This is a genomic window from Roseovarius sp. MBR-154, from assembly GCF_053628595.1.
Window position 1 is genome coordinate 57,672 of the sequence record NZ_JBRJGR010000013.1, and the last position, 47,612, is coordinate 105,283.

Annotated in this window: 42 protein-coding genes (1 of these 42 only partly in view); 17 read left to right on the forward strand and 25 right to left on the reverse strand. The window is 60.5% G+C overall.

The features are described from left to right. The 10 genes from ACSSV4_RS15370 to ACSSV4_RS15415 all read right to left on the reverse strand — a co-directional run. Positions 1-965 carry the 5' portion of a phospholipase D-like domain-containing protein gene (locus tag ACSSV4_RS15370; RefSeq protein WP_223228152.1) on the reverse strand. It extends 232 nt beyond the left edge of the window, so 965 of the gene's 1,197 nt are visible here — the first part of the coding sequence; it begins with the start codon at positions 963-965; its stop codon lies beyond the left edge, outside the window. 124 nt (positions 966-1,089) lie between these two features. Next, positions 1,090-2,250 carry an NAD(P)/FAD-dependent oxidoreductase gene (locus tag ACSSV4_RS15375; RefSeq protein WP_454275999.1) on the reverse strand — a complete coding sequence of 387 codons (1,161 nt, stop codon included), beginning with the start codon at positions 2,248-2,250 and terminating at the stop codon, positions 1,090-1,092. A 292-nt stretch (positions 2,251-2,542) separates the two neighbouring features. Beyond that, entirely contained in the window at positions 2,543-3,238 is a 696-nt protein-coding gene (locus ACSSV4_RS15380) for a CBS domain-containing protein (RefSeq protein ID WP_454276000.1), read from the reverse strand. Between the two features lie 39 nt (positions 3,239-3,277). Beyond that, positions 3,278-3,877 carry a ubiquinol-cytochrome c reductase iron-sulfur subunit gene (gene petA / locus ACSSV4_RS15385; RefSeq protein WP_185805114.1) on the reverse strand — a complete coding sequence of 200 codons (600 nt, stop codon included), beginning with the start codon at positions 3,875-3,877 and terminating at the stop codon, positions 3,278-3,280. After that, positions 3,874-4,719 (reverse strand): enoyl-ACP reductase FabI, encoded by an 846-nt coding sequence (gene fabI, locus ACSSV4_RS15390; protein WP_185805115.1) that lies wholly within the window; start codon positions 4,717-4,719, stop codon positions 3,874-3,876. The genes petA and fabI overlap by 4 nt, the downstream gene beginning before the upstream one ends. After that, positions 4,712-4,891, reverse strand: coding sequence for a hypothetical protein (locus ACSSV4_RS15395; protein ID WP_017469950.1), 180 nt, complete (start codon positions 4,889-4,891; stop codon positions 4,712-4,714). The genes fabI and ACSSV4_RS15395 overlap by 8 nt, the downstream gene beginning before the upstream one ends. A 6-nt stretch (positions 4,892-4,897) precedes the next feature. Beyond that, entirely contained in the window at positions 4,898-6,661 is a 1,764-nt protein-coding gene (locus ACSSV4_RS15400; RefSeq protein ID WP_295039465.1) for a DUF3141 domain-containing protein, read from the reverse strand. Further along, entirely contained in the window at positions 6,654-6,983 is a 330-nt protein-coding gene (locus ACSSV4_RS15405; protein ID WP_185805116.1) for a hypothetical protein, read from the reverse strand. Before ACSSV4_RS15405 ends, ACSSV4_RS15400 begins: the two co-directional genes overlap by 8 nt. Before the next feature lie 92 nt (positions 6,984-7,075). Next, on the reverse strand, positions 7,076-7,702 hold the full coding sequence (locus ACSSV4_RS15410; RefSeq protein ID WP_185805117.1) for an RNA polymerase sigma factor: 627 nt from the start codon (positions 7,700-7,702) through the stop codon (positions 7,076-7,078). Positions 7,703-7,927: 225 nt separating this feature from the next. Continuing rightward, complete coding sequence (locus tag ACSSV4_RS15415) at positions 7,928-8,824, reverse strand: DMT family transporter (RefSeq protein WP_017469163.1); 897 nt, start codon at positions 8,822-8,824, stop codon at positions 7,928-7,930. A gap of 249 nt (positions 8,825-9,073) precedes the next feature. Here ACSSV4_RS15415 and ACSSV4_RS15420 point away from each other — a divergent pair, with 249 nt between their 5' ends. The 3 genes from ACSSV4_RS15420 to ACSSV4_RS15430 all read left to right on the forward strand — a co-directional run bounded on the left by ACSSV4_RS15420 (position 9,074) and on the right by ACSSV4_RS15430 (position 12,527). Continuing rightward, positions 9,074-9,808, forward strand: a complete 735-nt coding sequence (locus tag ACSSV4_RS15420) for an RNA polymerase sigma factor (RefSeq protein WP_223228153.1) — start codon at positions 9,074-9,076, stop codon at positions 9,806-9,808. Positions 9,809-10,134: 326 nt separating this feature from the next. Continuing rightward, the gene (locus ACSSV4_RS15425; RefSeq protein ID WP_454276002.1) at positions 10,135-11,475 is read left to right on the forward strand and encodes a class I SAM-dependent methyltransferase; all 1,341 of its coding nucleotides are present in this window, start codon (positions 10,135-10,137) and stop codon (positions 11,473-11,475) included. Continuing rightward, complete coding sequence (locus tag ACSSV4_RS15430) at positions 11,472-12,527, forward strand: type II glyceraldehyde-3-phosphate dehydrogenase (protein WP_149789476.1); 1,056 nt, start codon at positions 11,472-11,474, stop codon at positions 12,525-12,527. Before ACSSV4_RS15425 ends, ACSSV4_RS15430 begins: the two co-directional genes overlap by 4 nt. Positions 12,528-12,561: 34 nt before the next feature. Here the strand turns inward: ACSSV4_RS15430 and ACSSV4_RS15435 are convergent, their stop codons facing one another. From ACSSV4_RS15435 to ACSSV4_RS15460, 6 genes are read right to left on the reverse strand one after another with little or no spacing between them, the layout of a single operon-like run. Then, complete coding sequence (locus ACSSV4_RS15435) at positions 12,562-13,332, reverse strand: SDR family NAD(P)-dependent oxidoreductase (protein WP_043847441.1); 771 nt, start codon at positions 13,330-13,332, stop codon at positions 12,562-12,564. Further along, positions 13,329-14,267, reverse strand: a complete 939-nt coding sequence (arcC, locus tag ACSSV4_RS15440; protein WP_051487981.1) for a carbamate kinase — start codon at positions 14,265-14,267, stop codon at positions 13,329-13,331. The genes ACSSV4_RS15435 and arcC overlap by 4 nt, the downstream gene beginning before the upstream one ends. Before the next feature lie 2 nt (positions 14,268-14,269). Next, a complete protein-coding gene (gene argF / locus ACSSV4_RS15445) occupies positions 14,270-15,271 on the reverse strand; it encodes an ornithine carbamoyltransferase (protein WP_149789477.1) in 1,002 nt (333 codons plus the stop codon). Between the two features lie 14 nt (positions 15,272-15,285). Next, positions 15,286-16,512 (reverse strand): arginine deiminase, encoded by a 1,227-nt coding sequence (locus tag ACSSV4_RS15450; RefSeq protein ID WP_149789478.1) that lies wholly within the window; start codon positions 16,510-16,512, stop codon positions 15,286-15,288. Positions 16,513-16,536: 24 nt separating this feature from the next. Further along, complete coding sequence (locus ACSSV4_RS15455; RefSeq protein WP_149789479.1) at positions 16,537-17,985, reverse strand: YfcC family protein; 1,449 nt, start codon at positions 17,983-17,985, stop codon at positions 16,537-16,539. A gap of 17 nt (positions 17,986-18,002) precedes the next feature. Continuing rightward, positions 18,003-20,387, reverse strand: coding sequence for a heavy metal translocating P-type ATPase (locus ACSSV4_RS15460; protein WP_149789480.1), 2,385 nt, complete (start codon positions 20,385-20,387; stop codon positions 18,003-18,005). 250 nt (positions 20,388-20,637) lie between these two features. On the opposite strand from ACSSV4_RS15460, the gene ACSSV4_RS15465 reads away from it, so the two are divergent. After that, positions 20,638-21,498, forward strand: coding sequence for a patatin-like phospholipase family protein (locus ACSSV4_RS15465; protein ID WP_088665105.1), 861 nt, complete (start codon positions 20,638-20,640; stop codon positions 21,496-21,498). Positions 21,499-21,563: 65 nt separating this feature from the next. Here the strand turns inward: ACSSV4_RS15465 and ACSSV4_RS15470 are convergent, their stop codons facing one another. Further along, positions 21,564-22,418: an NADH-quinone oxidoreductase subunit N gene (locus ACSSV4_RS15470; protein WP_081749910.1), complete on the reverse strand. Its 855-nt coding sequence runs from the start codon at positions 22,416-22,418 to the stop codon at positions 21,564-21,566. A gap of 177 nt (positions 22,419-22,595) precedes the next feature. Between ACSSV4_RS15470 and ACSSV4_RS15475 the strand changes: the two genes are divergently transcribed. Next, entirely contained in the window at positions 22,596-23,282 is a 687-nt protein-coding gene (locus ACSSV4_RS15475; RefSeq protein ID WP_043847429.1) for a DUF6629 family protein, read from the forward strand. A gap of 881 nt (positions 23,283-24,163) precedes the next feature. Here the strand turns inward: ACSSV4_RS15475 and ACSSV4_RS15480 are convergent. Further along, positions 24,164-24,805, reverse strand: coding sequence for an RNA polymerase sigma factor (locus ACSSV4_RS15480; protein WP_149789481.1), 642 nt, complete (start codon positions 24,803-24,805; stop codon positions 24,164-24,166). Positions 24,806-25,176: 371 nt separating this feature from the next. Between ACSSV4_RS15480 and ACSSV4_RS15485 the strand changes: the two genes are divergently transcribed. Then, complete coding sequence (locus tag ACSSV4_RS15485) at positions 25,177-25,539, forward strand: NADH-quinone oxidoreductase subunit A (RefSeq protein ID WP_017468394.1); 363 nt, start codon at positions 25,177-25,179, stop codon at positions 25,537-25,539. A 124-nt stretch (positions 25,540-25,663) separates the two neighbouring features. Here ACSSV4_RS15485 and ACSSV4_RS15490 read toward each other — a convergent pair whose 3' ends face one another. The 6 genes from ACSSV4_RS15490 to ACSSV4_RS15515 form a co-directional block, all read right to left on the reverse strand. After that, a complete protein-coding gene (locus ACSSV4_RS15490; protein ID WP_038147409.1) occupies positions 25,664-26,455 on the reverse strand; it encodes a TniQ family protein in 792 nt (263 codons plus the stop codon). After that, positions 26,452-27,333 carry a TniB family NTP-binding protein gene (locus ACSSV4_RS15495; RefSeq protein WP_038147410.1) on the reverse strand — a complete coding sequence of 294 codons (882 nt, stop codon included), beginning with the start codon at positions 27,331-27,333 and terminating at the stop codon, positions 26,452-26,454. Before ACSSV4_RS15495 ends, ACSSV4_RS15490 begins: the two co-directional genes overlap by 4 nt. 1 nt (position 27,334) lies before the next feature. Continuing rightward, a complete protein-coding gene (locus ACSSV4_RS15500) occupies positions 27,335-28,969 on the reverse strand; it encodes a Mu transposase C-terminal domain-containing protein (protein ID WP_140849483.1) in 1,635 nt (544 codons plus the stop codon). A gap of 244 nt (positions 28,970-29,213) precedes the next feature. Beyond that, positions 29,214-30,533: a multicopper oxidase family protein gene (locus ACSSV4_RS15505; protein WP_454276003.1), complete on the reverse strand. Its 1,320-nt coding sequence runs from the start codon at positions 30,531-30,533 to the stop codon at positions 29,214-29,216. A gap of 775 nt (positions 30,534-31,308) precedes the next feature. After that, positions 31,309-31,932 (reverse strand): hypothetical protein, encoded by a 624-nt coding sequence (locus tag ACSSV4_RS15510; protein WP_007121517.1) that lies wholly within the window; start codon positions 31,930-31,932, stop codon positions 31,309-31,311. A 17-nt stretch (positions 31,933-31,949) separates the two neighbouring features. Next, on the reverse strand, positions 31,950-32,678 hold the full coding sequence (locus tag ACSSV4_RS15515) for a HupE/UreJ family protein (protein ID WP_009820205.1): 729 nt from the start codon (positions 32,676-32,678) through the stop codon (positions 31,950-31,952). A gap of 501 nt (positions 32,679-33,179) precedes the next feature. Here ACSSV4_RS15515 and ACSSV4_RS15520 point away from each other — a divergent pair. Both ACSSV4_RS15520 and ACSSV4_RS15525 read left to right on the forward strand, forming a co-directional pair. Continuing rightward, positions 33,180-33,440, forward strand: a complete 261-nt coding sequence (locus ACSSV4_RS15520; protein ID WP_454276004.1) for a metal-sensing transcriptional repressor — start codon at positions 33,180-33,182, stop codon at positions 33,438-33,440. Positions 33,441-33,448: 8 nt separating this feature from the next. Beyond that, a complete protein-coding gene (locus tag ACSSV4_RS15525) occupies positions 33,449-34,768 on the forward strand; it encodes an MFS transporter (protein ID WP_454276005.1) in 1,320 nt (439 codons plus the stop codon). A 173-nt stretch (positions 34,769-34,941) separates the two neighbouring features. Here the strand turns inward: ACSSV4_RS15525 and ACSSV4_RS15530 are convergent, their stop codons facing one another. Then, entirely contained in the window at positions 34,942-36,009 is a 1,068-nt protein-coding gene (locus ACSSV4_RS15530; protein WP_454276006.1) for a hypothetical protein, read from the reverse strand. 225 nt (positions 36,010-36,234) lie between these two features. Between ACSSV4_RS15530 and ACSSV4_RS15535 the strand changes: the two genes are divergently transcribed. The 9 genes from ACSSV4_RS15535 (at position 36,235) to ACSSV4_RS15575 (ending at position 47,541) form a co-directional block, all read left to right on the forward strand. Further along, positions 36,235-37,116 (forward strand): recombinase family protein, encoded by an 882-nt coding sequence (locus ACSSV4_RS15535; RefSeq protein WP_454276007.1) that lies wholly within the window; start codon positions 36,235-36,237, stop codon positions 37,114-37,116. Positions 37,117-37,250: 134 nt separating this feature from the next. After that, a complete protein-coding gene (gene repA / locus ACSSV4_RS15540) occupies positions 37,251-38,444 on the forward strand; it encodes a plasmid partitioning protein RepA (RefSeq protein WP_043754416.1) in 1,194 nt (397 codons plus the stop codon). Continuing rightward, complete coding sequence (gene repB, locus ACSSV4_RS15545) at positions 38,428-39,357, forward strand: plasmid partitioning protein RepB (protein ID WP_454276008.1); 930 nt, start codon at positions 38,428-38,430, stop codon at positions 39,355-39,357. The genes repA and repB overlap by 17 nt, the downstream gene beginning before the upstream one ends. A gap of 213 nt (positions 39,358-39,570) precedes the next feature. Further along, on the forward strand, positions 39,571-40,782 hold the full coding sequence (gene repC / locus ACSSV4_RS15550; RefSeq protein WP_454276009.1) for a plasmid replication protein RepC: 1,212 nt from the start codon (positions 39,571-39,573) through the stop codon (positions 40,780-40,782). Between the two features lie 180 nt (positions 40,783-40,962). After that, on the forward strand, positions 40,963-43,131 hold the full coding sequence (locus ACSSV4_RS15555; RefSeq protein ID WP_454276010.1) for a ParB/RepB/Spo0J family partition protein: 2,169 nt from the start codon (positions 40,963-40,965) through the stop codon (positions 43,129-43,131). A 99-nt stretch (positions 43,132-43,230) separates the two neighbouring features. After that, positions 43,231-43,704 (forward strand): hypothetical protein, encoded by a 474-nt coding sequence (locus ACSSV4_RS15560; RefSeq protein WP_454276011.1) that lies wholly within the window; start codon positions 43,231-43,233, stop codon positions 43,702-43,704. A gap of 403 nt (positions 43,705-44,107) precedes the next feature. Beyond that, positions 44,108-44,272 (forward strand): hypothetical protein, encoded by a 165-nt coding sequence (locus ACSSV4_RS15565; protein ID WP_009574204.1) that lies wholly within the window; start codon positions 44,108-44,110, stop codon positions 44,270-44,272. 345 nt (positions 44,273-44,617) lie between these two features. After that, complete coding sequence (locus tag ACSSV4_RS15570) at positions 44,618-46,561, forward strand: TIR domain-containing protein (RefSeq protein WP_454276012.1); 1,944 nt, start codon at positions 44,618-44,620, stop codon at positions 46,559-46,561. After that, the gene (locus ACSSV4_RS15575) at positions 46,558-47,541 is read left to right on the forward strand and encodes a hypothetical protein (RefSeq protein WP_454276013.1); all 984 of its coding nucleotides are present in this window, start codon (positions 46,558-46,560) and stop codon (positions 47,539-47,541) included. The genes ACSSV4_RS15570 and ACSSV4_RS15575 overlap by 4 nt, the downstream gene beginning before the upstream one ends. The last annotated feature ends 71 nt before the right edge of the window (positions 47,542-47,612 follow it).

Consider the following 47,612-nt stretch of genomic DNA (forward strand, 5'->3'; position numbering starts at 1 on the left):
ATGACCGAAGTCTTGGCATGCAGTTGGCGCGGCAGGTATTCATAGACCCTCACGCCCGCCGACAGAAGGTGCGCATATGCAGCCCGAGTCGCCCAGCCGGCGACCGGCGGATCGCTCCGGCGGGGGACCAGCAAACGTGCGTCCACGCCGCGCCGGGCGGCGGCCTGAAGCGCGCGGTCGACCACGGTTCCAGGACTGAAATATGGTGAGGTCAGATAAACGTGGGTTTGCGCCATTTCGATCAGCCCCGCATGCAGACAGGCAAGCCGCTTGCGGCACAGGCGCGAGTAGCTCGGCACCAGCAACCCCTCGATCCCCTTGGTATCATCGGGAATCGCGCTTGCCGGAAGCTGGCCAGCGTCAAGCCAGAGTCGCTCGAAATGCCTGACAGCGAGCTCCACCAGCGGGCCCGCGACGCGCACATGGGTGTCTCGCTGACGGGTCTCGCCGTGAAGTCGGCGCGAGTTCAGTCGGCGTATGTTGAAACCGCCCAGGAATGCTTCCCGGCCATCGACGACCAGAAGCTTGCGGTGGTTGCGTTGCAGATATCTCAGCGGGTGCAGCAGGCTGAAGGGGCGAAACCAGCGGAACCGGACCCCGGCCTGTTTCAATTCGTGTCGCAGCCTGCGAAAGTTTCTCTGGCCGGCACCGAAGGCGTCGAGGTGCAGCCGCACGTCAAGGCCGGCGCGCGCTTTTTCCGCGAGCGCGGCCACGAAACGCGCGCCGACCTCGTCGGCCGCAAAGATATAGGACTCCATGCGGATATCGCGCGTCGCGCGCTCAATCGCGGCGATCATCTCGTCGAAAAGCACATCGCCTTCGACGAAAAGCCGGAACGTGCCCTCGCCCTCGCCGAGGTCCGGCACACACATCGCAGCGCGCGCATGTTTGCTCGACCGCGAGACGCCCGTTGCTTTGCGGCTGATACCGTCCGCCCGAATAAAATTTCTGTCAAAGACGCGCATGGTTCCCGCTTAGCGCATCGTGAATCTGGCAGCAACGTCAGGGTCGTCGACTGGTGCGCCGCTTCCTGATATGATGGCGCGAGAACCTGCTTTGATCTCGATGGTGGCGCGATGGCCAGGGCGGTCAGACACCGGACGGATCATGGAGACCGTGCTGGCACCAGACGCAATCGCAAGCGACATGGTCGCAACTGCGGTCTTTGAGAGGTTCGCGATAGCGAAACCGGGCGAGCGGCAGCACGAGGCGCTTGGTAAACGACAGCCGATAGGCCGTCGCCAATACCGAGCGGGTGTCGTTGGCACCGAGTTTTCCGATCAGATAATCCAATCCGCGCGCGCCGGTCCGGTTGAACATGAACCGGTTGACCACGCCGGCACTCAGGCCCGGTTCCAAACTCTGCCGCCAGGCTTCGGTGTAGTCGGTTCCGTGTATCAGGCTCTCTGCCGCCAGCCGGCCCGTTCGCATCGCATAGCGCAACCCGAATCCTGCCAGCGCGTCCTGAAACCCCGCGTGCTCGCCGATCACCGGTTTTCCGCCCTGCATCGCTGTGCGTGGCAATCTGACATTTCCGAAACCGCCGAAGCCGCGCGCATTCTGCATTTGCAGCCCGGCGTGACGTTCGAAATACGATACCGTCGCCGCAAGATGCTTCGCCTGATCGCGAAACCCCGTAAAGATGCAACTCGCCACCGTTCCGCGTCCTTCGTTCACGAGTAGATAGGCGTAGCCGTTCGGGGCAAGTTCCGGCCCGAACGCAAGCCAGGCACCATCGGGCATGGCCGTGTCAAAGACGTAGCCGACCGCGATGATATCAGCACGGCGCGGCCCGCCTGCCAGGATCATGTTCCCCGCCGTGGCCGTGACCCGATCATTGAACCGCACCTCGACCCCGGCCGCTTGGGCCTGATCCAGCAGGGCGCGGTCCAGCGTCCCCACGGCGTTGCCCCGCCGCAACAGATAGAACAGGGGCTTTGAATCATGAACCCGGTGCGCCGTGGCGCGGCTGTCAAAGACGACGCCTTCGGTGATACCGCGATGATCGAGATCGGCGGCGATTCCGACCGCAGCGAGTTCGTCCAGAACGTCCTGCGCGTCGGTCCAGTTCTCCAGACCCTGAAAATCGTCATGGAAACGGTGACCGACATCCTTGTGCCATTCACGCACCGTGACCCGGCGGTTGGCCTTGGCCAGAACTATCGCGCAGACGAGGCCCGCGGGCCCGGCTCCAACAATTTCAATCTGGTCATCGCTGGCGGCGGAATGGTCGGGCACAGGTGCCATCATCCCGCCGCTTTCCGGCACCCGGTACCCTCGTGCCTTCTGGAGTCCAGAGTGCAACCGCAGGATCCACCGACCGGTACCATGCGGCAGAGGACAAGCCGGTCAACCAGTTTATGCGACGATGCCAGGCATCCTTCCCCTGCCGAAACTTGTGTAAACACCTGCGAGGTCCGATTCCCCCGCAGGCCATTTCTCCGTGATCTTCTGCACCACATCGGGGCCTTTCGAACATGCAGGAAACTTTTCCGGCCCGCAGGCCATGCAAATGGTGCGGAGCCTTGGCCGACAGTATTGATCATATGCCGTAGGACCAAGCCGGAAGTCGGCCCATATGGATGTCGACGCTGCGGACACCAGACACGTTTTCCACCGCGACGCGAATGGCGTTCTCTTCGAAATCGCTGTCGGCAACGCCCCAGACCGCCACATTGCCGTTATCAACTGTGTAGTTAACCAGATTGACCGCTGCACCGGGCACCTCTTTGAGCGCCTCGTCAATCTTGGCGCGCAGCACCCGATCATCGTTTGAGGGCTTGGAAAGTGCCCCGTCCGGAATTGCCGACAAGGCATGTAGCAAGTTTGCCCGACTGACGATTCCGACCACGCGCCCCGCGCGCAGCATCGGCACCCGTTTGATCCGGTGCTTTTCCAGAAGGCGCGCGATCTCGGCGACCGCCGTGTCCTCCTCGACCGAAACGACATCGCGGGTCATCACGTCAGTAACATGGTGGCTGTTGAGCTTGACAAAGTCGTGGGCGGAATCGCCCGACCCGCCCAGCAGTTCGAGCCACCAGGATCGGCGTGGGCCGTCGGTGTCGCGGACGCGCCGCATCAGGTCTCCTTCGCTGACCACTCCCTTGAGGGCGCCGTCCGCGTCTACGACGGGTAGCGCGCTGACGTGATGGTCGAGCATCAGTCGCACGGCGTCCTCGATTTTTCCGTCCTGCGGGACGGAGATCACGGACGTCGTCATAATATCCTTGGTTTGCATGTCGTTGCCTCCTTCGCAAGTAATGGGTCGATGCACCGATCAGGTGCCGATCACCAGTTGCAGGTCATCGCCCAAATCATAGGGTGGGATGTCAAGGTTGCGTGGTGCTGGTCCTTTCCGTATCCGCCCCGACGTGTCGTAATGCGATCCGTGACATGGGCAGAACCAGCCGCCGAATTCTCCGACTGCGGATCCGTCCTGACCCAGCGGTATACAGCCGAGATGGGTGCAGACACCGATAACGATCAGCCACTCACCAGCTTCGTCCGCCGTTCGGTTCTCGTCTCGCGCGGGAACGTCGCCACTCAGGTTCGGGTTCTCGCGCGCACTGTCGACAGTGTCGACAAGATCGTCGAGTTCGACCGCGCGCGCCGCCTCGATAGCCGCAACAGACCGGCGCCAGACGAAGACCGGGCGCCCCCGCCACTTGACGGTAATGCGCTGGCCCGGTTCGACGCCGGACAGATCGACCCTGACCGTACCGGAGGCGGTCACGTCGGCTGAGGGGTTCATCGAGTCAATCAACGGCCAGACCGCAGCCCCGACGGCAACTGCGCCTGTGGATGCCGTTGCATAATAGAGAAAATCGCGGCGTTCCTTTGCGGTTGCAGGAACAGGGTCGTCTTCGGCATGGGTCATTGTGAATCCTCCCGATTGGCGTTCATCTCGGATGCGACAACAGGGCTTTCGATGTGAACACCCGCGTCTACATGCAATACTTCGCCGGTGATGCCGCTGGTATAATCGCTAGCGAAAAGCAGCGCCGTGCGGCCCACCTCGTCGGCTTCTATGTTGCGCAGCAAGGGTGCTGCGCGCTTGGTCGCCTCTAGAAGGCCCGAAAAGCCGGTCAGCCCCGATGCCGCACGGGTCAGCACCGGACCCGCCGAAATAGCGTTGACACGGATGTTTGACGGCCCGAGTTCATGCGCGAGATAGCGCACCGTGGCTTCGAGCGCCGCCTTGACCGGCCCCATGACGTTGTAGTTTTCCACCACGCGTTCGCCGCCGAGATAACTCAGCGTGATCACGCTGCCACCATCGGTCATCAGCGGTTCGGAAAGATGCGCCATACGGATCAATGAATGAACCGAAACGGCCATCGCTTCCGAGAACCCCGCGGCAGAGCAGTCTGTCAGACGACCGTGCAGGTCGGCGGGGGGCACACTGCCAATGGCATGAAGAATGAAATCCAGCTTTCCCCAGCGTTCTGCGATGGCATCGAAAACGGCATCGAGTTCCTGTGGCGCCTTCACATCGCAAGGCAGGACGATGGGCGCTTCAAGCCGCGCGGCCAACGGTGTCACGTGGGTCTTGGTGCGCTCATTAACATAAGTGATGGCCAGCTCGGCACCCGCCTGCCGGAAGTGCAGAGCGGCGGGCCACGCCAGACTGCGTTCATTCGCGATGCCGATGACCAAGCCCTTGCGACCGGACAGGTCCAAAAGCTCCACGGGATCGCAGCATTCGGGGAAGTCAGGCATCTTCCGATTGAACCCGGGTATCGGCGGAGGCGTCCGGCACCTTCTTCTGTGCAGTTTGACGCTTCGCGGTCTTGCCGTGCTTATGCCCGCCGTGTCCATGCCCGAAGAGATGCAATGCAGCCATCCCGCCGATCACGAGGACCAGAACCCAGTTTTCGATAATCCATTCCATGATCCTTCACTCCTTGTTTGGTATGGCGGTCGGTTGGCCCGCTTGTGTGGTGGTGGCGATGGGGAAACTGCCGTACATCGCGCCAAAGACATGTGTGAGCCATGCATCGCGCGCTTTGCGCAAGGCACCGAGGTTTTCGCCGGTACGCGCGAACAACGCGCGTTCGGCAAGGATGGCGGGATGGTCTTTCGGCAGAGGATCCCGCGTCTCACGCACGGAGTCGGCTGTGGATTTCACCAGCGCCATCCAAGGGTTCACACGCTCGGAAAACATCGTTCTGGTCCATCGCATCGGATGCAGGGCGCGCAGCATCTCGGCACTGGCAGGGGACGTCGCGGCCTTGATCCAAGGGCTAACAAATGTCGAATAAGCCGCCTCGTTGATCCGTGACATCTGCGCGACCTGGGCCAGCGCTCCATGGTCTGACCCAAAACCGAGATCGTCGACGTCGCGCGGCTCGAAACGCACGTCGTAGTCGTCGGTCTTGCGCTTTGCGCCCCCGGAAGGATTATCGATGACCATCTCATAAAGCCCGGGCGCCAGCGCCTCGACCGCCTCCAGGCTTTCCAGGATCGCCCGATGCTGAAGCCGCGCGACGGACCCGGAGACGAAGATGCCCAGATGCCCGACAGTCTCGTGCGTCATGTAGACGATGCGCTGTCCGGCAGCCTTGAGCGCATCGGTGTCAGGATATAGCTTGGCAATCCAGCCCAACGCCTGCTGCGGCGGGGTGATGTTGTCGCCCTCCGAGGCAAAGACGATGATCGGGTTGCGGATCCGTTTCAGATCGATGGTACAATGCGCGTCCAGTTGCATCTCGCCCTGCTCCAGTCGATTGCCGATGAAAAGGTTCTGAGTGATGCCGAGAATTTCCTCGCGGCTCAGCGTATAGTAGCCATTCCACCAGCGTTCGAAGTCGAGGAACCGTTCACGTTCGGTATCGGCATGGGAAAAGAGGTTGGCGTATTTCTCCCAGATCGCCTTTTCAGGTTGCAGGGTCTCGAAGTTCTGCGCCAGCCACGCGCCGTCGAACCGCCCGTCGCCCAGATCGGCGATCATGTGCGCCGCCCAGGATCCGCCCGAGAGCGCGCCGAGCATCCGCATCGGGCTGGTGGCCGCGTCGCCCGACCAATAACTGAGCGGAGAGCCGTTCAACACGATGGGCCCGGTCAGACCGTCGCAATCGGCGGCCAGCAGGGCGGCGGCCCAACCGGCCTGACAATTGCCGTAGAGCACGGGTGCCGCGTTCGGGTGACGGCGGGCGACTTCGGTGACGAAGTCACGCAGTGCATAGTGTACGTCAGCCAGCGTCTGGCCGGGCATGGGTTCTGGAAAGAAGATCACGAAATAGACCGGATGGCCCTCGTGCATCGCCATGCCGACTTCGCTGTCATGCTTGAAGCCGCCGATACCCGGCCCATGTCCCGCGCGCGGATCAATGACGATGACCGGCGGCTTTGCCTCGTCCACGCAATCGTCCCAGCAATCTTCGCCTGCCCGCGTGATCCGGAGCAGTGCATAATTGGCGGGCCGTTCAAAAGTGCGGGCATCCAGCAGAAGCTCATAGTCGAAATCCAGAAGCGGCGGCATGCCCTGACGTTCATGTGCGATCATGTTGTCGGCGCGTTCGCGTAACGTGTCGAGGAACAGCACCCAGCGTTCAAAGGCGTCCTGAGCGTAGGGCACATTGGCACCAGCGGAGGGCCGTTTAGTCTCAGGTGCCGTAAGTTGCTCCGGCGTCACAGTCGCAAGGCGCAAGCTCTTATTCATTGTTGGCTTCCTTCTGTTCATAGATTTCTCTGGATGGCCGCCCTGCAAGAAGCGCAAGTGCGAGGTTCTTTGCGACATCCTCGCGCAGACCGGTCAACAGGTAGGCCGCATCACCGGGCTTGAGGCCCAGTGCGCGCGCCGCTAATTCCGGGGGTTGCTTCAAGATTTCCATGCGCTGGAACAACGCCAATGCCATCGGGGCGTCTGGATGCGCGGAGGCCTCTGCACAATTGCATATCATCCGCGACATGAACTCCGGAACGGCGGCATTCCGCGACGGTTCCGTTGCTCCCGAACGAAAATTCGTCGTCTCCCGTGGCATGATCCCAGTCCTCCTGCTGTGCTGGCCCAAGGCGTAGTCACAAAAGAAGACGTCGATTGGCGAAAAACGTTACAGAACCGACCGCGTTTCGATCAGGAATTCTGCTGCCCTGCTTCGCAATCGGTTTCGTGCTCGGCGTTCTTGCAACCCTCAGGCTGACAATAGCAATCGTCACGGTCATCCCGGCAGCAAGCGCCACAATGATTTGTCAGCGCCTCGCGCAGAGCCGTGCGCGCCCGGTGTAGCCTAACGCCAAGCGCGTTGCGGGTTAGTCCAAGGTCGCGCGCCACATGCTCACGGTCTTCTTCGCCGAAGTCGATGCGCCGGATCAGTTCCGAATCCGCCGGGCGCAGTTCGGAAATCAGACCGCCATGACAGGTGCAGAGCCGTGCCATCTGAGTCGGCGCATCAGCGGTCCAGTCTTCCGGCTCGCGCGCCACCGCCGCGGCCAGTTGGTCACGGCGCGTGCCTTTGCGGAAATGGTCATTCAACGTGGAGCGCAGGATCGCATAGAGCCAGGCATCCATCCGTTCGACGTCTCTGAGTTGGTCCTTGCGCTGCAGCACGCGGATGCTGAAATCCTGCAGGACATCCTCTGCATCCGCCCGGTTGCCAAGCCGTTTGATCAGGAACCCCAGAAATGCGCCACGTCCATCGAGCAACGCACGTTCCGTCGAGGTGTCAGGTACCTTCGGTTTTTCGGTGTCGAGCGATGCCATGACATTCCTGTCCTAATTTTCCGATATTTGCACTGTTGTCGACATGATCATCGCGTCGAGCGTGTCCAATGCTTGCAGGCGTTCACACAGATCAAATTCGCCATGCTCCGTCCCGCCGTATCGAAGGCCAAGACCCACTCTTCCCCTCTGCTAGGAAGCCTCTCACCAACCTTGTCCACAGTCACCAGGCCACATCAATCTATTGATTTAGCGAATTATATCCTATTATGCTCCGCTTTTCTGGCTTTGCGTTCTACCGCTGAGATTGACGAGAACTATACCCGCAATGACCAATACGATCCCGGAAAACTGCACGGCGGAAAGACGCTCGCCAAAGAACAGTGCCCCGATGGTGAGACCGAATATCGGCACCAGGAAGCTGAACACAATCGCCCGGTTCAGTTCCACTTCCTCCAGTACCGAAAACCACAGCCAGTAAACCAGTGCAGAGCCAAACAAGGCCAAGCCCAACAGCGACATTACGAAAACAGATGTCCATTGGATGGCCGTCTGATCTTCAAGGAGAAGCGCCGCCACGGCAAGAGGCACGCTGCCGATCAGCATCTGAAAGCCCATTGCAAAAAGTCCATCGACCTGACCTGCGATGGATTTGATCGCCACGTTGCTGACAGTCACTCCAACCGCAGCCAGAACGATGTAGGCAAAACCGATGGCCGTCCCGTCTCGCGCTCCATCGCCCAATTGTGGCAAGGCGATCACAAGTATTCCCGCGAAACCGATCAATAGGCCACCCCAACCGACCCTCGCCAGTCGCTCTCCAAGCCATGCAACGCCCAACATTGTCGCAAGCAGCGGCTGAGCGTTGGCGATAACCGTGGCGAGCCCGGGAGATACAAATTCTGCCGCATGAAACATGCCGAGAAATCCCAGACTGGTCGCGCCAAGGCCGACGACACCCAGTGTCACCCACGTGCGCCAACCACGCGGAAACGGCCGCTGCAGCCACACCGCAACAAACACCAGGGTGGCCGCAGCCAGAATTGCCCGCAGTGTCGCAAAGGTCAAATGCGGCGAATATTGCAGCCCTGCCGTGATCAGCGGAAAGCACGCCGCCCACAAGAGCATGGCCAGAACGATCTTGGTTATTGTCGTCGGCGACATCGGGATTTCCTTTTTTCAGGTCAGAACCGGCTGGAATTGCGGAGATCTTCCGGCGTGCCAAGTCAGTGTAGAATGATAAGTTTTTCTCGTAGTTGATGATCGCAGTCGCAAGTGTCAACAATTGCGGTGCGGCGGCTTGGCGACAGTGATTGGACGAACCAAACAGACGTTTCAGCGACTGAAACCTTACTGGTTATTAAGACAAACGTCTGATGACCTGTGCTTTATGAGTTCCAGGATGCACGTATAATGAAAGAAACGCAGACGTTTGTGGCAGACGGTGTAACGCATCCGACTTACGAGCGTCGTATTTTGCAGAGGTGTGTGATGAAAAATGACCAAGGCGACAAATTTTCCTTAGTTGACCAGTCCGACGTCGCTGCAAAATCCACCGACGCGGCCGTTCGCCACGCGTTGGTGGAAGGCAGACATCAAATTTTGAAATTCCTGCGTCGGCGACTGGGTGATCCAGAGGCGGCAGAGGATGTCCTGCAAACATTTATGCTGCGGGCCATCGACCGCTCAGAGCAACTTCGTGATGTGCGCGCCGTTCGCGGCTGGCTCAGTCAGATCCTTGCGTCGTCCATAGCGGACCATGGCCGCAAGGTTTCGCGACAGCGACAGAGGGAGGTGGTCATGGCCCCGACCGACCTGGAAGGCGTCCATCACGATTTTGACGAAGAACTGGACGAGGTTATCTGCAATTGTCTCTACAAGTTGTTGCCAACGCTCAAACCGGAATATGCCGAAGTCATCTGGCGGGTCGATCTTCAGGAACAACCGCGAGAGGACGTCGCCAAAGACCTTGGGATCACGTTGAACAACCTCAACGTCCGCGTTCACCGGGGCAGGCAGGCATTGAAGACAAGGTTGCAGCAGATGTGCCTGACCTGCCCGGTTCACGGCTTTCTTGATTGCGATTGCGACGCGGCAGAGAAGGTCCGCGCCCGCCTCGAAGGCCTTGCGGACGAAAGCGAAATCTGAAGAACACGCAGAACCGCGGAGCGATCCTCGGAGCTTTAATGCTGCTGCCTTACACGCGTGCCTGAGACCGAAGCCGCAATCGAAAGATGATCACGATCGCGTTTGATAAGTCGTGGGCTCATGTCCTTCGGCGAACAATAGGCTGCAATCGGGCAAATGTGTACCGAAAGCGCTTGGACCGATACGCCCAATCGGCGCTTTCCTGCTTTCAGGTGCCGACGCAATATGGCTGCGCGCTGTAACAAACACTAGCGCCGGTCGTCTTTTTGAGAGCCGGGGTCGTTCGATGCCCCTTCCAAACTCAGACAAACGCGGAGGCACCGATCATGTCCAACAGCGAAATCCCACCTGATGAGCAGTTTGAATTGCATGACGGCGCGAAGCAGCTTCCACGCCTTGGACCCGGAAGGGCCGCGATGTGGTTACTTGCCAAATTGCTCAGCCGTCTGGTTCGGAACGGTCACCTGACTGTTATCGACCCCTGTTGTGGGACTTGGCGTTTCGGTGGCGGTGACGGCCCTGCCGTTTCAGTCCGATTGACCGACAAGGCGCTGCCTGCGCAACTTCTTGCAAACCCCAGTCTGGCGCTTGGCGAGGCCTATATGGATGGAACGCTCCGCATCGAGACCGGCAGCCTGCGCGACCTTCTTTCGATTTGCATGGCTGACCTCGACGCCGTCGACGCTTTGCCCGGGAAACGGATCAGGCAAGGGCTGGACGCTTTTTTGAGCCGCAGGTTGCATCACAACCCGATCAACCGGGCCCGCTGCAACGTGGCGCACCACTATGATCTCTCGACCGAACTCTACGACCTCTTTCTTGACGCGGACCGACAGTATTCATGCGCCTACTTCGCCACAGGCAATGAAACTTTGGACGAGGCGCAAGCCCTCAAGAAACGACACATCGCTGCAAAGCTGCTGCTGCGGCCCGGCCTTGACGTTCTCGATATCGGCTCGGGCTGGGGGGGCTTGGCGCTGGAGCTTGCCCAACAGCATCAGGCCCGCGTGACCGGTCTGAGCCTGTCTACCGAACAGATCGTGGCCGCCCGCGCCAGCGCAACGCAGTCCGGCCTGTCCGAACAGGTCGCCTTTAAACTCCGCGACTACCGGCAAGAGAAAGGCCAGTATGACCGTGTCGTTTCGGTGGGCATGTTCGAGCATGTGGGCCGCAGTGGATTTGATGACTATTTCAGCACGATCCGAAGGGTTCTCAAGCCGGATGGAGTCGCGCTTGTACATGCGATCGGTACGATGGCACCCAAAGGTGGCAGCGATGCGTGGATCAGGAAATACATTTTCCCCGGTGGCTATCTTCCGTCACTGTCCGAAACGATCTCGGCGGCGGAACGTTCTGGGCTTTGGGTCACCGATGTCGAGGTCCTGCGCCTGCATTATGCAGAGACCCTGCGGCACTGGTCCGAACGCTTCGCAGCCGAGCGCGGGACCGCGCGGAGGCTTTACGACGAACGGTTCTGCCGCATTTGGGAATTCTATCTGGCTGTCTGCGAAATGGCATTCCGGCATGGCCGGTTGATGGTGTTCCAGCTCCAGTTGGCCAAACGCCGCGACACCGTTCCGTTGACGCGGAATTACATCGCGGACGCTGAGGCAGATCACCACTGCCACATCAGGGCACTCGGCAAACAAATAGGGAGAGCAAGATGACAGGCAAAGGGCAAATCAAGGTCGCCGTGAACGGATACGGTGTGATCGGCAAGCGCGTAGCCGACGCGGTGGCCGTGCAGGCCGACATGGACCTGATCGGCGTGGCGGATGTCGTGGCCGACTGGCGCGCCCGGATGCCGGCAACCAAGGGCTTTGCCCTCTACGCTGCAGACCCGGAACGGGAATCCGCGATACAAAAGGCCGGCCTGAACCTCGCCGGCGGCTTGGACGATCTGTTGGCCGCCGCCGACATCGTGATCGATTGCACGCCGAAAAAGATCGCCGCTCAGAATGTGGAAACATACCGCGACAAAGGCATCCGTTTCATCGTTCACGGCGGCGAAAAACACAGCGTAACGGGCCATTCCTTTGTCGCCGAAGCGAATTATGAAACGGCGCTCGGGCGCGACAGCACCCGTGTCGTGTCCTGCAACACGACCTCGATCGTCCGCACGCTGAGCGCACTCAAACGGTCCGGCCTGCTTGGCTCGGCGCGCGGAACGCTGCTTCGGCGCGCCACTGATCCATGGGAAAGCCATCTGGGCGGGATCATGAACACGCTCGTTCCCGAACCCGAAATCCCTAGCCACCAAGGCCCCGATGCGCAAAGCGTCGATCCCGACCTTGACGTGATCACGATGGCCGTCAAGGTGCCCCAGACCCTTGCGCATTTGCACTACTGGTCCGTGAGGATGCCGCGCAAGGCATCAAAGGATGAGGTGCTGGACGCATTCTGCGCGTCGTCCCGCATTGCTCTGATCCGGATGTCGGACGGGCTGGGTGCAATCAACGCAGTCAAGGAGATGATGGCCGATCTCGGGCGCCCCAACGACAGCCTCTACGAGGTGGCCCTGTGGGAGGACATGCTCAGGGTAGAGGGCGACGAGTTGTTCTATGCCTATATGGTCGACAACCAGGCTATCGTGATCCCCGAGACCATCGACGCGATCCGTGCCCTAACCCAAGCTGAGCCAGACGGAGCCGCATCGATTGCGCGCACGAATGCGGCGCTGGGTGTCGGTGCGTTTGCGGCCAACACACCGACGCGTTAGCAAGAGGCACTGAGGACTGAATTGGCGTGACTGATCAGCCCGCCGCCATGCCCCCGTCGACGGGATATTGCGCTCCGGTGATGAACGCGGAATCGTCGGAGGCGAGGAAGAGGACGAGGTTGGCGATATCGAGGCTTTCGCCATAGCGACCCAGCGGGATCGTATCGGAAAGCTGCTGCTTTACTTCATCGCCGCGACCGGGATTGAAGCCTTCCTCCAGCGACCGCATCATCCGGGTGTTGACCGGCGATGGATGCACGGAATTGACCCGCACGTTGTGGCCCGCCGCCTCGATCGCAGCCGCGCGCGTCAGGCCGACTACGGCATGTTTCGACGTGATATAGGGCGCGACGTTTGGGCTGCCTTTGAGACCCGCAATGGACGACATGTTGATAACGCTTCCCGATTTCCGTCCGATCATCACCGGCAAGACATGCTGCAATCCAAGGAATGCGCCGCGCACGTTGACTGCCATCACGCGGTCGAAATCCTTGATCTTCTGATCGATCAGTGGCGCGACCTTGCCCTCGATCCCGGCGTTGTTGAAGAACACGTCGATGCGTCCGAATTTCTCGACGGTCTGCGCGACATATCGTTCGCAATCCTCGACCGACGATACGTCGGCCGCGATTGTCAGCACATCGCCCGAATTTCCAAGATCCCTCGCGGTATCCGACAGATCACTTTCCCTGAGGTCGACAAGCGCGACCTTGGCACCTTCGCTGAGAAAGAGCCGCGCGGTTTCCAGACCGATACCAGCTGCGCCCCCGGTGATCAGGGCGACTTTGTCGGCGAGACGTTTCATCGAGAATCTCCTTTTGATGATTTTGGGGGTGACGAACGAACCTGCGTCCCGGCCGTTCCATCCAGAAGCGCCAGCGCATCCTCAAGCTGACCGATACCAGCGAGGCCTCCTGCCTCCGCGAAATCGGCCGCTGCCGCCATCTTGGGGCCCATAGAGCCCGCCGCCAGGTCGAGCGCCCGCGCCTCTGGCGGGGTGAGATGTCGGATGGGCGCCGCATCATCCGTTCCGAAATCCCGGTAGGCCGCATCCACGTCAGTGAGCAGAAGCAGCGCATCCGCCCCGAGCCGTTGCGCAAGCAGCGCGCTGGCGGCATCCTTGTCGATCACGGCCTCGATCCCGGTCATGCTGCCGTCGGGCAGGCGCAGCACGGGAATGCCCCCGCCTCCGGTGCAGATCACGATCACACCCTGATCCAGCAGCAGGCGCAGCACACGCAGATCCGGAATGTCCTGCGGCTTTGGCGAAGGCACGACGCGCCGCCATTTGTCCCCGTCCTGCGCGATGCTCCAACCGGCGGCGGTGGCGCGTGTTTCGGCCTCGTCGCGGGAATAGACCGGGCCGATGAACTTGCTGGGCGCCTGAAACGCGGGGTCGTCCGCGTGGACCACAACCTGCGTCAGAAGCGTGGCGACCGGAAGCGCATGATCCAGCGCATTCTCCAGTTCCTGCTCGATCATGTAGCCGATCATGCCGACGGTTTCCGCACCCAGCACGTCGAGAGGAAATGCCTCGTCGGGTTTGTACACCGCCCCCTGAAGCGCCAGCAGCCCGACCTGCGGACCGTTGCCGTGGGTCACGACCAGTGTGTGCCCGGCGCGCACGATATTTGCCAGCGCAGCGGACGCAGTCCGGACGTTGGCGCGTTGATTGTCTGCCGTCAGGGGTTGACCCCGCTGCAGCAGGGCGTTCCCGCCAAGCGCTGCGACCACCAGCACGGCTAGTTAGCCAATGTGGCGACAAGGATCGCCTTGATGGTGTGTAGCCGGTTCTCGGCCTGATCAAAGACTATGGAGGCCGGGCTTTCGAACACCTCTTCGGTCACTTCCATCGCCGTGATGTCGAAATGTTTTGCGATGTCGGCACCGACCTCAGTCTCGGCGTTGTGGAAGGCGGGCAGGCAGTGCATGAACTTGGTCTGCGGATTGCCGGTCTGCGCCATCACGTCCGAGTTGACCTGATAGGGCAGAAGTTGGCGGATACGTTCTTCCCATTTGTCCTTGGATTCACCCATCGACAGCCAGACATCGGTGTAGATGAAATCGGCCCCTTTCACCGCCTCGCCCACCTCTTCGGTGATGGTGATGCGCGCGCCGGTGGTCTCTGCGATCCGGTGCGCTTCGTCCTGAATGGCTGGATCGGGCCAACAGGCCTTTGGCCCGCACAGACGCACGTCCATACCCATTTTGGCGCCGCCGATCAGCAGGCTGTCGCCCATGTTGTTGCCCGCATCCCCCAGAAACGCATAGGCAATCTGACCCAGCGGTTTGTCGGAATGCTCTGACATGGTGAGGAAATCGGCGAGGATCTGCGTGGGGTGGAATTCGTCCGTCAGACCGTTATAGACCGGCACCCCGGCATACTGCGCCAGCGTCTCGACGATGGGATGACCGAAGCCGCGATATTCGATCGCGTCATAGACCCGGCCCAGCACGCGGGCGGTGTCCTTCACGGTCTCCTTCTTGCCCAGATGCGACCCCGACGGCCCCAGATAGGTGACATGGGCGCCCTGATCGTGGGCGGCCACCTCGAAGCCGACGCGCGTGCGGGTGCTGTCCTTTTCAAAGATCAGCGCGATTTCCTTGCCGGTCAGGCGCGGCACTTCGTAGCCACCGTATTTCGCCGCCTTCAGGTCGGCGGAGAGTTTCAGCAGAAAGCCGATTTCCTGCGGGCTGAAGTCGCGCAGCGCAAGAAAATGGCGGTTTCGTAGATTGTAGGACATGGGGTTTCCTTTTGTCAGATTGCGTCGCGGATGGTGGGGCAGCTCATGCAATGGCTTCCACCCCTGCCCCGGCCCAGTTCGGCACCGGGAATGGCCAGAACTTCGATCCCGGCGTCCTTCAGCGCGGCGTTGGTGTCATCATTGCGGTCATAGCCGATGACAACACCGGGCCGCAGCGCCAGCACGTTGTTGCCGTCATTCCACTGCTCGCGCGACTGCTCGGCCAGATCGCTGCCGCCGGTCGGGACCAGATGCAGTTTCTTGAAACCCAATATCTCGGCGGTGATTTCGAAAAGATGCCGGGCGTCGCGCCGGATATCGAGCGCGGCACCGGCCGACCCGGGACGCAGGTCATAGCAGGTGATCGCGTCAGCCACCTCCTTGAACGTCGTCACGACATCGTTGCCGCAATGGGTGAATACCGTGTCCAGATGCATTGCCGCCCGCGACCGGGGCATCTGGCAGGCGATGACGCGCGTCACGTCACCCCCCAGAAACAACGCCTCGGCCAACTGACCCACCGCCTGCGGAGACGAGCGTTCGCCCATACCGACCATCACGACGCCATGGCCGATGGGCATGATATCGCCCCCTTCCAGCGTAGCCGCGCCAAATTCGCGCGTCGGATCGCCGAACCAGACACGCGCATCTGCGAACTTGGGGTGGAACCGATAAACGGCGGCCATCAACAGCGTTTCGGGCCGCCGTGCCGGCCAGTACATCGGGTTCAGAGAGACGCCGCCATAGACCCAGGCGGAATTGTCCCGCGTGAAGATGAAATTGGGCAGCGGTGGCAAAACAAAGCCGTTGAGGCCGAGATAGCTGCCGAACATGCCCGACGGGGTGAAAGGAAGATCGTCGACGGTGATCCCACCAACGAGAAAACGGGCGAGTTCCACGCCCGGCAGTGCCTCCATCCAGGCGCGCAGGTCGTCACGCATCCCCACGCCCACATCATTGCGGGTGATCCGGTGGTCGAGCACCCAGGTGCGCGCCTCCTTGATGTCCAGCGTCTCGGCGAGCAGCGCCATGGCATCCAGGACCTCGATGCCCTCGCCGCGCATGATGTCGGCAAAGACGGCATGGTCCTTGATCGCCTGCTTGACCCAAAACACATCATCGAACAGTAGATCGGCGCAGTTTTCGGGGGTCAGGCGGCGGTGGGCAAGTCCGGGCGGCGACACGATCACCTGCCGCAATTGCCCTGTTTCCGAATGTACGCCGAGTTTCAGTTCAGACATCTGCGGTAACTCCTATGTATTCAGTCAAAGAATGGCGGCCAAGCTGATGCTGGCCGAGATGAAGACGACGAGGATCAGCAGTAATGGCCATACGAAGACAACCCACCGATCAAACGATACGCGTCCGATCGCCAGACCGCCGATCACCACTGCGGATGTGGGCGTGATCAGGTTCACCAGCCCGCTTGCGGATTGATAGGCCGTCACCACAAGGTCGCGACCGACGCCCGCAAAATCCCCCAGTGGGGCGAGGATGGGCATCGACAGAACCGCCAGTCCGGAAGATGAAGGTACGAGGAAGCTCATCCCGATCTCAATCCAGAGCATCAGGTTGATGAACGCGATTTCCGGCAGGCCGCCGAGGGTGTCGGCCGCGCTGTTGAGGATGGTATCGGCGATCAGGCCCTGTTCCATGATGACGACGATGCCGCGCGCCAGCCCGATCACCAGCGCCACGCCCAGCAGATCCCTGGCGCCGTCGACAAAGGCCGAGGTCAGTTTCTTCTCGCCCAATCGCGCGACAACCCCGACGACGATGGCCATGCCGAAGAACAGCGCCCCCATCCGGGCCATCCACCAGCCCTGGCTCGACACGCCCCAGATCATGACGGCAAAGGTGGCGAAGAACAGGAGCAGAACCAGCTTCTGGGTGCCGGTCAGCTTCGGCTCGCTGAATTCCGCGTCCGTCTCTTTCAGGAAAAACCGCCGGTCGCTTTCGCGTTGCGCCGCGACGACGGATCGCGCCGGGTCCGCCTTGACCCTGGAGGCGTAGCGCATGACATAGGCAATGCAGATCGCGAGGCCGCCCAGCAGGATGACCAGCCGCAAGGCGATGCCTTCGGTGAACGGAATGCCCGCCGCGTTGGAGGCGATCACCGTGGCGAAAGGGTTGATCGTCGAGCCCAGCGTGCCGATGCCCGCGCCGATCAGGATGATCGCCACGCCGGTCACGGAATCGTATCCCGCGGCGATGACCACCGGGATCAGCAGCGCGTAGAAGGCCAGCGTTTCCTCGGCCATGCCGTAGGTCGTTCCGCCCAGGGCGAAGAGCGACATAAGGATCGGGATCATCCAGATCTCGCGGCCCTTCAGGCGGACCATCGCCGCCTGGATCCCCGTGTCGATCGCATTTGTCGCGTTTACCACCCCCAGAAAACCGCCCAGGAGCAGCACGAACAGCGCCACGTCGATGGCATTGGCGGCATAGCTGTCGGGGTCATAGAACCCGGCGACAGGTGCCAGCATGACATCCACGAAGCCCTGCGGATTGGCTTCGACCGTCTGATAGGTGCCCGGCACCGCGATCTCGCGCCCGACCTCTTCATTCATCGCGCGGTCGTACTGCCCGGCAGGGATGATCCAGGTCAGGGCCGCAACGGCGATGATCAGCAGAAAAAGGATGGAATAGGCGGTGGGAAATCGTGCTGCCAGTCCGCTCCCGTCGGGCTTCTTGTCTGTAGATGTATCAGTCATCGTGGCCTCCCCTTCATTCAATGCGTTTGGTGTGTTTGTGGTGTGGAACCCGGCTCCAGGATGGTTTCAGAATCCACCGGGTTCCGCCGATCACCTGCGCCGCCTTGGCCTTCGCTGATCCCTTCCAGCCGCGTCCGCTTGAGCAGCAGCGCGTTGACCGCGACCAGCGCCGAGCTGCCCGACATGGCAATTGCGGCGACGGCAGGGCTGATGATCAGCGGGTAGAACACGCCCGCTGCAGCGGGGAAGGCGATCACGTTGTAGGCCACCGCCCAGAACAGGTTCTGGTGCATCTTGCGCAGGGTGGCGCGCGACAGCTCGATCGCGCCCACGACATCGTAGGGATCGCTTTTCATCAGCACGACATCGGCGCTTTCCATCGCCACATCCGTGCCCGCGCCGATGGCAAAGCCGACATCGGCCTGGGTCAGCGCGGGCGCGTCATTGACGCCGTCGCCGACCATGCCCACCTTCTTGCCCTTGGCCTGAAGCTCCTTGACCTTCTCGGCCTTCTGACCGGGCAGCACGTCGGCCAGCACCATGTCGATGCCCAACTCGGCCGCGATCCGCCGCGCCGTGCCCTCGTTGTCGCCGGTCAGCATCGCCACCTCGACGCCGCGTTCGCGCAGCTTGGCCACGGCGGCCATGGCGCTTGGGCGCGGTGCATCGGCGATGGCGATCAGCCCGAGCATCCGCCCGCCCTTCGCCACATGCACCACGGTGCGGCCCTCGCCCTTCAGGCGCTCGGCTTCGGCATCCAGCGCGCCAAGGTCGATGCCTTGCTCGTCCATCAGCCGGCGGTTGCCGACCAGCACTGGCTCGCCCGCGATCTCGGCGCGTGCGCCGCGGCCTTCAAGGTTCTCGAAGCCGGCCATCTGCGGCACATCGAGCCCCTCGGCGCGCTGGACGATGGCCAGCGCCAAGGGGTGATCCGATCCGCGATCGACAGAGGCCGCGGCGCGCAGCGCATCATCCTCGGTACTCCCGTCGGCCGCGACGAGTTCGACAACGCGCGGCTCGCCCATCGTCAGCGTGCCGGTCTTGTCGAAGACGATCACGTCGAGCTTGGTCGCATCCTCGAGCGCCCCGGCATTCTTGAACAGGATGCCGTGCTGCGCCCCCAACCCGGTGCCCACCATGACAGCCATTGGCGTGGCCAGCCCAAGCGCATCCGGGCAGGCGATGACGAAAACGGTGATCGTCAGTGTAAGCGCGAACAGCAGCGGCGATCCGATCCACCAGAACCAGACCGCGAAGGTGGCCAGCCCGATCACGATGGCGATGAGGACCAGCCATTGCGACGCCCGGTCGGCCAGAAGCTGTGCCGGTGCCTTCGAGTTCTGCGCCTCCTGCACCAGCTTGACGATCTGAGCCAGCGCGGTGTCGGCGCCGACCTTGGTGGCGCGGTAGCGGAACGTGCCGGTCTTATTGATCGTGGCGCCGATGACGGTATCGCCCAAGCTCTTGTTCACCGGCATCGACTCGCCCGTCAGCATCGACTCGTCGACCAGCGAAGATCCTTCCAAAACCTCGCCGTCCACCGGAATCTTGTTTCCCGGGCGGATCACCACCGTTTCGCCCTGAAGCACTTCGGAGGTCGGCACCTCGGTCTCCTGCCCGTCGCGGATCACCGTGGCCATCGGCGGCGCGAGATCGAGCAGCGCCCGGATCGCCGCAGAGGCACCGGCGCGCGCCCGCATTTCCAGCCAGTGGCCCAACAGGATGAAGACCAGCAGCACCGCGACCGCCTCGTAGAACTGCACGCCGGGAAAGAAGAAGGTCGAGCCGACGCTGAACACATATCCGGTGCCGACCGACAGCACGACGAGCACGGCCATGTTGAGGATGCCGTTCTTCAGCGCCCGCCAAGCGGCTACGAAAAACGGCCAACTGGGCCAGACGATGCCCGCGCTGCCGAGGAAGAACAGCCAAAGGTCCAGCCTCAGGCCGAAAGGCGGCACCGGGGGCGTGAACATGCCGCCCATCGGCGAGTAGATGAAGATCGGGATGGTAAAGAGCAGCGCCACCCAGAACCGGTTGCGCATGTCGCGGACCATGTCGGCCATCTCCATGCCGCCGCCGTGACCCATCTCATGGGCCATCGCGTCCTTGGCAACGGGCCCTGTCGCGCCATGCGCCGCGTGGTCTTCATGGCCGGTGTGGTCCATCTGGCAGATATGGTTCGGCATACGCTCTCCGGCGCAGTGAAAGCCGCAGGCGTCGATCGCCTTGCGCAGCGCCTCCTCGTTCACCACCGTTTCGTCGTACTGCACTGTCACACTGGCAGACGCAGGGTTCGCTTCCGCCCGGTGAACGCCGTCGAGGGCGGATACATGACGTTCGACCGCGAGATGATCGAGTTCCTCGAACAATCCGCGGACCTCAAGGGTCAAGGTTTTCAATGCTGGCTCCTGTCGATTAATCCTTGCGGTCGCGAAGGACCGTCAGGGGAATAGACGTTGCCAGGCATCGGACGTTACAGTGTCCGGCGAAAATCTTCGCAGGCACTGCCGCTGGTGTCACCCATGAGACGGTAACGCTTTACGTCCACTCGCGTCAGTATTTCCGTATGGCGCGCACTGGCGCAGGGTCGGGCAGCCTGGGACCAACCAATTGACGAAAAGCCAAATTGCGGAGTTTGAATTGAGCAGCATGACCAAAGCGAGCACTGCAACCCACAAGTGCTTTGCCCTCGTGCTAAGTGGCGGCGGGGCAAGGGGCCTCTCGCATGCTGGCGTACTCAGAGCTTTGATCGCCAGGGGCTACATCCCAAGCGCCGTCGTGGGCGTGTCGATGGGCGCGGTTGTCGGTGCTACGTATGCTCTTAATGACAAATGGTACGACGCACTCGTGGGCATGGATACCAGCGGGTTTCCGGCAACACCGGACTTTCGCGTGCCTGGAATGGCTGCAAGGATCAGGGGAATGCGGCTTGCTTTGCTTGCCGCGCGGGACATGTATTTTGGCTGGGGATCAGGCGCGCGCACCGAGACCTGGGGCCGCAGTGTCCTGTCCGGCCTGACCAAGGGCAAGAACCTGCAGGACGGCCGCATCCCGGCTTTTGTCTGTGCAACCGACATGCTGTCTGGCCAACGCGTGGTATTCGGCAAGGGAGATGCCACTGATTATGTCTATTCAAGCGCGGCGCTGGCCGGAATACTGCCGCCCCTTGTCGATGATCCGTATGTACTGATGGACGGAGCCTATTCCGATATCGCGCCGGTGGACGTCGCCAGGGCCACCGGCGCGGAAGTCGTGATCGCTGTGGATCCCAGCCAGCGCGAAAACGCGACTGGCCCGAAAAACGGCTTGCAGGCGATGATGCGATCCATCGAGGTCTGCCAGTATGAACATGCGCGACTGCGTTTTGAGCAAGCGGATTTTGTGATCCGACCCGCTTTCAGCCAGACCATCGGCACACTGGAATTCCGGCAAAAGCGTCATTGTATTGCGGCAGGCGCCGTGGCGACCCGCCGCGCATATAACGACATCAGCATGCTGCTCGCCCCCTGATCGGCGAGTTGCCCCCGACGTGCGATTGCGCTCAGTTGCAGTCACCCAGGAAACATCCCTGCAAGCTACCCCATGAGCAGCGTGATCGGCGCGGTCGCGCCCAACACGATCATCAGCGGCGGCGCCGGGGCGGCGCTGTCCTGTCCGGACTCTCGCGGCTGACACATCGGCACCACGATGCGCAGGTAGGCCGCCAGCGCCAGCACGCTGTTGAGAATGCCGATCACCGCCAGCCACAGATAGCCCGCCTCGATCGCCGTACCGAAGAGCAGCACCTTGCCGAAAAAGCAGAAAAGCGGCGGAATGCCCGTCATTGACAGCAGGAACACCACCATCGCTACGCCGATCACAGGGCGCGCGCGGCCGAAGCCCCGGAAGTCGTCAAGGCTGCGTCCGGCGACCATGATCACCGCGAAGGCGCCGAGATTCATCGCCACATAGGCCGCGCTGAACACGATCACCGAGGGCAGCGCCAGCAAGCCTGGCCCCAGATCCACGATCCCCATCATGAAATAACCCGCCTGCGCCATCGACGAATAGGCCAGCAGGCGCACCTCGTTGCTTTGCACCAGCGCCGCCAGGTAGCCGCACGTCATCGTCATGGCGGCGATTAGCGCGACCACCATCGGCCAGCTGGTACCGACCGGTAGGTCGCGCAAGATCTGCGCGAAGGCGAAGATTGCCGCGACCTTGGTAATTACCGACAGATAGGCGGCCACGGACACCGGCGCGCCGTCATAGGCGTCGGGTGCCCAAAACTGGAACGGCACCAGCGCCGCCTTGTAGCCCAGCCCGATCAGCACCGCGGTCAGCCCGGCCAGCGCGATCAGCGTCCTGCCCGCCAGCCGGCCCAGCTCGGAAAAGAGCGTCGAGCCGGCACCGCCGTACGAGATGGACCAGCCGGAGACCCGGCGTTCAATCGTGCCGCTTTAGCCTCTGCGCCCGCGTGACTGCCGCGGCGACGCGGAGCAGGCCTTCCGCCTCCTGTTTTTGGGGGGAGCCGGACCAATCCTGCGGCTGACGATTTGCATTCTTTTCAAGGCTGTAGAAGTCGCTTACGTTTGGAAACAGAGAGTAGGCCTGAAAAGGAAAATGCCATGTGCCTGTCGGCCCAAGTCAGTTTTGCTGCAAGCGTTTTCCTTGTCGGGGGTGGGGCCGCCATTTCAATCGTGGCCTTCCAGCGCAACAAACGCTATCTCCCGCTTGCATTGATGCCGCTTTTCGCAGGTCTTCAGCAATTCACTGAGGGTTTCGTGTGGGTTGGCATGAACGGAAATGATCCCCTGACGGTCTTGTGGGGGGCAATGGGGTTCATCTTCTTCACGTGGTTCATGTGGCCGATATGGGTTCCCTTCTCGGTTTATGTGCTGGAGCCGGACGACAGTCCGCGCAAGCGATTGTTCCGCCTCATGGCGCTGATCGGACTGGCCTTCGGCCTGCTGCTATACATCCCGCACGGGCTCAACAGCGACATGGTTGTGGTAGAGATCAACAACCAGTCGCTGGCCTATGAAAAATCCATGTGGCTCGATTTCATGATGCCGCGGTGGTTGACCAACACGATCTACGTGACCCTCATCACCCTGCCGCCGGCCCTGTCGCACTACAAACATGTGCGCCATTTCGCCTTGACGCTGGTGGCGGTGATCGTGGTCGATATTGCTTTCCTGCAATATGCCTACATCTCTTTCTTCTGCCTGCTGGCAGGACTTGCGACGCTGCATCTGGTCTACATCATCCTGACAAATAAGTGCGCCCGTGAATGTCCTGAACTGTTTGCCTAAATCCGACAAGTAAATGGCGCGCTCTACGGAATCACAACGGCGATTCTCTGTATTTTTTACCGGCCTGTCCAAGGGGTCGTCGTAGGCTGAACGTCAGGGCTTCCGGGACGCTGCCATGGTACCGGCGCGTGAATGGCAGGGCGGGCTGTCTGGTCGGTCATTGATTATTGCGCTTCGTCTTGCGGGCTTAGACTGTGTTGGTTGGTTTGGTCACTGTGGCGTCATGTGGTCTGCGGGCGGCCTTCCCTGCCTTGCGCCTAGCGTCGGTTCCTGTCTTGAGGGCTTTTTACAGGGATGGCCACGAGCGCTTCTTCGACAACAATGCCGTCACGATGTGCTTCGACTATTCTGCTGGCGAGCAAAACCGAAACGAGGATACCAACCAGAATGAGAGGTCCGAACATGTCTGTCTTCCTTACTGATGAACGCTGATTGCGCGGTTCATAAGGGTAGACGCCGGCTCTGTCCTTTCGTTACACACATTGGGGTGCGGTCCGTGAGCCGACCACTCAATGGGTCCTCTTTCCCCTCCCTTCCCCGCGTGTTTGATCTGCGTCCGACGCCGGTACTGTGAGGACTGACGCTACCAAAGCACTGGCCATCTGGCGGCGGAACAGAAAAAGAACTGTTTTGGCGTCACCTGTGCTGAGCCCGACCGCGTCTGCCGCAGACCGAAGGCTTCGCCCTTCGACATCGACTTTCAGAAACAACTCGCCCGACAACCTTCAAACATCGGCTTGAACAGTGCTTCGACACTCGCAGAACACATCCGATATCAAGTCTGCGACTGCCTGCGCATCTGCCGGTTCCGTGGGCATACGATCCTCCCGAGCGGCTTCTGCATGAAGACGCCGTTTGAAGCGCAGCATTACAAAATCGCCTCAAGACGCGGTGTGTTGGTCCTCGCAATCGGTCTCTTCAACCGGATGCTCGCAGCCGTCCGGCGGACAGGAACAATCGTCAAAGCCATGACGGCAACAAGGGCCGCAGTGGGCCATCAACGCGTCACCAAAAGCAGCGCGGGCGCGGTGGAGACGCACATTCAATGTCCCGGACTTGAGCCCGAGGTCAGCTGCCACAATGCCGCGATCCTCGTCGTCGATGTCAATTCGGCGGATCAGGTCTGCATCACCCGGGCGCAGTTCGGTGACCAACCCTTTGACGCAGTTGCAGATCACGTCCATATCTTCGACCGGGTCATCCGTGACAACGGCAGACTGAGCCTCCAGTGCAACAGCCTCCTTTAGACGCCTGGACCGTCCCGACTTGCGATAGTGATCATTTAGCGCTGACCGCAACACCGCGTAAAGCCAGGCATCCATGCGGTCCGCCTCGCGCAGCTGATCCTTACGTGCCAGAACGCGGATGCAAAATTCCTGCAGCACGTCCTCAGCATCGGCTCGGTTTCCCAGCCGTTTGACTAGGAAGCCCAAAAACGCGTTTCTGTTCACCGACAGAGTTGCTTCAAGGCCGGGCTGACCGGCGCCGCTGCCCTTTGCGATATGGTTTTTAGTTTCCGACATGGTTGCACGCCGCCCTTGCATAGAAAGTCCGATCCAACCCGGCAGGCGCAGTCATCAAACATGTCGCCATGGGCAGATACCATGAACCTATCCATTCCAAGGCGAAATTCCAATATCAATGATTTTGAAGTCGGCAATCCATCGCGCCATTGAAATTTATCTGAATGGTTGCGGAAGACAATAGCACAATGTTTTTCACAGTCTCGACGTCTCGCGTAACATCTTCAGCTTCGAGAAGAAATTTCTTGTAATCGTTTTTCTTTTTGGGCGTCTTCGACTAAACGTGGTCAAAAACGGACGGCGCGCACCTGATTGGGGCGCAGCACCCGAACGGGAAAAACCGGCCAAGCACGACAGGAGCCAGGGCGGACATGAGTGAACTGACGCAATACGCCATTCTGCTCGGCCTGACGCTTGGCACGGTCGGGCTGGTCCTGAGCCTCTATGCCCTCGCCCGTGCGATCGGGCGGGCGCGGGCGGAACCGGCCAAGGATGTGCCCGCAACCGCCGGCACTTTGGCGCGCGATCCGGTCTGGGTCCGATACCACGCCAAGTATTACGGCTATGCGCTCCTGTTTCTGGCCTTCGATATGGAGATGGCCTTCATGTACCCTTGGGCGGTCGTTTACCGCGAAGAGGGGCTGGTCGCCCTGCTCGACATGGGCGTTTTTCTCGCGATCCTGTTTCTCGGCCTGCTCTATGGATGGAGCCAGGGCGCGCTGAGGCGGCAATGATGGATTTGTCCGGGGCACGTCAGGGTCTGTTGCGCGGTTTCCGCGGGTTGGTCGCCGGGGCCATGGCGCGTGTCGCGTTGCCCTTTAATCTGAGACGCGACGCGTTTGGCGACAATTTTTGCCCTTAATTGTGAGATACGGCTGTCATGGGGCCCCTGTTTCTCGCGCACCTTTGCGCGATGTGATCAACCGCGGCAAGCAATCGAGGCTCCTTCTCGAAGGCGCGCAAGAGAGCAACCCTTGCATAGTCGTCGATGCTTTTGCTGACGATGGCTGCCTTAGCCAAGGGATGAGATCGAGCGGCGGCGATTGCGGCGAGGCAGAACAGCCTAACTTCCGATCTGGGGTTCTGGACAGCGAACGACGGATCCCCGCGGAAGGTTTTGAGTGACATGGCAAAGGTGACTGCGCGCATTGCGCGCCGAAGTTGCTTGGGGCCGCGCGAGCGCGCGGCGCACTCAAGCATCTCTGCCCCGCGGCGCGCTCGGTATATCAGTTTTCCAGATATTTGTTCCTCACGGAGTTTGCCAAGGGTCTGCACAAGTCTCGTCCCGCAAACTTGGCAGTCAAATGCCCAGGCCCGCCTCCAATGCCTGAGCGAAAGACCCTCTCTGGCGCATTGCATGCAATGCTGGAATGGCATCTGAGCCGTCAGCGAGGCTTCTCGTGGCGTCATTGCCGGAAAGGTCAAAGATCGAACAACATCTGGGTTAACCCGTGCGGCGTTGGCAATCTTCGCCGCCGCAGCCGCGTCGACGTTGAAGTCCAAGGCGGTGCCATGCGCGGTATCGATTCTGAGATGAGCCAGTAGTTCCGCATCATCACAGTAGTTGGCCGCCGCCAGCCGAGACAACCAACCTGACAACAACTCGTCTGGCAGCGGCGCGACAGTCTTGGGCAGCGGGTGCGGCTTCACACCCGGGACTTCTGGAGCCGCCGATGGGGGTTCGCATGGCGCGACCAAACCGGCGTCCATTTTGCGATTGCGTCATCGGTGATGCATTCCTCGCCTGTGATAATGGCGTCGATGGAAAGATCCTTGACCAGAGCGAAGATGCGCGAGGTCACCCCACCGGTCAGTGCCAAGACCTGCTTGAGAGATTTGACCTTCAGGTTGGACTTCTTTTCCAGTGGCATGGCAGCAATAAGGGTCTGGATCATGTCCGAGAACTCGGCATCGTCGCGCCAGTTTGGCAGATGATGTTCGTCCAGCCGTCGGGCAAGCTGGATATCACCGCGAATAGCATCGACGGCCTCGCTGACCCCAAGGCAGACCAGTGACACCTCGAGTTCATTGCTGAGATACCGCAGGACATTGAGAAATCGGCGCTGTTCGCGGTGGGTCCCGGCCAAGAGATTGTGGACCTCGTCGATCATGATCATCCGCAGGCCAAGGTCGCGTAAGAGCGCGATGACACGGACTTCGAGGGAAGCCACATTTTGAGCGCGGGCGCTAAGAGCCGTCGCCGGGGCGCCGACGGCGGCCAGGATGTGCAGGTAAAACCGCCGTTCATCAGGTGCGGGCGGCGCTTGCAACAGCAGAAGCGGTGTGCGGGTGATGCCCGACGCCGGATCGTATTCTGGTGCGTACTTGCGCGACAGGTTTCGGGCAATCATCGTCTTTCCGATCCCGGAGGCGCCATGCACAAGAAGCCCAGGCATACGGGTTTGTCGTGGCGCTTCGATCATGCCCTGCAAGCGGTCCAACACCTGTTCCGCCCGAGGAAAGCCGATCCAGATATCCGATTGAATGAGGGCGATCCGGCCGTCTTCTTCAGTTGTCCCTGCCCTCAATTCACCATCTCTCCACCTTGAACAATGGGCGCGATGTATCACCCGTATCGATCGGGCGCAGCCCTTCGGTTGTCGAGACGGCCGAGTTCGTGCCCTTCAATGTCCCTTTTCTTTCACGGGTTCTGCGTTCGGCCTTCGTCAGGCCCCGGCTTTCAGCTTCGATCTGGCGTTGCTGTCGGATCAGCTCAGCCAGCACCAGCTCATTAGACCCGGACTTGCCAAGGGCACGGGCCTTCCTCATCGCTTCGCGATATTCCCAGAGCGAGACGGGCGGAATTTCCAGGTTTCTGTACCGCGCCTCAACATACCGGCCATCGTCCAGTTCGACCCAGATCATTGAGATATCGCGAGGATCGTAGCGAACGACCACCTTTCCATCCCCGCGCCCAATGTGGCCTGCAAGGGCATCGGACCAGTACCTTATCTGGAACAGATGGATGCCGTCACGCCTGATCTTGCGCAGTTCACTCGGCAGGAAGCTCACCTGAAAGGCTTCCATCTCGAAGGGGATGTCGCCTGTCATTTGCTCTGAGAGCGCCTCCCATTTGGCAACGGGCGTGCAGCCAAGACTTGAATGAATGCTGTTGTTGTAACGGCAGATTTCCAGAGCAAACCAGCGATCGAATTCGCTCAACGTCATCGTGGCCTTGCTTTCGGCGTCATAGTCGCCCTTTGCCGCGATCGAGGATTGCGTTGTTCCCGGCAACAGGTGAACGGCCCCCATCATGGTGCCGATCAACCGTTCGATGTGACCACCGAAGTGAGGACTTGCTGGCGGTCGATAGACCAGATCGATCCCCCAATCCGCACAGGCCGACCGAAAGGCGCGCGACCGGAAATCGCGACCGTTATCGACGTGGATGCTGTGCGGTTTGCCCTGTGCCGGCCAAGGAACATCGCACGCCAATTCCGCAAGAAGTTCCTCCTTGAGGGCCACCGCCTGTGTCAGGCAAAGCGCCACTGACAGACGCGAAGGTGCCTCGAGAGAGGTGTAATATCCGGTCACCATCCGCGTTGCGACGTCGATCGCCAGCGTGACCCAAGGCCGCCCAATTGGTTTGCGTTCAAAGCCGTCGACAAGAATGATGTCCGCCGGTGTATGATCAATTTGGACGATCTCCAGTGGCATACTGGCCTTGTTCTCACCTGTGACCGGCGCAAATTTCTGGCGGGCCGCCTTTGCGCCCTCTCGTGCCTTCGCAACTTCGCGGGCATCCATCGCATCCAGACGACGCTGAACCGTTCGCCGTGTCGGCGGTTGCAAGCCCTCCTGCCAGCAAGCGCTGCGGATTTCTGTCACGACGCGCGACAAGCTCGAACGCTCCCGGCGCAAGAAATAGCGGCGAAGGTGCTCCTCGATTACCGCTTCGACTTTGCTGGATATTAACATCGTCCCGGTCGGGCGGCCCCGTTTCCGCGGAGCCAGAGCGCTGGTGCGCCCACCCTCTTCCGCCAACCGTTTTATCCAACGCCAGACCGTCGCCCTGCTGACACCAAGCTCCCAAACGGCGTCATTGATGCCACGTTCCAGGCTGCCAGTCCCATTGAGATATGCCTGAACAAGAGGGCGCAGCACCGCGGCCCTGCGCGCCTCTTCAGCACCAACGGCAACGGAGTCTTCGCCATCATCATTCATCGATATTTGCCGCAAATGTCTGTGAACCCTGTCTCAGGTTTAAGGGCAAAAATATCAGAATTAAAGGCAAAATCTCATATTTAAGGGCAAAGCTCAGCCGTTGATTTCGTTGGATTTCCCATCTCACAATTAAGGGCTACGCGACACAAGGACAGCGGCAGCACCTGCGGTGCCAAGACTGGCAAGTCCAATTAGTTTCTTCATCGGTTCTTTCCTTTCGTGGTGATCGTTACGTGAGATTGTTTCAGGTTTTGGTCGTGCCAGGATCGACACGTATGATGCCCATCATGCCGGCCGCCTGGTGTTCCAGGATGTGACAATGGAACATCCAGTCTCCCGGATTGTCCGCCACGAAGGCGATCTCGACCCGTTCCTCCGGTGCCATCAGGACGGTGTCCTGCCATTCGCGATGCCGTGTCGGTTGCCCGTTCCGTGTGATCACACGGAACGAATGTCCATGAAGATGCATCGGGTGATGCCACGCGGTGCGATTGTCCATCTGCAGCACATGCGACGTGCCCTGCGGCAGGACCAGCAATGGATCCATCATGTGCCCCGTTGCTGCTTCGCCGTTGATGAACCACATGTTGCCTTCGCGCATCTGCTCCATCATGGACCCCATGCCGCCGCCCATCATCATCTGCCCCATCATGCCGCCGTTGAAGACGATCTGATGCCGCGCAGCCGACGCCATATCCGGTTCGGCCAGCGGGTTGGGCGGCAGGTCCATCGACCAATCCGGCACACTGTCCCGCAGCCTGTCAGGCCCGTAAGCGAGATCGACCAGACGGTATTCGAGGCCTTCGTAAAAGGCATCGGTGACGGTGAGGGCGTCGCCAGGCTTGCCGGTCATGTCGATCACCAGATCGACACGCATGGCCGGGCCGACCACCACGATGTCACTGTCTGGTGCATGAGGTGCCACGGGTTGACCGTCCAGAGCGACGACGACCGGTGCAAGCCCCCCGAAATCCAGCCCGAATATCCGGGCATTGGCTGCGTTGACCAACCTCAGGCGGATGCGTTCCCCGGATCGCACCGCGATACGGTCAGGGATCTGGCCGTTGATGGTCACGGAATTGCCGATACGCCCGCCGTGCGCGGCGTCGTGCCGACTTCCGAAATCTGTCGCAATCTGTCCGTCGCCGGTCATCCGCCAGTCATCGAGCATCCAGGTCAAATCGCGATCCACGCGGATCGGGTTTGCTTCCTCGACGATCAGCGGCCCGTAAAGCCCGCGCCCGACCTGTTCCGAACTGCGCTGGTGCGGGTGATACCAGAATGTACCTGCGTCCAGCGCATCGAATTCGTAGAGAAACTCGCCACCGACCGGGATCGGGTCCTGTGTCAGGAACGGCACACCGTCCATCGCATTGGGTGTGCGAATGCCATGCCAGTGGACCGTCGTCCCTTCATTTAGCCCGTTCCGGGCCAGAACCCGAATTCGGTCTCCCTGCCGCACCCGGATCTCGGGGCCGGGGAGGGATCCGTTGTAGCTCCAGACGTCGGTAGGGCCGTAGGGTGCCGGTCGCAGGGCGGCTTGTCCGGCCGCAGCGCGTAGCAAGAATGGGTCCTCTGTCGGACCTGCCATCGCTACTCGTGCCGGTGACAGAGCGGATATGGCCGTGATAGCGGCACCGGTGCGCAGCACGTGCCGTCGTGAAATCAGTCTGTTGAGGGTCATTACTTCTGCCTTGATCTGAAAGGGTCGCACTCAGCCAGCTTCGGCCAAGGCAACGGTCAGGCCCCGCAACAAGCGAGGCCGCTATCAGGTTCAGACAGGCAGCTTGGGAGGAAATGGATCAAGGGAGGGAACCGCGCCAATCGGGATCACAGGTCCCGCGACCGGGATGACAACACCGAAGGCCATCTCAAGCGTCATCGCTGACATACGAGCTACGATACCGGCCGTAGTTCCCGCGCCACAAGGGACTGTACACCCACCCTCGCAGGTTATCCCGTCAGCAAATCCGATCGGATCGCATCCGCCGCAATGGTCGTCCCCGCTTTCAGCGCCCACCATCTGAGCCATTGCTGCCTCAGCCGCATTCGCTGCCGATACATCCGGCGCAACCACGGCACCGAAGCTCAATGCAAGAATCAAAATGAGGCGGAAAACGCAGATCATGCGATCCTTATGCAAGCTTCCAGTAGGGGGAGGTCAAGAAGTATCCTGTAACATAGGCGTTACATTGCCACGCGGGTACTGACTGATTAGCCAACGGATGCCCGAGGTTGGTTTCAGGGGAAAATCTGAGGCGAGACTGCGGACTCATCCAAGGTCTGTTTCGGAGCCAGGCAACCACCCGCATCTTTTCATGCGGGTGGCTGCCCTTGTGTCAACTTGCGTCTTTGAATTCGGTGTATTCGCCGCGCACCTGGACAGTCACGGTTGCGGGCTGGCTGTCCCGATTCCGCCAGAACCATCCGTGTTCGCCGTCGAATGCCGCGATGATCTCGCCCTCGTCGCCCGTCGAACCGCGGCCCTTTTCATAGGTCACCGAATTGCCGCCGCCGTGGCCGTGCATGTCAAAATTCACCCGACCGCCATCGACCAGCATTCGGTATTCCACCGTCTGGCCCTCTTCCATGACCAGCTTCCACTCGGCACTGTCGCCGGGTGCAAGCGTAAAGGTGGTTTCGTCACGCCAGATTTCGGCCTCCTGTGCATATGCCGTGCCGACAAAAAGTCCAAAGATATCGTTCATAAGGCTCGACTGCTCTTCGGCTTCGATCTCCAACAGCCTGTCGGCTTCGGCCTCCTCCGCAAGCTGGGCTTTGATCTCACCCATCTCGCTCAGCCCGAGAACCCCGCCGATCCCGGTCGGGTCGATGTTGTATTCGGCAGGCAGCACGACGGTCACAAGGATCGCAACGGCGCTGGCCGCCGCAATGGCAGTGGAACGGATAAGCTGCGCGGAGCTGGGAAGCTCATCAAGGCTCGGTTTTTTTGCGTTAAACATTTTGGTCTCCTAAATTCTCAGGTGGCTACGAAGTAGCCGGTGATTTGCAGGCCCATGAGGATGAATCCCATGGACATCATGACGACGTTGGCGGTGTAGGCTTGGCGGAAGAAGCTTGGGGATTTCCGCCAGAAGCCCATGACGATGAGGATCACGGCAAGCGCCATGATCTGGCCAAGCTCGACGCCCACGTTGAACGCCAGAAGATTGGCCAGTAGGCCCTCTGACGCGATCTCGTAGTCTAGGATCTTCGTGGCCAGGCCCGTGCCGTGGAAGAAGCCGAAGATCAGCGTTGCGGCCTTGGTGTTCGGCTGGAACCCAAACCAGCGCTGATAAGCCCCGAGATTGTCGAGCGCCTTGTAGACGACCGAAAGGCCGATGATCGCGTCGATGATGTAGGCGTTGATGCCCCAGCCGAACCAGACACCGGCCAGCATCGTGGTCGAGTGCCCGAGGGCGAAGAGGCTGACATAGATGCCTACATCCTTCATCTTGTAGAGGAAGAAGACGACGCCGAGCAGGAACAGGATGTGATCGTATCCCGTGACCATGTGTTTGGCGCCGAGATACATGAAGGGGATGATGTTCACCCCCCAGATTTCCTGGATATAGCCTGCGTCACCTTCTGTGACGGCATGGGCAAGAGCGTTTTCCGCACCCAGGACGAGCGCCGAAAGGGCAATGAAGGACAGGATCACGATCCGGCGTATGCCGGGATCGGTCCAGCCCTGGTGGACTGTATTCATGGATTGAACTCCGCATATGTGTTGATGATCGAATGCAGCGCGCTGTTGGCACGCAGTCGATCAGACGCGCGGAGGTCTTTCGATTTGGTATGTCTGCAAGGTGTTCGACGTGGCCGAACTCAACGGCCATGCGGCTCTATAAATATCGAGCGGGTGCGGCGATCGGTCGGGGCCAGGCACGACCGCCTGACTGTGATCGTGATCGATGCTGTCATGGCTATGTCCATGCATGGCCCAGGCGAGGTCTTCTTCCAGTCCATGCGAATGACCGTGCTCAGCAACCATTTCTGCGTGCTCTTGAAGGACGCCGATGACTGAGGGTGCGTGCGAGGTTGCGGGCACCACAGACCAGAGGAGTACGGCCAAACATAAGAGTGTCGCAAACGCGGCGTTTACAACTGTCCTCAAGGTATCCATAGTTTCTGCCCGTCTGCCCGTCTCTAGCGTGGTGCGTCGTGGCACCATCTTGTTCTATCCTCCCGGGGGGGATAGAACTACTTTATGACAAAACATCCAGTCCATGCAACCCATTCCGCCCTTGTCGCCCGGCTGAAACGCGCTGACGGCCATTTGCGCGCCGTGATCGAAATGATCGAGGCGGGCAAACCCTGTCTGGAGATTGCTCAGCAGATGCAAGCGGTCGAAAAGGCCGTGACGAACGCCAAGCGTGCGCTGATCCATGATCACATGGACCATTGTATCGACGTTGAAAGTTCTGAAACTGATCGCGCCGAGTTGCGGGCGATCGCCCGATATCTCTGAGGCTGACCATGCTCGATATTCTCTCCGACCGCACTTATCGGCACCTGTTTCTGGCACAGGTCGTAGCCCTTCTGGGTACCGGACTCGCCACAGTCGCACTCGGCCTGCTCGCCTTTGATCTTTCGGGCGACGGGGCGGCGCTGGTCCTCGGCACAGTCTTCACCATCAAGATGGTTGCTTATGTGGGCATCGCGCCCATTGCAGGGGCTTTCGCAGACCGCGTGCCGCGCCGCGCGCTTCTGGTGACGCTCGATCTGGTGCGTGCCGGTGTCGCGCTCGCACTGCCCTTCGTGACCGAGGTCTGGCAGGTCTACGTCCTGATCTTCCTTCTTCAATCGGCTTCCGCCGCCTTCACGCCGACCTTTCAGGCGACGATCCCGGACGTTCTGCCCGAAGAGGCGCGCTATACCCGCGCGCTGTCGCTGTCGCGGCTGGCCTACGATCTGGAAAACATCGTCAGCCCGACGCTGGCGGCCCTTCTGCTCGCGGTGATGTCCTACAATTCGCTTTTCCTCGGCACGGTCCTCGGTTTCGCCGCATCGGCCCTTCTGGTTGTTTCGGTCGTGCTGCCCAGTCCCCGCCCATCCGAGCCGCGCGGTGTCTATGACCGCACTACGCGCGGCATCCGCATCTATCTGGCCACGCCCCGCTTGCGCGGGTTCTTGGCATTGAACCTCGCGGCGGCGGCGGCAGGTGCGATGGTGCTGGTCAATACCGTCGTTCTTGTGCGCGGCTCGCTCGGCCTTTCGGAAAGTGCTCTGGCCTGGACGATGTTCGCCTTCGGCGCAGGGTCGATGATCGCCGCGCTGGTCCTGCCGCGTGTTCTCGATGTGTTGCCGGACCGGCCCGTGATGTTCGGCGGAGCCACGCTGATGGTGGCTACTCTGGTCGGTCTGGCGTTGACGGTCCTTGGAGCGGGCCTTGGCTGGTCCATCCTTCTGACAGCCTGGTTGCTGGTGGGGCTCGGATATTCCGCTGTCCTCACCCCTTCCGGCCGACTGCTGCGCCGTTCCGCCCACGCCGGGGACCGCCCGGCACTCTTCGCGGCGCAATTCGCGCTGTCCCACGCCTGCTGGCTTGTGACCTATCCGCTGTCGGGATGGCTGCTGACAGTCTATGGTGTCGTTCCCGCACTGATCGGACTGGCCCTCATCGCCGCCTTCGGAATGCTCGCAGCGCTGAAACTCTGGCCGTCCGGCGATCCCGTTGAGCTTGAGCACACCCACGATAATTTGCCACTCGACCATCCCCACCTAAGGGGACATCGCAGGCACAGCCATGCCTTGATCATTGACGAGAGCCATCCTCGCTGGGCCACGCATTTATAAGCCGCAGCAAGAGACGAAGACTGGACACGGGCGGTTCGTTTTCATCCATGCGGACATTCGTGCTTCGAGCAAAATTCATCAAAGTGGGCTCGATGCGCGAATTCTCTGCAAGTTTGGCGGACAGAAGCGTTGACTCTAACATAAACTGTCGGCCCCCCGACAAAGAGCACGGCTTAAGTTGCGACCCTCCACATCCGATACCGCCCCTGCCCCGTCATCTCGTGGATCAGACCACGCGCTTCCATCCAAGCAAGGTTGCGCTGGACGGCAGCCCGGCTGGCGCCGATCAGGGCCTCGGCCATCGGAGCGGACACGAGCGGCCATTCGGTAAGTACCGCGCACAAGGCAGGGGGCGTGCGGCCGGAAAGCGGGCTCATCTCGGCTTCCGCCCTCGCCGACCATGCCTCGATATCATCGAGGTGACGCATTGCGGTCAGGCATGCGGTCTCCATCCCGTCAAGCCAACGAGACAGACGGTCAGCGGGTGGGCCACCGGAGCGCAATCCTCCTGCCCCGCCCATGGCCAAAGGCGCGAAGAGCGCCCCCTTGCCCTCACTGGCCACGATCCGTGCGGCTGTGACCGCCGCTTCCATCCGGTCGCCGTGCTGCCCGAGGCCCGCGAGACTCCAGAGATGGAAGCCGATGCAAGCGCGCGTGATTGGGTGAAGATCGGCGGCTTGCGCCATAAGATCGAGCCAACCGCCCGCGCGATCCGCGAACGGTTCGGCTTCAACGCCGAGGTTCTCGGGGTCGCGGCGGTCGAGGAAGGCGGACAGGTCCACTTCCGGTCCAAGGCCGCCTGTAAGACGCCGCACTGCCCATCCGACACGCGCGAGCGCCGCGGTGTCGTCCTGCACGCCGGACAAGCGCATGGATTTCCAGAGCGCCAGCCGATCCGGGCCAATTCGGTCGCCTACAAACCAGCTGAGGTCTGCCGCCTCCATCAGCGCGAGCCTGTGCCGCCAACCTTTCGGGCCACGGCGCAGCCGGTCGTCCAGCGCGCCGATCCGGCCAGCCACACGGGCGAGACGCGCGGCATTGCCGGCCTCAGCGTATCGCCAATCGTCGAGGACTGCGGTTTCACGCAGCTCTGCCCTTGGTCCGGGCGGCAGATAATCTGGCTCCTCTTCCATCGGACCGGGCAAGAACCACAAGTCGTCCTCAGACGTCTCTTCAAGCCCCACCGCATCCACTAGAGGATCGTCAAAACTATCGTACTTAATAGATACTTGAGTATTCATATGTGCAAAATACGGCACTTTTGCATTTTACCCAAGTGTTTTGTCAGGGTGCACCTGCACACCTTATATAGCACGGGCGCGCGATGGTCTGCGAGAGCTCGCTGATCGCGCTCAGCGTATGGAAACCAAGGGTTCTCTGCTGAGCAGCGCCACAGAGAGCGCCCTTGCATTCGTTTTCAAACGGTCGTTTATTGGCAATATATTAAATTGCAAACGGCCCGTTTCATGCCCCTGATTGGCTATGCGCGCGTCTCCACCGAGGATCAGACCCCCCTGCCCCAGTCTGAGGCACTGCAGTCTGCGGGATGCGCCGAGATCTTTGAAGAGCACGCCTCGGGCGGCAATCGCGCGCGGCCCGTGCTTGCACGTGTGCTGGAGCGGATTGGCAAGGGCGACACGCTGGTCGTCGTGCGGATCGACCGGCTTGCGCGGTCTTTGTCGCACCTACTTGAGGTGATCGAAAGACTGGAGGGCAAGGGGGCGTTCTTCCGCTCGCTCCAGGACCCGATCGACACCGCCTCCCCTCAAGGAAAATTCACATTGCAGGTTCTGGGCGCCGCGGCCGAGTTCGAGCGCGCGCTGATACGTGAGCGCACAAAGGCTGGGCTTGCCTCGGCACGCTCAAAGGGCCGCGTCGGCGGCAACCCGGGTCTTCGCGTCAAGGACCCTGAAGCGCTGCGCAAGGTGCGGCTGGCGCGACAGGACGGCTACATGGAGCGCTTGAACGAAACTGCACAGGATTGGGTGCCCCATGTGCGCCGTTTGCGCCCCGATATGGCTTGGGAAGATGTCCTGCGGATCATCAATGGCCCCCTGCCCCATGATCGGCGCTGGACGCAAAGCCGCCTGCTCCGCGCCGTGAAGGCATACGTGGCGGACGGATTCCTGCCCGCTGAAGTGCTTGGACGCGCTGGACGTCGCGAAACCGACGATCGCCTGCCTGCGATTGTCGCCGCAATCAAAGGTGCTGACCCCGAGATCACCTTGCAGGCAATCTGCGACCGACTGGAATCCATGCGTGAGCGCACCCCTCGCGGTCGCACCAGCTGGCAGCCTTCCTCAGTCAGAATGCTGCTGGAGCGTGCTGAAAAGCTGGGGCTCCTCTGAGGATCACACTTGTGTTGGCCTAACCGATTGCCACTAAATCTAGAAAGTGCTTGCACGAATCTGGTTGGTCGGGCAATAGTCTCGAAAAATAACGCGCGGTCACATAAAAAACGCGCCCACGGATCGGGGCAGACATGAGCGAAGTAGAGCAGGATCTAGACATCGCCATCGGGCACTACGCGGAACTTCTCGCGTCGAACCTGCATGCTCAGCGCGCCGCACACTTCCCTCCGGATGCAAAGAAGGTGATGCGCACTTTGACTAGCGGCGAAGCTGCTGAGCTCCTTGGCGTCGACCATACCTATCTTCGGAAGCTTCATCGAGAAGGAAAGATCGTTGACGTTGAGACGACGGCTGGAAGTCATCGTCGCTATACGCTCGACGATATCTGGGAAATCCGGCAGACGCTTGAAGGAAACGCAAAAAAGTCTGGAACTTACGTGCCTGGGCGTCGCGACGGTGACGAGCTTCAAGTTGTTTCAGTGGTGAACTTCAAGGGCGGGTCCGGCAAAACGACGACGTCTGCTCACCTCGCTCAGCGCTTGGCGCTCAAGGGGTACAGGGTTCTTGCGATCGATCTCGACCCCCAAGCATCTCTTTCGGCTCTTCACGGAATCCAGCCAGAACTCGACCTTATGGAGGGCGGAACCCTCTATGATGCCGTTCGCTATGACGATCCGGTTCCGATCGCCGAAGTGATCCGCAAGACCTACATCCGCGGCCTTGATCTTATCCCGGGCAACCTAGAACTCATGGAGTTCGAGCACGAGACGCCTGCTGCTATCCAGCGAGGCGGAGCGAAAGCGTTCTTCGCGCGAGTTCATGACGCACTCGATAGTGTTGAAGCGAACTACGACGTTGTTGTGATCGACTGCCCGCCGCAGCTTGGTTTCTTGACGATGTCAGCACTTTCCGCGTCCTCGGGTGTCCTCGTGACGGTTCACCCGCAAATGCTTGACCTCATGTCGATGTCCCAATTCTTGCGAATGACCGCGGATCTCCTGGGAGTGATCAGGGATGCAGGCGCAAATCTGCGCTTCGATTGGCTGCGCTTTTTGCCAACGCGATACAAAGTCGGCGACGCGCCACAAACCGAAGTCATCGCTTTCATTCGCGGACTGTTCGGGAGGTCGGTCCTGACCAATCACATGGTTGAATCGACCGCAATTTCTGATGCCGGCTTGACCAAGCAAACGCTCTACGAAGCTGACAAGAAGGACTTCACGCGTCAGACGTTTGATCGTGCGATCGAATCCATGAACGCAGTGAACGATGAGATCGCTGAAATCATCCAGAACACATGGGGGCGGAATGGCAAGAAAGCCTAAACTTGGCCTGCCGCTGCAGACCCTTCGCAACGCTCCTGACGCTCTTCAAGGGCGCCGACTGCGTGGCGGTGTATTTGAGATCGATCCGGCGCAGATTATTACCGAAGGACGATTGGATGACAGGCTTCAGATTGAAATTGAGGGCCTGAAGAATTCAATCTCCAAGAACGGTCAGCGTGTGCCTGTCTTGGTCCGCCCACTGGAAGGCGATCGCTACAACCTGATCTATGGCCGCAGACGCCTGGAAGCATGTCGCGAACTCGGTATCAAAGTTCGAGCCATCGTCACGGAAGTTGATGGTGATCAAGCGCTTCGAGATCAGCTTCTCGAGAACCAAGAGCGTCGTGATCTGAGCTTTATTGAACGTGCGCTTGTTGCGACGGCGCTTCTGGACGGTGACCATTTGGAAGGGGCTGAGCGCACCAATCGAGGTGTCGCTGAAGTCCTTAACCTCCACGAAGCTGGGGTTTCACAACTCTTGAGTGTCGTTCGGACGGTCGGCGAGGAACTCATCCAGGCAATTGGTGCGGCTCCCGGGATTGGTCGCCCGAGATGGGAAGAGCTCAAAAAGGCCTTGGGTGCCTACGACGGTGATCGAGACCAACTGCAAGCCGTAGCTCATGCAGCCAAGTCCGAAAGTTCCGGCTCGGTCGATGAGGTTTCTGAGCGTGCGTTTCTCGCAGTTCTGGCAGCTGCGAAGAGCCCAGAGAAGAAAGCAAACCCGTCTAGAAAGGGCGTGCCTGCTTTGGCGATCCCCGGTGTCGGAGCTGCGACGGTCAAGACCGGCCGCCAAGGCAAGCAGCTTAAACTCGATCTGACTACGGATGAACCTGATTTTATCAGCTGGTTGGAGGGCAACGCCCCAAAGCTGATTACCGAGCTTCATGAGCGCTGGAAGCGTTCAGGAGACTGAGGAAGAGCAACCAACAAGAAGGAGGCACGATACAGGCAAAAAGAAAAAGGCCCCGAGAAGCTAGCTTCACGAGACCTTTGTAAGGTTTCGCACCGGGATTAGTCCGCTACAAAATCTCAGTTTTCGCACTTCTGAATGTAGCGTTCTGGCCCCTACCCCGCAAGCGCAAAGCGATTCGCGGGCCGCAGAAATTTTGCCTTCGTGAACGTTTTCATGGAGTACACACCGATTTCGCCGTTTATGCGGCCGATCTCGCACGCCCATCTGCGCGTGATCGAGCGACCCGAGGCATCTGTTCCGGGCAGACCCGTAAACAAGTGGGAACTCCTGCGCGAGCTCTCCAAGGCGCAAGCGGCCTTTGGCGTGTCAGAACGTGATTTGACTGTTTTGCAGGGGCTCCTCAGCTTCTTTCCAGACGATGCACTTGGCGGGAACGCCGAGATGGTAGTCTTCCCCTCGAACAAGTCGATCTGTGAGCGCCTGAATGGTATGCCCTGCTCCACTATGCGTCGTCACCTCGCGCGTCTTGTCGAGGCTGGTTTGCTCCAGCGGCGTGATAGCCCCAATGGAAAGCGCTACGTCCGCAAGCACGGCGAAGAGCGCGTCGCCTTTGGCTTCGATCTTTCCCCGCTCTACTGCCAGTCCGAGGAGATAGCACGGGCCGCAGAGGCCGTACGTGAGGCTGAGGAGCGCGTCAGGCGTCTGAGAGAGGTTGTAAGCCTCATGCGGCGTGATCTCGCGGCCCTCGCGGAGTTCGGAGATGAGATGCAGCCAAGCCTAGGCATCTGGGACCAGCTTCGTGACAAGGCTATCCTCACAGCGCGCGCGCTTCGCCGCAAGCTTTCAATTGATGACCTCGCGGCCTGTCGAGCCGATCTTGAAGCTCTCCTCGATCAGGCACGCAACATCATTGATGGCTCTGAAACAGAAGAAATGAACACCAATGATGCTCGATCTGAGCGTCACCATCATAATTCAAATAAAGAATCTATAGATCTTGAACCTGCTTTAGAAAAAAGCGGGGCGGCGGCTGGCGTGCCAGATGTGGACAGGGATGAGCCCGTGGCTGACGTCGATGAACAGGACACAAGACACCTGCCAAAGATCCCGCTGCACCTGGTGATCGCGGCATGTCCCTCGCTCAAGACCTTCTACCAAGGCGAAATCCGGCATTGGCACCAGCTTTTCGATGCGGCATGCCATGTGCGACCAGCCATGGGGATCAGTGCATCTGCATGGGAAGAAGCGCAGCGGTTCATGGGTCCGGAGCAAGCGTCGATCGTCGTTTCTGCCATGCTGGAACGCTTTGAGGACATCAGATCGCCTGGTGGATACTTGCGAGCTCTGACTGCCAAAGCTGTGGCCGGTGAGTTTTCCTGTGGGCCGATGGTCATGGCATTGATTGGACGACGATCTGCAGCTTAACAGCTGTTAAGGTTGAGAGACTGCGTACTGTTCCGCCACCTCAGGATTGACGACTTAACAGCTGTTAAGGTCCTGTCTCGGGAGTGTCAGAACAGGAGAGGGAAAGGTTTGTTGGTTGGAGGGGTGACGGGAAGTGAGATCGGAAGAGTGGCTTCCGGCGCCCGTCGTGGAGAAGATCTGATGGCGAAATCTGCCCAGAAAGTCACCCTGTCCCCGTCCCGGGACATTCCCTTCGACAAGCTCGTACTGAGCCAGGCCAACGTCCGGCGCATCAAGGCCGGCATCTCCATCGAGGAACTGGCCGAAGACATCGCCCGCCGCGGGTTGCTGCAAAGCCTGAGCGTCCGGCCCGTTCTGGCTGATGATGGTTCCGAGACCGGCAAGTTCGAGATCCCCGCTGGCGGTCGGCGCTTCCAAGCCCTGTCTCTGCTCGTGAAACAGAAACGTCTGGCCAAGACGACGCCCATTCCCTGCATCGTGCGGGATGCCAAGTCCACGATCCTTGCCGAAGACGACTCTCTGGCTGAGAACATGCAGCGTGCGGCCCTGCACCCGCTCGATCAGTTCCGTGCCTTCGTGGCGCTGCGGGAGAAGGGACAGGGCGATGAAGAGATCGCAGCCGCCTTCTTCGTCACACCGCAGGTGGTCAAACAGCGCCTGAAACTCGCCGCCGTGGCCCCTGCCCTGCTCGAGCTTTATGCCGAGGACGAAATGACGCTGGAGCAGCTGATGGCTTTCACGGTCAATCCGGATCACGAGCGTCAGGTTCAGGTTTGGGAGGCGATCCGGTCATCCTGGAACAAGGAGCCTTATCAGATCCGACGCATGCTGACGGAAACTACGGTGCGGGCCTCCGATCGTCGTGCCGTCTTTGTTGGCGTCGCGGCCTATGAGGTTGCTGGCGGCACCATGTTGCACGACCTCTTCCAGGGCGACGATGGAGGCTGGCTGGAAGACCCTGCCTTGCTGGATCGTCTGGTCAGCGAAAAGCTACAGGCTGAAGCCGAAGCGATTGCGACCGAAGGTTGGAAATGGATCGAGGTCTCGCTCGATCTGCCCTATGGCTACAGCCACGGTTTGCGGCGGCTGAGCGGAGACCCGGCGCCGATGACAGATGACGAAGGCGCGGCCCACGCCAAGCTGCTTGCCGAATACCGAGCGCTCGAAGAGGAATACGGGGGCCAGGATGAATTCCCCGAAGAGATCGACGCGCGACTTGGCGAGTTGGAAGTCGCGATGGAGAAGCTCGAGGCCCGGCCGCTGATCTTCGACGATGAGGAGATCGCACGGGCAGGGGCTTTCGTGACGCTTGATCGCTATGGCGAGCTTGCCGTTTATCGGGGCTTCGTGCGGCCCGAGGATGAGCCTCGGGAAGATGCCGACGTCCACAGCGGTGAACAGGCGGCAGACGGGCAGGGCGTTGAGCTTTCAGCGGGGAGCAATGTGGATGGTATCGGCCACGGCACGGTGATCACCTCTGCCGGTCAGGCGCTTGGCGCCAACGTGCCCGACGACGAGGACGATGGTGCGTTGAAGCCCTTGCCCGAGCGGTTGGTCATGGAACTGACGGCGCACCGCACCCTGGCATTGCGGGAAGCTGTCGGGCGTTCGCCTGACGTCGCCTTGACCTTGCTGCTCCTGAAGCTCGTCAGCGACACCTTCCGGACGTCCAGTTCGGCCGGCGGCTGCCTCGAGGCTTCGGTGCGTCACGTCTACATGTCGGCGCAGGCGAGCGGTCTGAAGGATAGCGTGGTGGCCAAGCTGGTGGATGATCGCCACGCCGAGTGGGAGGCCGACTTGCCGCTCGGCGACGATGCCGTTCTTTGGGACTACCTGGCTTCCCTCGATCAGGCGAGCCGGCTGTCCCTGCTCGCGCATTGCCTCAGCTTCGGGATCAACGCGCTCCACGAGAAGGTGAACCCCTATGGTGCTGGTATCTCGGCCAGCGGTTTGACCAAGCGGATGACCCAGGCTGACGTGGTCGCACAGGCGGTCGAACTCGACATGGTCGAGGCGGGTTGGCAGCCGACCGCCGATACCTACCTGAACCGCGTGCCCAAGGCACGGATCCTCGAGGCCGTGCGCGAGGCGAAAGGGGAGGGGACGGCGCAACTCCTCGATCACCTGAAGAAGGGCGAGATGGCGACCGAAGCCGAGCGTCTGCTGAAAGGCAGCGGCTGGTTGCCGGAGGTTCTTCGCCGTCACGATCTGGCAGCACTCGACGACGCGGAAGGGCAGGGGGCGCCTGAGCCCGTTTCCGACGCCGGCCAGGCCGAAGATGTCGACCTTCCCGCCTTCCTCACCGCTGACCTGCCGGGTGATGATGCGTCGATGATGGCTGCGGAGTGATCCGCGCCATCCGAGGGCGGGGAAACCCGCCCTCAATCAAATAAAATACAACAATATCAAGGAGATGAATGCAAAATGACGCATTCAGGATGAGGAATCATGTCTGCAACCACCATTCTCGACACCGCGCCCCTGGGCGCGCTCATTCGCTACACCGACAACAGTCCGAAACCGCCTGCGCGGTTCACGAAGAAACTCGCGGCCTGGGAACGCTCGAACGGCGTCGGCCGTCTTGTCAAGAAGGAGCCGCCGCGACCCTATCCGACCTGGACTGCGCCGGCGTCGTTCACGCTGCACGAGGGGAACTTCTCTTCGGACGGGGTCATTCTCGTGACGATCATGCGGACTCATTCGGCTGACAGTGCCTTGACCTTCGAGGTCGCTGAGGAACCACAGCCTGGGCAGGTGCGTGTCCTGCTGGATTTCGGCGGTTGCACTGAGCTGCTCCACCTGGCCGAGTCTGTCACGGCTGCCGAACTCTGGATCGCCAGGGAAGGCTATCGCAACACGCGGCTCGAGATCGTCGGCAGCGAGGACGGCGATAGGGCAGGGGACGCGGAACTTGCAGCCTGAGCCCATGTAGAACCCCAGGGGCCCGCCAAAGCGCGGGCCTCTCACCCATCACGACCCTGTCCCGCGAGATCGCGGGGCACCATAGGATCCAATCCAACACGGAACGCGGTCTTCTACCAAATGCCTGCCCGGGAGGCTGGCAGCGAAAGCATCGGCGGGACACCCGGCTCCAGTCAGCGGTCGCACCATCCCCCGCTCGCCATTCCCTTCCTTGCCCCGAATCCCGTCTTCGAGATCAACCCGCGAGGGGTCGGACTACGGGCTAGCCCGTGCCGCCGGGTGGATTCGGCCACGTTTCACTTTCCTGGGCCGAACGCACCCGGTGATGTCAGCCAGTCTTCGGGCCTGCGGGGTCCTGTCGCGCGGGGGATGGTCCTCCGCCTCCAAGATAGGAGCCAAACAGATGTCCCGCAAAGATGCACACGCCTTCGCCGCCTCCCTCGCCGCCACGCTCATGGTCTCGATCGTCGTCTTCCAGGCCGGTGATGGAACCTATGGTGCCGTCCCCGCCGATGAAATCGACGGCGACGAGGTCGTGATCGTCTCGGAATACGATCCCTTCGGGTGAGGCTTCGGCCTCACTTCCCGAGGGCCCAGGCGTGGCACAGGTGTGCACCTGGGCCTATCACCGACAAAAAGATCGGCAATGCCGATCGGTGGAACAGCGGTGTGCGATCTGGCGCACATCATGGTGCGCACAGGGGCGGAATGCCAACCTTCACGCTGACACATCAGTTGTCGCCTCAACGACGTGATCGCGGAAACCCGTTCCGGAAATGATGCCCGCAGGTTTATTTGGACTAACCCAGCCACATTGCACCTGCGCTCTAGATTCTCTCTGAGAAACCAAATCGGCATGTCTGTGCGGCAAATCTTGGGTGTAAACCGGACTGGATAGCGATATATAGATGTTATGCCTGTCGATTTCTCTGCCTTATCGCCCGCTGAGTTCGAGGCGCTTTCAGCCGATCTTATCGGCCGTGCTCTTGGCATCCGCTTCGAGCAATTCGGTGAAGGTGCCGATGGTGGAATAGATGGACGCCACGCGCCGGAGGCGCGAAGCCTCACGATCCTACAAGCCAAGAGATACGAGAGATCTGCTATCTCAGCTTTGAAGCGTGAGATGTCGAAGGAGCGCGCGAAGATCGATCAGTTGGCGCCCGATCGCTACATCCTGTCAACGTCCGTAGCGATGACCCCACAAAGGAAGCAGGACCTCGTGGAGATTTGCGGCCCCGCCATTCGATCTCCGGGAAACATCTTCGGGCGCGAGGATCTTGAGGCGTTGCTGCGCGCTCATCCTGACATCGAGGAAGCTCATCCCAAGTTATGGACCCCTGCGAGCGGTCGTACGTTGAAGCGGATGCTAAATGAGACGCTGGATGAGCGCGAGGGCCGCTTGACGCCACCTTCGGTCCTTCAAGCTTTGCTTCCAAAGCCAGGGATCGACAGCAAAGTTGAGGCGGAGGCGCAACGGGATACCCTGTTCCTCGTCGGAGTACGCCCCGACCACGACCAGTTCATTCTATGGCTCGGTCCAAAGCTCGAAGCGCACGGGTATCGCGTTTTTTCCGAAATCCTGACCCTCGAGCCTGGAGACAGATGGCACAAGGAGATTGGAGTGGCACTGGAGCACCGCGCTGCGAAAGTGCTTGCGGTGGCGGGCGCGGCCACACGCGCCAACGAAGACGCTATGGATCTCATTGACAGGGCGAAAACGCTTGCCGCAAGTCTCGGCGACGCTCGCTTGATAATCCCGCTACGGATTGAGGAGGGGGCCAAGATTGATGGTCTCCGCGATGCGACGCCTGCCGATTTCACACGCGGTTGGGCGGAAGGGCTTTCGAAGCTTCTCGAGACGCTGCGCCGCCAAGGCGTGACGTGCCGTCGTGAGAACATCGCGGTCGCAGCTCAATGGGACAGCTTCCGCAAGCGCGGTGCTGTTCCGCTGGTCCGCGAGCCAGAGTCCTTGGTCTCGAATTGGATTCAGATATTGGAAATGCCCGATGAACTCCACTTCTACGAGGCGACGGGAGCAGTCCAAACCGGCGTCCTCAACAGGCGGGTGCGAGGGCTGTCGTTTCCCGCCGTCGCGCATGAGCGAGGCGTGATCACCTTCGCTGCGCCCTCTGATGTTGGGGAAAGCCTCGGAGGCGTAGCGAAGTTGCGCCTACGGACTTCTGTGCCGGTTGTCGATGCGGTAGAAAAGGGTATGCCTGAGATAGGCGTCGCGGGACGTGATCTGTCGAACATGCTCACAGGCCTGTTGCGCGATGGATGGGAACGGCACTGCAGGAATATTGGCATGGTCGCCTATGCGTATTCCAACGGCGATGGTTTCCATGTGTCCCCTAACCAGGTCGCGATTGGTGAGCGGGTGCCCTGGGGTCGACAAGGTGAGCGCCGGTCGTCGATGCTGCGCAACATCGCCCGAAAGCATGTTTGGTCCTATGGGGTGACGGCGATTCCCCGAAACTGGCCTTTCTGGCACTTCCGTCTGAAAGCGCGCGTCCTTTTCGCGATGGATAACAATACGGAGCAGGGCGAACGCATAGATGATCCGAAGAAGATGCATCGCCTTCGCAGATCGGGCTGCAAGGGTTGGCGCAACAAGCAATGGCACGGACGGCTTCTGGCATTCCTTCAGATCATGTCGGGTGACTCAGCCTACATTCGGGTTCCGCTGGCTCCAGGCCAGGACATGCTTCTTTCCTCTGAGCCCCTTCTCTTCACGTCGCCGGTCAGTACAGCTCTTCCTGACGTGGGCGACCCGGATGCCGAGGAGCAGGACGAAAGCACGCTCGGGCGGCCAGCGGCTGACGACGACGATGCCGAGCCCGAAGGAGACGGTAAATGAGGTTTCCCGAAGCAAGCTTGATCGTAGATCACTTCGACGAGCCAGAACTCGACTTCCGCCATGACCAGAGGAGCCACCACCCAAAGGACGGCCTGTTTCTCTATGGACCTCATGACGGCCCACGGAAGCTTCGAGAAGTCCGAATTGGGGTTGTGGGAACGTCGGACGGGATCGGACACTTCCGATCTTGGAGCCGCCGGCTGCTTTCCGGGATACCGGTGCCGCCTCCGGGGCCGACGGAGAAGAAGGACCGTCTTCATCTCGCGGATTTCGCCGGGCTCGAAGAGACATTCGGCATTACTTTCGATCCAGATCGGCTCAGGTCCCTGACGGTCGAGTTTGACGCCATCGAGCGCGCGACCAGGGTGCAGAACATGCACGAGGCCGTCGATGCGGTCGCCCGTATCTACACTGAGCGCGTCCACAAGTTCAGGCGCAACGAGGAGGGTTCGATTGATGTATGGATGTTCGTCGTGCCCGAGATAGTCTACGAGCGCTGCCGTCCGGAATCGAGGCGGACCGGTTTGACCCTGGTCGCTGGAAAAACGCCCAAGAAGCAGCGCGCAAGGTCACCCCAGTCGTTCCTTTTCATGGACGAACGGTTTGATCCGCGCATCGAGGACGTGTTTGACGACATTCCCGACTTCCGTAGGCACATCAAGGCGACTTTGCTCTCGATCGCGCCCTCTCAGATCCTGCGCGAGTCGACCCTTGAGCCGACAGCGTTCCTCAACAGTGCGGGCTATCCGAAGCGAACCACCCAAGACCCTGCGACAGTGGCGTGGAACATCGCGACGGGGCTTTACTACAAGACTCAGGACCGACCGCCCTGGAGGCTGTCGAACGTGCGCGAAGGGGTATGCTACATCGGGATGGTCTACAAGAACCTCCCAAACAACCGCGATAATCACGTCTGCTGCGCGGCGCAGATGTTTTTGAGTGAAGGCGATGGCGTGGTGAGAACGGCGGTGCAAAATTAGACCACGGTAGCGCCGTCGTATTGGCGGTGCGGGCGGCGTAAAAGTCGTCCACTTTTTCCCTTCTTGCGGCA

What these genes read in the sequence shown, in the direction of transcription:
- ACSSV4_RS15400 (WP_295039465.1), bottom strand. Translation starts at nt 6,661, where the DNA reads ATGAATAAGAGCTTGCGCCTTGCGACTGTGACGCCGGAGCAACTTACG.
- ACSSV4_RS15395 (WP_017469950.1), bottom strand. Translation starts at nt 4,891, where the DNA reads ATGGAATGGATTATCGAAAACTGGGTTCTGGTCCTCGTGATCGGCGGG.
- ACSSV4_RS15530 (WP_454276006.1), bottom strand. Translation starts at nt 36,009, where the DNA reads ATGAATACTCAAGTATCTATTAAGTACGATAGTTTTGACGATCCTCTA.
- ACSSV4_RS15430 (WP_149789476.1), top strand. Translation starts at nt 11,472, where the DNA reads ATGACAGGCAAAGGGCAAATCAAGGTCGCCGTGAACGGATACGGTGTG.
- ACSSV4_RS15565 (WP_009574204.1), top strand. Translation starts at nt 44,108, where the DNA reads ATGTCCCGCAAAGATGCACACGCCTTCGCCGCCTCCCTCGCCGCCACG.
- repA (WP_043754416.1), top strand. Translation starts at nt 37,251, where the DNA reads ATGAGCGAAGTAGAGCAGGATCTAGACATCGCCATCGGGCACTACGCG.
- petA (WP_185805114.1), bottom strand. Translation starts at nt 3,877, where the DNA reads ATGACCCATGCCGAAGACGACCCTGTTCCTGCAACCGCAAAGGAACGC.
- argF (WP_149789477.1), bottom strand. Translation starts at nt 15,271, where the DNA reads ATGTCCTACAATCTACGAAACCGCCATTTTCTTGCGCTGCGCGACTTC.
- ACSSV4_RS15450 (WP_149789478.1), bottom strand. Translation starts at nt 16,512, where the DNA reads ATGTCTGAACTGAAACTCGGCGTACATTCGGAAACAGGGCAATTGCGG.
- ACSSV4_RS15500 (WP_140849483.1), bottom strand. Translation starts at nt 28,969, where the DNA reads ATGAATGATGATGGCGAAGACTCCGTTGCCGTTGGTGCTGAAGAGGCG.
- ACSSV4_RS15575 (WP_454276013.1), top strand. Translation starts at nt 46,558, where the DNA reads ATGAGGTTTCCCGAAGCAAGCTTGATCGTAGATCACTTCGACGAGCCA.
- repC (WP_454276009.1), top strand. Translation starts at nt 39,571, where the DNA reads ATGGAGTACACACCGATTTCGCCGTTTATGCGGCCGATCTCGCACGCC.
- ACSSV4_RS15555 (WP_454276010.1), top strand. Translation starts at nt 40,963, where the DNA reads ATGGCGAAATCTGCCCAGAAAGTCACCCTGTCCCCGTCCCGGGACATT.
- ACSSV4_RS15455 (WP_149789479.1), bottom strand. Translation starts at nt 17,985, where the DNA reads ATGACTGATACATCTACAGACAAGAAGCCCGACGGGAGCGGACTGGCA.
- ACSSV4_RS15420 (WP_223228153.1), top strand. Translation starts at nt 9,074, where the DNA reads ATGAAAGAAACGCAGACGTTTGTGGCAGACGGTGTAACGCATCCGACT.
- fabI (WP_185805115.1), bottom strand. Translation starts at nt 4,719, where the DNA reads ATGCCTGACTTCCCCGAATGCTGCGATCCCGTGGAGCTTTTGGACCTG.
- ACSSV4_RS15510 (WP_007121517.1), bottom strand. Translation starts at nt 31,932, where the DNA reads ATGTTTAACGCAAAAAAACCGAGCCTTGATGAGCTTCCCAGCTCCGCG.
- ACSSV4_RS15375 (WP_454275999.1), bottom strand. Translation starts at nt 2,250, where the DNA reads ATGATGGCACCTGTGCCCGACCATTCCGCCGCCAGCGATGACCAGATT.
- ACSSV4_RS15525 (WP_454276005.1), top strand. Translation starts at nt 33,449, where the DNA reads ATGCTCGATATTCTCTCCGACCGCACTTATCGGCACCTGTTTCTGGCA.
- ACSSV4_RS15425 (WP_454276002.1), top strand. Translation starts at nt 10,135, where the DNA reads ATGTCCAACAGCGAAATCCCACCTGATGAGCAGTTTGAATTGCATGAC.
- ACSSV4_RS15535 (WP_454276007.1), top strand. Translation starts at nt 36,235, where the DNA reads ATGCCCCTGATTGGCTATGCGCGCGTCTCCACCGAGGATCAGACCCCC.
- ACSSV4_RS15475 (WP_043847429.1), top strand. Translation starts at nt 22,596, where the DNA reads ATGTGCCTGTCGGCCCAAGTCAGTTTTGCTGCAAGCGTTTTCCTTGTC.
- ACSSV4_RS15560 (WP_454276011.1), top strand. Translation starts at nt 43,231, where the DNA reads ATGTCTGCAACCACCATTCTCGACACCGCGCCCCTGGGCGCGCTCATT.
- repB (WP_454276008.1), top strand. Translation starts at nt 38,428, where the DNA reads ATGGCAAGAAAGCCTAAACTTGGCCTGCCGCTGCAGACCCTTCGCAAC.
- ACSSV4_RS15570 (WP_454276012.1), top strand. Translation starts at nt 44,618, where the DNA reads ATGCCTGTCGATTTCTCTGCCTTATCGCCCGCTGAGTTCGAGGCGCTT.
- ACSSV4_RS15485 (WP_017468394.1), top strand. Translation starts at nt 25,177, where the DNA reads ATGAGTGAACTGACGCAATACGCCATTCTGCTCGGCCTGACGCTTGGC.
- ACSSV4_RS15465 (WP_088665105.1), top strand. Translation starts at nt 20,638, where the DNA reads ATGACCAAAGCGAGCACTGCAACCCACAAGTGCTTTGCCCTCGTGCTA.
- ACSSV4_RS15520 (WP_454276004.1), top strand. Translation starts at nt 33,180, where the DNA reads ATGACAAAACATCCAGTCCATGCAACCCATTCCGCCCTTGTCGCCCGG.
- ACSSV4_RS15380 (WP_454276000.1), bottom strand. Translation starts at nt 3,238, where the DNA reads ATGCAAACCAAGGATATTATGACGACGTCCGTGATCTCCGTCCCGCAG.
- ACSSV4_RS15435 (WP_043847441.1), bottom strand. Translation starts at nt 13,332, where the DNA reads ATGAAACGTCTCGCCGACAAAGTCGCCCTGATCACCGGGGGCGCAGCT.
- ACSSV4_RS15415 (WP_017469163.1), bottom strand. Translation starts at nt 8,824, where the DNA reads ATGTCGCCGACGACAATAACCAAGATCGTTCTGGCCATGCTCTTGTGG.
- ACSSV4_RS15515 (WP_009820205.1), bottom strand. Translation starts at nt 32,678, where the DNA reads ATGAATACAGTCCACCAGGGCTGGACCGATCCCGGCATACGCCGGATC.
- ACSSV4_RS15405 (WP_185805116.1), bottom strand. Translation starts at nt 6,983, where the DNA reads ATGCCACGGGAGACGACGAATTTTCGTTCGGGAGCAACGGAACCGTCG.
- ACSSV4_RS15480 (WP_149789481.1), bottom strand. Translation starts at nt 24,805, where the DNA reads ATGTCGGAAACTAAAAACCATATCGCAAAGGGCAGCGGCGCCGGTCAG.
- ACSSV4_RS15410 (WP_185805117.1), bottom strand. Translation starts at nt 7,702, where the DNA reads ATGGCATCGCTCGACACCGAAAAACCGAAGGTACCTGACACCTCGACG.